47 protein-coding genes (2 of these 47 running past the window's edge) are annotated in these 57,671 nt (G+C 75.2%); 27 read left to right on the forward strand and 20 right to left on the reverse strand.

The window, feature by feature from the left end; genetic code table 11:
* The 4 genes from IE326_RS02770 to IE326_RS02785 form a co-directional block, all read right to left on the reverse strand.
* On the reverse strand, positions 1–655 hold the 5' portion of the coding sequence (locus IE326_RS02770) for a polynucleotide kinase-phosphatase (RefSeq protein WP_150235892.1). 1,958 nt of this gene lie to the left of the window's left edge; the window shows 655 of its 2,613 coding nt (coding positions 1–655); it begins with the start codon at positions 653–655; the stop codon falls past the left edge of the window.
* A complete protein-coding gene (locus IE326_RS02775) occupies positions 652–2,142 on the reverse strand; it encodes a 3' terminal RNA ribose 2'-O-methyltransferase Hen1 (RefSeq protein WP_190040729.1) in 1,491 nt (496 codons plus the stop codon). The genes IE326_RS02770 and IE326_RS02775 overlap by 4 nt, the downstream gene beginning before the upstream one ends.
* A 121-nt stretch (positions 2,143–2,263) precedes the next feature.
* Complete coding sequence (mmuM, locus tag IE326_RS02780; RefSeq protein WP_190040730.1) at positions 2,264–3,289, reverse strand: homocysteine S-methyltransferase; 1,026 nt, start codon at positions 3,287–3,289, stop codon at positions 2,264–2,266.
* Positions 3,286–4,209 carry an LLM class F420-dependent oxidoreductase gene (locus IE326_RS02785; protein ID WP_150235897.1) on the reverse strand — a complete coding sequence of 308 codons (924 nt, stop codon included), beginning with the start codon at positions 4,207–4,209 and terminating at the stop codon, positions 3,286–3,288. Before IE326_RS02785 ends, mmuM begins: the two co-directional genes overlap by 4 nt.
* Before the next feature lie 274 nt (positions 4,210–4,483).
* On the opposite strand from IE326_RS02785, the gene IE326_RS02790 reads away from it, so the two are divergent.
* Positions 4,484–4,762 carry a hypothetical protein gene (locus IE326_RS02790; protein WP_229915179.1) on the forward strand — a complete coding sequence of 93 codons (279 nt, stop codon included), beginning with the start codon at positions 4,484–4,486 and terminating at the stop codon, positions 4,760–4,762.
* 128 nt (positions 4,763–4,890) lie between these two features.
* On the opposite strand, the gene IE326_RS02795 is transcribed toward IE326_RS02790, so the two are convergent.
* The 7 genes from IE326_RS02795 to IE326_RS02825 form a co-directional block, all read right to left on the reverse strand.
* On the reverse strand, positions 4,891–5,472 hold the full coding sequence (locus IE326_RS02795; protein WP_229915180.1) for a DUF6099 family protein: 582 nt from the start codon (positions 5,470–5,472) through the stop codon (positions 4,891–4,893).
* 126 nt (positions 5,473–5,598) lie between these two features.
* A complete protein-coding gene (locus IE326_RS02800; RefSeq protein WP_150235899.1) occupies positions 5,599–5,997 on the reverse strand; it encodes a nucleotide pyrophosphohydrolase in 399 nt (132 codons plus the stop codon).
* Positions 5,994–7,112: an AAA family ATPase gene (locus IE326_RS02805; protein WP_150236291.1), complete on the reverse strand. Its 1,119-nt coding sequence runs from the start codon at positions 7,110–7,112 to the stop codon at positions 5,994–5,996. Before IE326_RS02805 ends, IE326_RS02800 begins: the two co-directional genes overlap by 4 nt.
* A gap of 466 nt (positions 7,113–7,578) precedes the next feature.
* A complete protein-coding gene (locus IE326_RS02810) occupies positions 7,579–8,022 on the reverse strand; it encodes a cell division protein SepF (protein WP_150235901.1) in 444 nt (147 codons plus the stop codon).
* Positions 8,023–8,132: 110 nt separating this feature from the next.
* Complete coding sequence (locus IE326_RS02815; RefSeq protein WP_190040731.1) at positions 8,133–9,389, reverse strand: aminotransferase-like domain-containing protein; 1,257 nt, start codon at positions 9,387–9,389, stop codon at positions 8,133–8,135.
* A gap of 5 nt (positions 9,390–9,394) precedes the next feature.
* Positions 9,395–10,495 carry a GHMP family kinase ATP-binding protein gene (locus IE326_RS02820; RefSeq protein ID WP_229915181.1) on the reverse strand — a complete coding sequence of 367 codons (1,101 nt, stop codon included), beginning with the start codon at positions 10,493–10,495 and terminating at the stop codon, positions 9,395–9,397.
* Between the two features lie 205 nt (positions 10,496–10,700).
* Positions 10,701–11,918: an erythromycin esterase family protein gene (locus tag IE326_RS02825; protein ID WP_229915410.1), complete on the reverse strand. Its 1,218-nt coding sequence runs from the start codon at positions 11,916–11,918 to the stop codon at positions 10,701–10,703.
* Positions 11,919–12,230: 312 nt separating this feature from the next.
* On the opposite strand from IE326_RS02825, the gene IE326_RS02830 reads away from it, so the two are divergent.
* From IE326_RS02830 to IE326_RS02935, 22 genes are all read left to right on the forward strand, one after another.
* Positions 12,231–13,022, forward strand: coding sequence for a MerR family transcriptional regulator (locus IE326_RS02830; protein ID WP_229915182.1), 792 nt, complete (start codon positions 12,231–12,233; stop codon positions 13,020–13,022).
* A 566-nt stretch (positions 13,023–13,588) separates the two neighbouring features.
* A complete protein-coding gene (locus tag IE326_RS02835; protein ID WP_150235906.1) occupies positions 13,589–15,070 on the forward strand; it encodes a sugar transferase in 1,482 nt (493 codons plus the stop codon).
* Between the two features lie 76 nt (positions 15,071–15,146).
* The gene (locus IE326_RS02840) at positions 15,147–16,463 is read left to right on the forward strand and encodes a nucleotide sugar dehydrogenase (RefSeq protein WP_150235908.1); all 1,317 of its coding nucleotides are present in this window, start codon (positions 15,147–15,149) and stop codon (positions 16,461–16,463) included.
* Positions 16,453–17,712, forward strand: coding sequence for a glycosyltransferase family 4 protein (locus IE326_RS02845; RefSeq protein ID WP_190040734.1), 1,260 nt, complete (start codon positions 16,453–16,455; stop codon positions 17,710–17,712). Before IE326_RS02840 ends, IE326_RS02845 begins: the two co-directional genes overlap by 11 nt.
* Complete coding sequence (locus IE326_RS02850; protein ID WP_150235912.1) at positions 17,709–19,088, forward strand: Wzz/FepE/Etk N-terminal domain-containing protein; 1,380 nt, start codon at positions 17,709–17,711, stop codon at positions 19,086–19,088. The genes IE326_RS02845 and IE326_RS02850 overlap by 4 nt, the downstream gene beginning before the upstream one ends.
* Positions 19,085–20,614 (forward strand): Wzz/FepE/Etk N-terminal domain-containing protein, encoded by a 1,530-nt coding sequence (locus tag IE326_RS02855; protein WP_190040735.1) that lies wholly within the window; start codon positions 19,085–19,087, stop codon positions 20,612–20,614. The genes IE326_RS02850 and IE326_RS02855 overlap by 4 nt, the downstream gene beginning before the upstream one ends.
* A gap of 2 nt (positions 20,615–20,616) precedes the next feature.
* Positions 20,617–22,551, forward strand: coding sequence for an asparagine synthase (glutamine-hydrolyzing) (gene asnB / locus IE326_RS02860; protein ID WP_150235916.1), 1,935 nt, complete (start codon positions 20,617–20,619; stop codon positions 22,549–22,551).
* A 67-nt stretch (positions 22,552–22,618) separates the two neighbouring features.
* Entirely contained in the window at positions 22,619–24,805 is a 2,187-nt protein-coding gene (locus tag IE326_RS02865; protein ID WP_190040736.1) for a bi-domain-containing oxidoreductase, read from the forward strand.
* Positions 24,806–24,807: 2 nt separating this feature from the next.
* Entirely contained in the window at positions 24,808–26,760 is a 1,953-nt protein-coding gene (locus tag IE326_RS02870; protein ID WP_190040737.1) for a heparinase II/III family protein, read from the forward strand.
* A gap of 16 nt (positions 26,761–26,776) precedes the next feature.
* Positions 26,777–28,318, forward strand: a complete 1,542-nt coding sequence (locus tag IE326_RS02875) for a right-handed parallel beta-helix repeat-containing protein (protein ID WP_190040738.1) — start codon at positions 26,777–26,779, stop codon at positions 28,316–28,318.
* 1 nt (position 28,319) lies between these two features.
* On the forward strand, positions 28,320–29,576 hold the full coding sequence (locus IE326_RS02880) for an O-antigen ligase domain-containing protein (protein WP_190040739.1): 1,257 nt from the start codon (positions 28,320–28,322) through the stop codon (positions 29,574–29,576).
* Between the two features lies 1 nt (position 29,577).
* Positions 29,578–30,789 (forward strand): glycosyltransferase, encoded by a 1,212-nt coding sequence (locus IE326_RS02885; protein WP_190040740.1) that lies wholly within the window; start codon positions 29,578–29,580, stop codon positions 30,787–30,789.
* Positions 30,786–32,021 carry a class I SAM-dependent methyltransferase gene (locus IE326_RS02890; protein WP_190040741.1) on the forward strand — a complete coding sequence of 412 codons (1,236 nt, stop codon included), beginning with the start codon at positions 30,786–30,788 and terminating at the stop codon, positions 32,019–32,021. The genes IE326_RS02885 and IE326_RS02890 overlap by 4 nt, the downstream gene beginning before the upstream one ends.
* The gene (locus tag IE326_RS02895; RefSeq protein WP_150235930.1) at positions 32,018–32,806 is read left to right on the forward strand and encodes a glycosyltransferase family protein; all 789 of its coding nucleotides are present in this window, start codon (positions 32,018–32,020) and stop codon (positions 32,804–32,806) included. The genes IE326_RS02890 and IE326_RS02895 overlap by 4 nt, the downstream gene beginning before the upstream one ends.
* Positions 32,803–33,450, forward strand: a complete 648-nt coding sequence (locus tag IE326_RS02900) for a PIG-L deacetylase family protein (RefSeq protein WP_150235932.1) — start codon at positions 32,803–32,805, stop codon at positions 33,448–33,450. Before IE326_RS02895 ends, IE326_RS02900 begins: the two co-directional genes overlap by 4 nt.
* 3 nt (positions 33,451–33,453) lie before the next feature.
* Positions 33,454–34,479 (forward strand): NAD-dependent epimerase/dehydratase family protein, encoded by a 1,026-nt coding sequence (locus IE326_RS02905; protein WP_190040742.1) that lies wholly within the window; start codon positions 33,454–33,456, stop codon positions 34,477–34,479.
* Between the two features lie 17 nt (positions 34,480–34,496).
* Positions 34,497–35,750 carry a DUF4910 domain-containing protein gene (locus IE326_RS02910; protein ID WP_150236293.1) on the forward strand — a complete coding sequence of 418 codons (1,254 nt, stop codon included), beginning with the start codon at positions 34,497–34,499 and terminating at the stop codon, positions 35,748–35,750.
* Positions 35,751–35,755: 5 nt separating this feature from the next.
* Positions 35,756–37,045, forward strand: a complete 1,290-nt coding sequence (locus IE326_RS02915; protein ID WP_190040743.1) for an MATE family efflux transporter — start codon at positions 35,756–35,758, stop codon at positions 37,043–37,045.
* Positions 37,042–37,998, forward strand: a complete 957-nt coding sequence (locus tag IE326_RS02920; RefSeq protein ID WP_150235939.1) for a glycosyltransferase family 2 protein — start codon at positions 37,042–37,044, stop codon at positions 37,996–37,998. The genes IE326_RS02915 and IE326_RS02920 overlap by 4 nt, the downstream gene beginning before the upstream one ends.
* On the forward strand, positions 37,995–39,218 hold the full coding sequence (locus IE326_RS02925; protein ID WP_150235941.1) for a polysaccharide pyruvyl transferase family protein: 1,224 nt from the start codon (positions 37,995–37,997) through the stop codon (positions 39,216–39,218). The genes IE326_RS02920 and IE326_RS02925 overlap by 4 nt, the downstream gene beginning before the upstream one ends.
* Positions 39,215–39,772 carry a dTDP-4-dehydrorhamnose 3,5-epimerase family protein gene (locus tag IE326_RS02930; protein ID WP_150235943.1) on the forward strand — a complete coding sequence of 186 codons (558 nt, stop codon included), beginning with the start codon at positions 39,215–39,217 and terminating at the stop codon, positions 39,770–39,772. The genes IE326_RS02925 and IE326_RS02930 overlap by 4 nt, the downstream gene beginning before the upstream one ends.
* A gap of 2 nt (positions 39,773–39,774) precedes the next feature.
* A complete protein-coding gene (locus IE326_RS02935) occupies positions 39,775–41,094 on the forward strand; it encodes a glutamate-1-semialdehyde 2,1-aminomutase (protein ID WP_190042135.1) in 1,320 nt (439 codons plus the stop codon).
* A 2-nt stretch (positions 41,095–41,096) separates the two neighbouring features.
* Here IE326_RS02935 and IE326_RS02940 read toward each other — a convergent pair whose 3' ends face one another.
* Positions 41,097–41,735 (reverse strand): phosphatase PAP2 family protein, encoded by a 639-nt coding sequence (locus tag IE326_RS02940; protein ID WP_229915183.1) that lies wholly within the window; start codon positions 41,733–41,735, stop codon positions 41,097–41,099.
* A 325-nt stretch (positions 41,736–42,060) separates the two neighbouring features.
* On the opposite strand from IE326_RS02940, the gene IE326_RS02945 reads away from it, so the two are divergent.
* Complete coding sequence (locus IE326_RS02945; RefSeq protein ID WP_150235947.1) at positions 42,061–43,176, forward strand: winged helix DNA-binding domain-containing protein; 1,116 nt, start codon at positions 42,061–42,063, stop codon at positions 43,174–43,176.
* 116 nt (positions 43,177–43,292) lie between these two features.
* Here the strand turns inward: IE326_RS02945 and IE326_RS02950 are convergent, their stop codons facing one another.
* The 8 genes from IE326_RS02950 to lysW form a co-directional block, all read right to left on the reverse strand.
* A complete protein-coding gene (locus IE326_RS02950; RefSeq protein ID WP_190040745.1) occupies positions 43,293–46,370 on the reverse strand; it encodes a condensation domain-containing protein in 3,078 nt (1,025 codons plus the stop codon).
* Positions 46,371–46,411: 41 nt separating this feature from the next.
* Complete coding sequence (locus IE326_RS02955; RefSeq protein WP_190040746.1) at positions 46,412–49,822, reverse strand: non-ribosomal peptide synthetase; 3,411 nt, start codon at positions 49,820–49,822, stop codon at positions 46,412–46,414.
* 58 nt (positions 49,823–49,880) lie between these two features.
* On the reverse strand, positions 49,881–50,705 hold the full coding sequence (locus IE326_RS02960) for an SDR family oxidoreductase (protein WP_150235953.1): 825 nt from the start codon (positions 50,703–50,705) through the stop codon (positions 49,881–49,883).
* 60 nt (positions 50,706–50,765) lie between these two features.
* A complete protein-coding gene (locus tag IE326_RS02965) occupies positions 50,766–51,863 on the reverse strand; it encodes a M20/M25/M40 family metallo-hydrolase (RefSeq protein WP_150235955.1) in 1,098 nt (365 codons plus the stop codon).
* Entirely contained in the window at positions 51,860–52,696 is an 837-nt protein-coding gene (locus IE326_RS02970; RefSeq protein WP_150235957.1) for a [LysW]-aminoadipate kinase, read from the reverse strand. The genes IE326_RS02965 and IE326_RS02970 overlap by 4 nt, the downstream gene beginning before the upstream one ends.
* A gap of 77 nt (positions 52,697–52,773) precedes the next feature.
* A complete protein-coding gene (gene argC, locus IE326_RS02975) occupies positions 52,774–53,793 on the reverse strand; it encodes an N-acetyl-gamma-glutamyl-phosphate reductase (RefSeq protein ID WP_150235959.1) in 1,020 nt (339 codons plus the stop codon).
* Positions 53,790–54,830, reverse strand: coding sequence for a RimK family alpha-L-glutamate ligase (locus IE326_RS02980; protein ID WP_190040747.1), 1,041 nt, complete (start codon positions 54,828–54,830; stop codon positions 53,790–53,792). The genes argC and IE326_RS02980 overlap by 4 nt, the downstream gene beginning before the upstream one ends.
* Positions 54,823–55,011: a lysine biosynthesis protein LysW gene (gene lysW / locus IE326_RS02985; protein ID WP_150235963.1), complete on the reverse strand. Its 189-nt coding sequence runs from the start codon at positions 55,009–55,011 to the stop codon at positions 54,823–54,825. Before lysW ends, IE326_RS02980 begins: the two co-directional genes overlap by 8 nt.
* A 144-nt stretch (positions 55,012–55,155) precedes the next feature.
* Between lysW and IE326_RS02990 the strand changes: the two genes are divergently transcribed.
* The 3 genes from IE326_RS02990 to IE326_RS03000 all read left to right on the forward strand — a co-directional run.
* Positions 55,156–55,761, forward strand: a complete 606-nt coding sequence (locus tag IE326_RS02990) for a beta-sandwich domain-containing protein (RefSeq protein WP_211821966.1) — start codon at positions 55,156–55,158, stop codon at positions 55,759–55,761.
* Positions 55,758–56,846: a BtrH N-terminal domain-containing protein gene (locus IE326_RS02995; protein WP_150235965.1), complete on the forward strand. Its 1,089-nt coding sequence runs from the start codon at positions 55,758–55,760 to the stop codon at positions 56,844–56,846. The genes IE326_RS02990 and IE326_RS02995 overlap by 4 nt, the downstream gene beginning before the upstream one ends.
* Before the next feature lie 62 nt (positions 56,847–56,908).
* Positions 56,909–57,671: the 5' portion of a DegT/DnrJ/EryC1/StrS family aminotransferase gene (locus tag IE326_RS03000; RefSeq protein ID WP_190040748.1), read on the forward strand. The gene runs 530 nt beyond the window's last position; the window shows 763 of its 1,293 coding nt (coding positions 1–763); it begins with the start codon at positions 56,909–56,911; its stop codon lies beyond the right edge, outside the window.

A 57,671-nucleotide genomic window follows, 5' to 3' on the forward strand; every position in this document is an offset into this window, starting at 1 on the left:
CGTCACCGATGACGTCGAACGGCCCGGTCAGGTGCCGCAGGTCGTTGAACCGGCGCTCCAGCACCACCTCCGCCGTGTCGGCCTCCTCCGCCGAGCGCAGCACGTGGACCTTGCGGAAGCCCTCCCGCTCCAGGCCCTTCAGGCCCCGGTGCAGCTCGCGCCGGTGCCGGGGGATCACGTGGTCGGGCATGCCCGCCCGGTCGGCCCGCAGCGCGTTGCGCTCCCGGCAGACCGACTCCGGCAGGTCGAGCACGATCGCGATCGGCAGCACGTCGTGCTCCCGCGCCAGCTGCACCAGCTGACGGCGCGCCTCGCGCTGCACGTTGGTGGCGTCGACCACGGTCAGCCGGCCCGCCGCGAGCCGCTTGCCGACGATGTAGTGGAGCACGTCGAAGGCGTCCCGGGACGCCGACTGGTCGTTCTCGTCGTCCGCGACGAGTCCCCGGCAGAAGTCCGAGGAAACCACCTCCGTCGGCTTGAAGTGCCGCCGCGCGAAAGAGGACTTGCCGGAACCGGTCGCGCCGACGAGCACGACGAGGGAGAGGTCGGTGACGGGCAGCCGCCGGTGCTTCCCGGTGGCGCTCTCCGTGATGGTCTCCGCCGCTTCCTCCGCGCCGGTCCCGCCGGTGGTCCCGTCGGTCGATCCGGTGCTCATGCCCGTCCCTCCTTCTTCCTCGTCCCGTCCTCTTCGGCGTCCGCCCCGGTACGGGTGAACACCGCCAGCTGCGTCGGCGGACCCACCTCGGGGTCGTCCGGCCCGACCGGCGCGAACTCCACGCCGTAACCGTGCCGTTCGGCCACGTCCTCCGCCCAGGACCGGAACTCCGCCCGGGTCCACTCGAAGCGGTGGTCGCCGTGGCGGACGTGCCCGGCGGGCAGCGTCTCCCAGCGCACGTTGTACTCGACGTTCGGCGTGGTCACGACCACCGTGCGGGGGCGCGCCGAACCGAACACCGCGTACTCCAGGGCCGGCAGCCTCGGCAGGTCCAGGTGCTCGATCACCTCGCTCAGCACCGCCGCGTCGTACCCGCCGAGCCGCTTGTCCGTGTACGTGAGCGAGCCCTGCACCAGCTTCACGCGAGCGGCCTGCCGCTCGCCCATCCGGTCGAGCCGCATCCGGCGCGCGGCGACCGTCAGCGCCCGCACCGACACGTCCACGCCGACGATCTCGGTGAACCGCGATTCCTTCAGCAGCGCCTGCACCAACTGGCCCTGCCCACAGCCCAGATCGAGTACCCGGGCGGCGCCGGCGGCCCGCAGCGCGGTCAGGATCGCCTCGCGCCGCTGCTCCGCGAGCGGCACCGGCCGCTCCGCCGTGTCGCACGTCTCGTCCACGGCGTTGTCGACGTCCTCGACCTCCAGCCCCTCCGCCTCGGCGAGCCGCACCAGTTCGAGCCGCTCCTCCGCCTGCCGGGCCAGACTCCGCCGGCGCGTCAGGTAACGGTCGGTGATCAGCCCGCGCCGGGGGTGCGCCGCCAGCCAGCCCTCGCCGGCCCGCAGCAGCTTGTCGACCTCGTCGGACGCGACCCAGTAGTGCTTGGCGTCGTCGAGCACGGGCAGCAGCACGTACAGCTGGTTCAGCGCCTCCGCGAGCCGCAGCCCGTCGCTCTCCAGGACCAGCCGCACGTACCGCGAATCGCCCCACTCGGGGAACTCCGCGTCCAGCGCGACCGGTTCGGCCACGACCGTCGTCCAGCCGAGCGGCCCGAACAGCTCCCGGACCAACTCCGCACCGCCCCGCGCGGGCAGCACCGGCACCTCGATCCGCAGCGGCAGCGGCGCGGCCGCCCGCTCGGGCATCGCCCGGCACTCGCCGTGCAGCGCAGACTTGAAGACCTGCGCCATCGCGACCGCGAGCAGCGAGGACGCGGCATAGGGCCGGTCGTTCACGTACTGCGCGAGCGCCGCGTCCGGGGCGCCGCCCCGGCCCTTCCCCTTGCCCCGGCGCACCAGCGCCACGGGGTCCACCTCCAGGAGCAGGGCGGCGGTGCACCGCTCCGCGGTGGCCTCGGGATAGAGCACGTGCGCGACGCCGTGCGAGGTGGAGAACGCCTGCGCCCTCTCGGGATGCTTGTGCAGCAGAAAACCGAGATCGGTCGCGGGGCGCTCCGGGATGCCGGTGGTACTGATCGTCAGGAACACACGTGTGAGTATGAGCGCCGCTCCTCCGCCCCCACCAGGCATTTTCTCGCGCGTCCATGCCCCGGGGGGGAGGGGGGAAAGGGGGAGGGGGAAAGGGGAAGGGGAATCGAGGAGGGCGCGGTCAGTCCGGGGACGGGGCCGGGCTCGGCCCCGGGCTCGACCCCGGGACCGGGTTCGGGATCGGCTCCGGTCCCGGGTCCGACTCCGGCCCCGGTCCCGGGTTCGCCCACTCCGCGAGGGCCGCGATCGTCTCGGGGCCGGTCCGGCAGCAGCCGCCGATCAGGCGGGCGCCGGCCTTCGCCCAGGCGGCGGCGAGCCGCGGGGCGGTGGCCGGGCCGTACGCGGGCGCGCCGCGCCAGTCCCGGGCGGCGGCGTCCCAGCGTTCGCCGCTGTCGGGGTAGACGACGGCGGGCCTGCCGGTGACGGCCACGGCCTCCGCGACGGCGTCGGCGGCCTCGGCGGGGTCGCAGCAGTTCACGCCCACGGCCACGACCTGGTCGTTCCCCGCCGCGACCGCGAACGCCTCCGCGAGAGCCTGACCGGCGCGGGTCCGGCCGCCCGCGACCGTGTACGACAGCCAGACCGGCACCCCGCACCCCTCGGCGGCCCGCAACAGCGCCTCCGCCTCCTCCGCGTCCGGCACCGTCTCCAGCGCCAGCACGTCCGGGCCCGCCGCCGCGAACGCCTCCATCCGGGGCCGGTGGAAGGCCACCAGCTCCCGCACCGAGAGCCCGTACCGGCCCCGGTACTCGCTGCCGTCCGCCAGCATCGCCCCGTACGGTCCCACCGAGGCCGCCACCCAGGTGCCGGGCTCCGCCGCCGCGGCCTCCCGGGCGAGGGTGACGCTGCGGGCGAGGAGCCCCGCCGCGGCCCGGCGGTCCAGGCCGCGCCGGGCGAAGCCCTCGAAGGTGGCCTGGTAGCCGGCGGTGGTCAGGACCCCGGCACCGGCCCGGAGGTAGGCGGCGTGGGCCGCCCCGAGCTGCTCGGGCGCGTCGGCGAGCAGCCGGGCGGACCAGAGCGCCCCCGACAGGTCGCAGCCCTGGGCCTCCAGCTGCCGGGAGAGCCCGCCGTCGAGGACGAGCACCCCCTCGGCGAGCGCCTGCGCGAAGGCCGGGGCGGGCGGCCGGGCCGGTGTCGTCGGACTCACCCCAGCTGCGGGGCGACCTGGGCCGAGATCAGCTCCAGGTGGTCGAGGTCGTCCAGGTCCAGGACCTGGAGGTAGACCCGGGAGGAGCCGACCGCCGCGTAGCGGCCGAGCTTGTCGACGACCTCGGCGGGCGAGCCCGCGAGACCGTTGGCCTTCAGCTCCTCGACCTCCCGGCCGATGGCGGCGGCCCGGCGCGCCACCTCGGCGTCGTCCCTGCCGACGCAGACGACCAGCGCGTTGGAGTACACCAGGTCGTCGGCGCGCCGCCCGGCCTCCTCGGCCGCCGCGCGGACCCGCCCGAACTGCCGCTCGGTGTCCTCCAGGGACGCGAAGGGGATGTTGAACTCGTCCGCGTACCGCGCCGCCAGCCGGGGCGTACGGCTGGCGCCGTGACCGCCGACGAGCACCGGGATCCGCTCCTGCGCCGGCTTGGGCAGGGCGGGCGAGTCTGCGAGGCGGTAGTGCTTCCCCTCGTAGGAGAAGGTCTTGCCCACCGGGGTCTCCCACAGGCCCGTGACGATCGCCAGCTGCTCCTCCAGCCGCCCGAACCTCTCCTTCGGGAACGGGATGCCGTAGGCGGTGTGCTCCTCCTCGAACCACCCCGCCCCGAGACCGAACTCGACCCGTCCCCCGGACATCCGGTCCACCTGCGCGACCTGGATCGCAAGGACACCCGGCAGCCGGAAGGTCCCGGCCGTCATCAGCGTGCCGAGCCGGATCCGCTTGGTCTCCCGGGCCAGCCCCGCGAGGGTGATCCAGGCGTCGGTCGGCCCCGGCAGCCCGTCCCCGCCCCCCATCCGCAGATAGTGATCGGACCGGAAGAAGGCGTCAAAGCCGAGGTCCTCGGTGGCACGGGCCACCGCGAGAAGCGTGTCGTAGTCGGCGCCCTGCTGGGGCTCCGTGAAGATACGAAGGTCCATCCCCCCATCCTGCCCCTTCCCCCGCCCGACGGCCCGCGCCCCGCCCCGCGCGTCAAGCCACACGTCAGCGCGCGGTTCCGTCCGGCACGGTCGGGTGAATATCCGTACCCCTGGCGGGACGCGTCACCGCTGGCCAGTGACCGTGACCGGGCCCCGTCGTTTGCTCGGGCGGAGCCGGACCGCCCGGCCCGCGTGCCGGCGGCCGCAGCCGGTGCGCCGTTCTTCTCTCGTGATCCCGTCCGCACCGGCCGGGGTCCGGGTCGAGGAGGCCGCGATGTCCCAGGAAGCCGCGCCGGAGCAGGCGCTGCCCGAGCCGCAGGTGCCGCAGTCCGTGCCCCAGCAGGCCCCCGGAGCCCCGAAGGGGCTGCTCCAGCAGATGGAGGAGCTGATGGCGGCGCTCTCCGCCGACCTCTCCCAGCTGGACGCCGACCTCCAGTCCTCCGTGGACCGCCACGAGCCGGAGGGGTACGGAAGCGGCAGGGGCGGTGCGGGTGGGGGCGGCAGGGACGGTGCGGGTGACGGCGGTGGGGGCGGCGGCGCCGGGCTGCGCTGACCGGTCCTTCCCTTCCTCCCTCCCCTCCCTTCCCCCTCCCCCTCTCTTCCCCTCCTCTGTGCCCCGTCTCGCCCCGCCCCTGTCTTCCCCTCCCTTTCGTTCCGTCCCGTTCTCCGGGCCCGGGGCCGTCATCGGTCCCGGGCCCGGTCCCGTTCCCGGTCGTGTTCCGGTGCCTGGTTCCGTTGCCGTGACTGGTCCTGCGCTTGTGCCTGGTCCTGCGCGGGGTTCCGTTCCTGTCGGGGGATGGTGGTGCGGGGGCGGGGCGGGTCGGGAGGACGGGGCCGGACCTGTTCGCGGACGTCCAGGCGGCGGAGCATGCCGCGGACGCGGTCGCCCGCCTCGTCGGCGGCGTCGATGGCTTCCATGCACTGCCAGTAGAGGCCCTCGTCGTCGGTGACCGAGGCCACTCCGACCAGGGCGACGCCGACCTCGGTGAGGAGTTCGCCGAGGGCGGTGAGCGCCGAGCGCGGGTCGCCGACCCCGGTGAGGCGGGCGGCGCGCGGGCCCGCCGCTCCCCACGCCGGGTACTCCCCGGCCTCGCTGAGTCCCCGTGCCTCGCCGCGCAGTTCCAGCGGCCCGCAGAGCGCGAGGTGACTTCCTATCGCCTGGGCGAGGGCTCTGGCCTGCCAGGCCTCCGCCACGATGTCGTGTGCCGTCCCGCTCTCCGCCAGTCCCCTCAGGCCGGCTTGGACGAGCCGCTCCGCTTCCATCAACTCCGCCCCCGTTCGCGCGATGTGCCGCTCCCTCAATCCACTACCCAGAGTGAGGCCGCCTGAGCCCCGCCACCAGAGGAATTCGGAAATCTGTGGACAGCCGGCTCGATGGGGGTAAAGCGATCACTCCGAAGAGTGACGATCGTTGTTTCCGGTGGCCGACTCGTCCGTTGTGTCCCTCCTGCGGGCCGGGAAGCGGAGTTCGTTGCGGTCGATCTTGGCCGCGAGCGCGGCCAAGGGGTCGACCCCCAACACCTGGCAGAACTGGAGGAGATAGGCCAGGACGTCGGCGACCTCGTCGGTGACGCGGTGCGCCGACTCCGGGTCCTCCATCACCCGCTCCGCCTCTTCCGGGGTCGACCACTGGAAGATCTCCAGGAGTTCGGCCGCCTCGACGCTGAGCGCCGCCGCCAGGTTCTTGGGCGTGTGGTACGGCTGCCAGTCGCGCGCCGCCGCGAAGTCGGCGAGGCGGCGCTGGAGTCCGGCCACGTCGTGCGCGCCGGCCTTCGCATCATGGTTCATGGGGTCAGGTCTACCACCGTCACCCCCTCCGTCCGCCGGGCCTGTGCCGCTGCCTCCGCGCCGGCCGAGCCGACGAGGCGGATGTGGCCGTCGGCGGCGATGGCGGTGGTGAGGGCGAGGAGCGCGGCGGTCTGGCGGGCGTCGAGGCCGCGGTCGAGGTCGTCGGTGAGCAGGGTGAGGCACTGCATGGCGTCCGGCACCTCGGCGATGCGGTCCATGGCGAGGACGCCGGGGCCGGTGAGGAGGGTCAGCGCGAGGGCCAGGTAGCGCAGTTCGCCGTCGCCGAGGCGGCCGAGCGGGGTGGCCGGGCGGGTGCCCCGGGCGAGGAGGGCGCGGACGGTGCCGTCGGGGAGCCGCTGCACGCCGACGCCGGTGACCGGGCCCGCGCAGCCCGCCCCGGCGACGGCGGCGAACCGCTGGTGGCGGCGCGGGCAGGCGTTGTGGGTGCGGTGCAGGACCTCGGCGAGGTTGCCGCAGTCGCGCAGCAGCCGGCCCTCGCCGGGGAGGACGGGGGCGCGCATCCGGTCGGGGACGGGCCCGCAGGGGAAGAGGGAGCGGAGGCCGACCACGGTCTGTTCGGCGGCGGCGAGGACTTCGCGCTGGCCCTCGGTGGCGCCCGCGACGCGCAGCGGGAGGAGGGCGGTGCCGAGGAGGTCGTCGGGGAGCGGGGCGCGGGTGACGGGGGTGGTGCCCGCGGTGAGCCACGCGGCCTGGACGGTGCTGCGGCCGGGGTCCCTGAGGGCGGTGGTGAGGAGGGTGCGGCCGTGGCGAGTGAGGCGTTCGCCGACGATGCGGAGCTCCGGCTCGGCCTGGACGGCGAGGTCGAGCCGGACCGGTCCCGCGGGGCCGTCGACGGTGCAGCCGATGCGGAAGCCCCGGCGCCCCTGGGAGTCGGGCCGGGCGCTCTCGGGGACGTGGGCGGCCGGGTCGGGGAAGACCTCGGCGAGCGGGTCCCCCGCGCCGAGCCTGGCCAGCGCCTCGTACGCGCCGAGGACCGTGGACTTGCCGCTGCCGCTCGGGCCGGTGAAGAGGGTGACGGGCCCGAGGGGGTACGTGGCGCCCCGGCGTCCCCCGTACGCGGAGAGCCTCAGCTCGGTCACGACGGGCCGCGGCACGGCCGGCGGTTCGGCCTCCGCCCCGCTCCCGGCCCCGGGCCGCGCCCCCGCCTCGCCTCCGGTCCGCGTCCTGGGGCGGGCCCGGACACCGGCACCGGGACTGGCACCGGTGCCGATCGGGTCGACGCCGGCCTTGACGCCGCCGTCGGTGCTGCCGGGCTCGGTCTCGGCGCGGACGGCCGTCCGGACGGTGGTGTCAGGATCGGTCTCGGACTCGGTCTCGGACTCGGTACGAGGGGTGGCGTCGGGTTCGGTACGAGTGCCCGGGGCCGGTCCCGGCCCCTGCCCCGGCCTCGTGCCCCTGCGCGTGTCCGGGGCCGGGGCCTGGGACGGCGGTGGGGTCGGGCGGGGGTGGGGGACGGTGTCGGGGCGGGGGGTGCGGGCGAGGGCGGGGCCGCCGGTGAGGTCCATGATCGGACCGTACGCAGGGGTGGTGCAGGCGAACCGTTACGGCTAGATGACCTTCCTACGATCGGGGGACGCCCGCGCGAGGGGCGCCGACCGGCTCGTCGTCCTCGTCGGCGGACGGGGCCTCGCCGGTGCTCTCGACCTCGGTCCCGGGCGGGGCGAGCAGGAAGACGTTGCGGTCGACGCGGTGCATGCCGCTGCCGAGGCCGAAGACGACGCCGCTGCTGAAGTCGAGTACGCGCTTGGCGACTTCGGGGTCGGCGCTGGTGAGGTCGAGCAGGACCGGGATCTGGGCGATGAGGTACTCGGCGACCTCGCGGGCGTCGGCGAAGACCTGGACCCGCAGCACGACCATGCGGCGCTGCTCGGCGGATTCGTACTGCTCGGGGATCGTGCGGTGATCGACCCTGGACGGCCATTCGTCACGGCCGCGCAGCGGGAGGACCTGGGCCAGTCCCTCCCACTGCTCGTCGGTGACGTCGTACCTCTCGTACCTACTCATGGGTCCATCCTCCCGCTCCTCACCCGTTCGGCCCAACAACGACACGGGCGAACGGGTGACGGCCGGGCCACGGACAGGTCACGGACGGCACGAGGCCGCGTGTCGGGGCGTCACGCGAAGGTCTTGGCCAGGCGGCGCAGGCCCTCGGCGATCTCGTCGGGGGCGTGGGTGGTGAAGGAGAGGCGGAGGGCGGCCGGGTCGGGGGTGCCGGAGAAGAAGGGGGCGCCGGGGACGTAGGCGACGTCGTGCCCGACCGCGGTGGCGAGGAGCGCGCCGGCGTCGAAGCCCGCGGGGAGGGTGGCCCAGACGAACATGCCGCCCTCGGGGCGGTTCCAGCGGCTGCCCTCGGGGAGGGCGGCGGGCAGGCCGTCGAGCATGGCGTCGCGGCGGGCCCGGTAGGCGGCGCGGACGCCGGCGACGTGGGCGTCGAGGTCGCTGTCGCGGAGGTAGCGGGCGGCGGCGGCCTGGTCGACGGTCGAGGTGTGGAGGTCGGCGGCCTGCTTGGCGACGACGCAGGCGCGGCGCAGGGCGGCGGGGGCGCGCAGGTGGCCGAGGCGCAGGCCGGGGGCCATCACCTTGGAGAAGGAGCCGAGGAGGGCGGTGCGGTCGGCGGCGGCCGGCAGGGCGGCGATCGGGAGGACGTCCTCGCCCTCGAAGCGGAGTTCGCCGTACGGGTCGTCCTCGGCGATCCAGAAGCCGTGGCGGGCGGCGGCCTCGGCGACGGCGGCGCGGCGCGCGGCGGGGAGGGTGCGGCCGGTGGGGTTCTGGAAGGTGGGGACGACGTAGAGGAGGGTGGGCCGCTCGCGGGCGGCGATCTCGTCGAGGGCTTCCGGGAGGATGCCGTCGTCGTCGGTGGGGACCGGGACGACGCGGGCGCCCGCGAAGCCGAAGGTCTGGAGGGCGGCGAGGTAACAGGGGTCCTCGACGAGGACGACGTCGCCGGGTTCGAGGAGCGCGGTGGCGAGCAGGGTGAGGGCCTGCTGGGAGCCGGTGGTGACGAGCAGGTCGTCGGCGCCGGTGGCCGTCCCCCGGGCGGTGAGGCGGGCGGCGACGGCCTCCCGGAGGGCCGGGTCGCCCTCGGTGGTGGAGTACTGGAGCGCCGACTCCGGGACGTCCCTGAGGACGGCGCGGTAGGCGGCCGCGATGCCCTCGACGTCGAAGAGTTCGGGGGCGGGCAGGCCGCCGGCGAACGAGATGACCTCGGGGCGCGCCGTGAGCGCCAGGATCTCCCGCACCGGCGACGAGGCCACGTTCCCCAGCCGGGAGGCGACGGGCGGGGTGGGAGCGGAGGGCCGGGGGGCGGGCCGGTCGGGGGACCGACGGGAGGAACGGTGGGCGGGCTCGGGCAGCGCGGCGGCGGAAGGCATGCGGTTCAGTGTAGGGAGCAATCGGTTGCCGTCCAGGCATGTCTCATCGTTCGAAAGTCGCGTGCGGGGCGGGAGTTGGTGCCCCCGGTGGTGAACGTGCGCGTGTGCGGGATGCCTTGGGCGGCGAGCGCACGGCGGGTGGCCTCGGCGCGGGCCGCCGCGCCGGGAACCGCCGGGTCGTGGAGGACGCCGGCGACGGCCCCGCTGTGCGAGACCTGCACCCCGACCGCCCCGGTGCGCCGTGCGAGGGCGTCGAGCGCGGCGAACTCCGGTTGCCGGAGCACCCGTTGGGCGCGGCGTGCGCTGGCGGTGGCGACCCGGCCGAGGAGCGCGGCGTCCTGGCCGGCGACGGCGCGGCGGAGCCGGTCGCGGAGCCCGGCGTAGAAGCGGAGGTCGGCCCCGGTCGCCTCGGGCAGGGGCAGGGCGAGGGTGTCCACGGGGGCCCCGCCGCCGAGGAGGCAGCCGACGACGAGCAGCCGCGGCAGGGCGGTCCCCAGGACTTCGAGGACGCGGCCCTCCCGCTGCGCGAAGAGCACGGGACGCGCGTCGAGCATGAGGGGGTCGCTGGCCCGCTCGGCCCGCACGGCGAGACGCGCCGCGGTCCCCGCGTCGAGGCGGAGCCCGTACGCGTCGGCCACGGCCCGCACCGCCGCCAGGACGTCACTGGTGGAGCTGCCCATGCCCAGCCCGAGCGGCACCCCGCCGGACAGCCGCAGCACGCCGCCGTACGCCGGCCGTCCGGTGCGCGCCGCGCAGACGGCGACGGCGAGCCGCGCCGCACGGGCCGCCTTCACCCGGTCCGCCGGGACGACCTCCACGGTCTCGGGCGGGACCCCCGCACGGGGCGTGAAGCCGGCCCGCGTACCGGGCTCCGCCACGGGGAGCGTGACCAGTCCCGCGCAGGGCCGCCCGGCGGCGTCGAGGAAGACCCCCTGGAGGAGCTCGCCGTGGTGGGAGGGGGCGTGACCGGTACCGGGGGCGGGGGCGGGGACCGTGCCGGGGGGCGGGGCGGGGACGGCGTCGGGGACGGTGCCGAAGGGTGCGTCGGGGGCCGTGCCGGGAACTGCATCGGGGGCCGTGTCGGGGGCGGGAATGCTCGTGGTCACGAGGGAGAGTCTGGCCTCCGCCCCGGGGACGCCTCGGCGGCGGGGTCCCCGGGGCTGCACGCGAGCCGGGCGGCCGGGGGGCGGGCGGAAGGCCCTGGTCAGGGGGTGGACGGAAGGGGTGGTCGGGGGGAGGGCGGAGGGCCGCGGCCGGGGAGCGGGCGGAAGACCGTGGCCAGGTGGCGGACAGGCGGTGATCAGGGGGCGGTCAGGCGGTGGGCCACCATTTCGGGCCTTCGGGGATGTGCTTGATGTAGAGGAGGGCGTCCATGCGGGGGAGGTGGGCGGGGTCCAGGGGGGCGTAGCCGTGCCAGGGGGACGGGCGGGGGGTGGGCGGGACGGAGGCCGGGGCGGTGGAGAGGTGGCGGGGGTCGAGGAGGAAGCGGTCGGCGGGGAGGGCGTGGAGGAGCCCTTCCACGGTGTCCGGGGGCGGCTCGTGCACGCCGTGGTGACGGAGGGTGCCCAGGGCGGTGGCCACGAAGCCGTACTCCTCGCCCAGGCGGGAGTGCGCGAGGGCGCCGGCGCTCCACCACTCCAGGTGCCGTCCCGCCATGGTCATGCTGCTCCGGTCGCGCTGGAGGTGGCTGTTGTGGGCGTGGACCAGGGTGGGGGCGCGTTCGGCGAGGGCCAGCAGGTTGGCGGCCATCATGGAGGCGCGCAGGGTCAGCAGCCGGGCGAGGCGGGCGGGGGTGGGGTCCACCATGGCGGCGTGGTAGCGGAGGAGACCCGTGGCGGTCCTGGCGTGGAGGCGGGCCCGGTGGCGCTCCTCCTGCTCCTGTTCGTCCTCCGGGGGCGGGGCGTGCGCGTCGAGGAGGGCGGTCAGGTCGTCGGTGAGGATCCGCAGCCGTTCGGCGGTGGGGGTCCGGCCCGCGGAACGGGAGGGGTCCCCCATGACCGCGGGGTCGGTCCAGCGGTCGTCTTCGCCCAGCAGGTCCTCCAGCTCCCGGACGGCACAAGGGAGGAGAGAGGAGTCGACGCGGAGGGCCAGGTGGGCGTGGAGGGCGGTGAGGGCGCGGCGGGGACTCTGGGCCGCACTCATCTCCAGCGGGCCGTCGAAGCCGGCGAACCGGACCCGGTCGGCCGGGGCGCGGCCCTCGTTGTGGGCGCGCATCCAGCGGACGAGCTCGCGGTTGGCCGGTGAGGCGCCGAAGCCGTGGCTGAATCCGTGCGCCATGACGTCGTCCAGGTCGGCGGGGTCACCGGGGCCGCCGGGGGTGGAGTCGGCGCCGGCGGCGCCCGCGCCCGAAGTGACGTAGGCGTCCACGGTCAGGGCCGCGAGGCAGTCGCTCTCCAGTGCGATGGTCCGGTAGCCCTCCTCCTCCACCAGCTGCCGGAAGAGGTCGTTGCGCACGTCGAGGAGGACGTCCTCCCCGTGGGTGGGCTCGCCGAGGGCGAGCAGTCGCGGGCGGGCGGGGAGCGCCGCCATGACGGCGGCCGCGCCGACGGGCCGGGGCCCCGCCGCGGCGAGGGGGCCCGTGGGGGCGGCGGGGCGGGGGGACGGGGTCCGGCCCTCGTTCGGGTCCGGGGCGGTGGGGGCAGGGGCTGGGGGCATGTCCGGGGTTTCCTTCCAGGGCGGTCCGATGGGAGTCCGTGGGGCGCCTCGGTCTTGGAAGCTATACCTGAGAGGTTCGTTGAAGTTCCGGACGGAAGGCGGGCTGTTTTGGGGTCCGAAGTCTCAGATACGGCATATCTCCGGCCGGCCGATCTGGCCCGGGAGCACGGGATCTCCCCGCAGGCGGTGCGGACGTACGAGCGCGACGGGCTGCTGCCGGCCGCCGCGCGGACGGAGGGCGGGCACCGGCGCTACACCGAGCGGCACGCGGCGGCCCTGCGGGCCTACCGGGCGCTGGTCGCGGCGTACGGACACACCGGGGGCGCGGAGGTCATGCGGGCGGTCGTCGCGGGACGGGTGGACGAGGCCCTGGCGGCCGTCGATCGCGGGCACGCCGAGCTGCTGCGGGACCGGGGGGCGCTGGACGCGGTGGGGGAGGTGCTGGAGCGGGTGCGGAAGAAGGGGCCTTGGAGCGGAAGGGGCGGAGGGGATGCGAGGGAGGGAAGAGGTGGAAGGGGCGAGTGGACCGGAGGGGGCGGAAGGGACGGGTGGAGCGGTCGCGGCTCCGGAGGGGACGCGCGGGTCTTCAGCGTGGGTGAGGTGGCGCGCCGGATCGGGGTGAGCGCGGCGACCCTGCGGGCGTGGGAGGAGGCGGGCGTCCTCGTGCCGGGGCGGCGGGGCGGGACGGGGCATCGCGCGTACGGCTCCGATGACGTCCGGGACGCGGAACTGGCCCACTTCCTGCGGCGCGGGCGGTACTCCCTGGAGCTCGTCGCGACCGTCCTGCGCCAGCTCCGGGAGGCCGGGGGCGCCCCGGCGCTGGCGGCCGCCCACGCCGACTGGCGGCGGCGCGTCACCGCCCGGGGGCTGGCCATGCTGACGGCGTCCGCCCGGCTGTCGGAGTACCTGGCGGAGGTCCCGCCGGCGGACCCGCCGGAGAGACCACCCGCCGGAGGTCACGCCACGGAACCCGCCTGAGGACCTGTCGACGGGCCGTCGGCGGGGCCCTCGCAGACCCCCTTCCGGGACCCTGTCCAGCCTCCGTCCGAGCCTCTGCCGACCCCAGTTCCCTTACCCCGGGCAAAGATTGATGGATCATCAGATGCGGAGGCCGACGCCCTCGACCCCCAACGTCCCCTGGACCACGCGGGATTCATCCGTCACAGGTCCGCCGCCGCGACATCCGGAACGGCGCGAGGGGTGCTCCACCAGCGAGCGGTGAGACAACTTCAAAGGTCTGGTGAGCCAACATCAAAGGGCAGGCACAAATTTCACACATTCCCTCTTCAACCAGCTTCCCAATGCTCTAGATTGACCGTGCTTCAGGCGTTCGGACGCTTTGACCATGCTTCACCTGTTCGGATACGGGGCGACCGGAAATGATCTTGGGGCCGAAGAGGGGGCCGGGGGCGGGGAGCACCCGGAAGACCGACGGACTGTTCAAGCAGCTCTGAAAACAGCGGGACGTCACGCGCCGGGGAGGCGCGGACCTCCGGCGGAGTGTCGGACGAACACGTCGAACCACTGGGAACCTGGGGGGTTCTGTGCGGCAAGGGGGACTAGTCAGCCCTTTTCCGGCGGCGCGCGAGCGCCTCTCGGAGGAGGGGATCGGCCGGACCGCGATCGACTGGGAGCAGCGCTACCGCCGTACCGTCGTCATCAGCGACACCGTCGCCACCGCCCTCGTGGTGACGGTGATAGGGGACTTCTTCGGAGTCCGTGACGCGGCCGACTGGCACGAGAAGTGGGGGATCCTCGCCTTCGGCACCGAACTGCTGGTGCTGGCGGCGCTCGCCGTGGGCCGGGCGTGGGCCCCGGCCGTGCTCGGCCAGGGCGCCGAGGAGTTCCGCAGGCTCGGCCGGGCGCTCTTCGCGGCGACCGTCGTCCTCGCGCTCGGCGGGATCGCCCTGACCTCGCGCAACATCAAGCTCTGGATCTTCGTCGCGATCCCCGCGATCGCGCTCGTCACCATGACCGCGCGCTACCTGCTGCGGCTCTGGCTGCACAAGCAGCGCAAGGAGGGCAGGTGTCTGCGGCCGGTGCTCGCCGCCGGGAGCCCGTCCACGCTGCGCGACCTGATCGACCGGACCCGGAAGTTCCCGCACATCGGCTGGCGGATCGAAGCCGTGTGCACGACGGACGGGCACGGGCCCGACGGCGACCAGCTGGACGGGGTGCCGGTCGTCGGCCGGCTCACCGACGTCGCGGGGCACGTCAGCCGCGACGGCTACCGCGTCGTCGCCGTCACCTCCGACCCGCACTGGTCGCCGGAACGGCTGCGGCGGCTCGCCTGGAACCTGGAGGGCAGCGACGCCGAGATGGTCGTCGCCCCCGTCCTGATGGAGGTCGCCGGGCCCCGGCTGCACGTCGACGCCGTGCTCGGCATCCCGCTGCTGCGCGTCAGCATGCCCGCCTTCACCGGCGGCCGGCGGGCCGTCAAGGGCATCGTCGACCGGCTCGGCGCGGCGCTCCTGCTGCTGCTCCTCGCCCCGCTGATGGCGGCCGTCGCCCTGCTCGTCCTGCTGGACAGCCGGGGCGGGGCCTTCTACCGGCAGCGCCGGGTCGGCAAGGACGGGCAGGAGTTCACCATCCTCAAGTTCCGCACCATGGTCGTCGGTGCCGACGGCGCGGCGCGCGCCGCGCTCGCCGAGCAGAACGAGGGCGCGGGCCCGCTCTTCAAGCTCCGCAGGGACCCCCGGGTGACCCGGGTCGGAGCGGTGCTGCGCCGGTACTCGCTCGACGAGCTCCCGCAGCTGTTCAACGTGCTCACCGGGTCGATGTCGCTCGTCGGCCCCCGGCCGCCGTTACCGGAGGAGTCCGCCGCCTACGGCCCGGACATCCGGCGGCGGCTGCTGGTCAAGCCCGGCCTGACCGGCCTGTGGCAGATCAGCGGGCGCAGCGACCTGCCGTGGGAGGAGGCCGTCCGGCTCGACCTGCGGTACGTGGAGGACTGGTCGCTCGCCCTGGACACGGTGATCCTCTGGAAGACGCTGCGGGCGGTGCTCCACGGACAGGGGGCCTACTGATGCACGGGGGGCGGCGGCGCACGGCCGTCGCGCGGACCGCAGGCCGCAGGGGCCTGCCTGGGGGGAGGGACCGTTCATGAGGGTCAGCGTTTTCGGGCTCGGCTACGTCGGCTGCGTGTCGGCCGCGTGCCTGGCCGGCACCGGGCACGAGGTCATCGGCGTCGACGTCAACCAGATCAAGGTCGACCTGGTCAACGACGGCAGGGCGCCGGTGGTGGAGGAGGGCATCGGCGAACTCGTCGCCGAGGTCGTGAGGAGCGGGGCGCTGCGCGCCACCGGCGACGTCCGCGAGGCCGTCATGAACAGCGAGGTGTCGCTGATCTGCGTGGGCACCCCCTCGGAGCCCAACGGCAGCCTGTGCACCACCTACCTGGAGCGGGTCACCGAGGAGATCGGGGCCGCCCTCGCCGAGCGGGGCGGCCGGCACACCGTCGTCTTCCGCAGCACCATGCTCCCCGGCACCTGCCTCGACCTGCTGCTGCCGATCCTGGACAAGTACGTCGGCGGCGTCGAGGGCCTCGACGTCGGGGTCGCGGTCAACCCGGAGTTCCTGCGCGAGGGCACCAGCGTGAAGGACTTCTTCGACCCGCCCAAGACCGTCATCGGCGAACTCGACCCGGGCAGCGGCGACGTCGTCGCGGCGCTCTACGAGGGCCTGCCCGGCGAGGTGTTCCGGGTGCCCATACCCGTCGCCGAGGCCATCAAGTACGCCGACAACGCCTTCCACGGCCTCAAGATCGGCTTCGCGAACGAGCTGGGCGCCGTGTGCCGGGCCCTCGGCGTCGACTCGCACCAGGTCATCGACGTCTTCCTGGCCGACCGCAAGCTGAACATCAGCCCCGCCTACCTGCGGCCCGGCTTCGCCTTCGGCGGGTCCTGCCTGCCCAAGGACCTGCGCAGCCTCGTCCACGCCGCCCAGCGGGCCGACGTCTCGGTCCCCATCCTCTCCCACGTCCTGCCCTCCAACGCCGACCACCTCCAGCGGGCGGTGGAGATGGTCGAGCGCACCGGGAAGCGCCGCATCGGCCTCTTCGGACTGTCCTTCAAGCCCGGCACCGACGACCTCCGCGAGAGCCCGCTCGTCGAACTCGCCGAACGGCTCTTCGGCAAGGGCTACGAGCTGCGGATCTACGACGCCAACGTGCACCTGTCGCGGCTGCTCGGCGCCAACCGCGCCTACATCGAGTCGCGGCTGCCGCACCTCGCGCAGCTGCTCACCGACTCCGTCGACGACGTCCTCGCACACGCCGAGGTGTGCCTCGTCGGCACCCGGGACCCGGCCGTCCTCGCCGCGCTCCCCCACGGCGACGGTCCCGTGATCGTCGACCTCGTCCACCTCCCCGACGCCGACGCGCGCCGGGCCGAACCGGGATACATGGGCCTTGCTTGGTGACACGACCAGCGGCGGACGGCACGGCCGGCGCGCGCTGATCCTGGTGGAGAACCTGTCGGTGCCGTTCGACCGGCGGGTGTGGCAGGAGTGCACGACCCTGCGCGACGCGGGCTGGGAGGTGCACGTCATCTGCCCGCAGGGCGGCAAGCGGGACACCGAGCGGGAGGCGGTCGTCGACGGGGTGCGGATCCACCGCTACCCGCTGCGCGCCGCCACCGGCGGACCCGCCGGCTACCTGCGCGAGTACGGGACGGCGCTGTGGCACACCTTCCGGCTGGCCCGGAAGGTCGGCCCGGTGCACGTCGTCCACGCCTGCAATCCGCCGGACCTGCTCTTCCTGCCCGCGCTGTGGCTGAAGCGGCGCGGCACCCGCTTCGTCTTCGACCAGCACGACCTGGTGCCCGAGCTGTACCTGTCCCGCTTCGACCGGGGCGAGGACCTGCTCTACCGGGGCGTGCGCGCGCTGGAGCGGATGACGTACCGGGCGGCGGACGTGGTGCTCGCCACCAACGAGAGCTACCGGGACGTCGCGGTGCGCCGGGGCGGGAAGCGGCCCGAGGACGTGTTCGTGGTGCGCAGCGCTCCCGACACCGACCGCTTCCACCCGGTGCCGGCCGAGCCCGAGTTGAAGAAGGGCAAGCCCCATCTCCTGTGCTACCTGGGCGTGATGGGGCCGCAGGACGGCGTCGACTACGCCCTGCGGGCGCTGGCGAAGCTGCGCGACGAGGCCGGACGGACCGACTGGCACGCGGTGTTCGTCGGCGCGGGCGACACCTTCGACGAGATGGTGGAGCTGGCCGGACGGCTCGGGCTCGCGGACCAGGTGGAGTTCACCGGCCGCATACCCGACGCCGACCTGGCCCGCTACCTGTCCACCGCCGACGTGTGCCTCTCCCCCGACCCGTGCAACCCGCTCAACGACGTGTCGACCATGAACAAGGTCCTGGAGTACATGGTGATGGGGCGGCCGATCGTCTCCTTCGACCTGAAGGAGGCCCGGGTCTCCGCCGGGGACGCCGCCGTCTACGCGCCCGGCGACGACGAGTCCGAGTTCGCCCGGCTGATCGCGCTGCTGCTCGACGACCCGGAGGAGCGGGCCCGGATGGGCAAGACCGGGCAGGAACGGATCGGCGGCCCGCTGGCCTGGCGCAACTCCCAGCGCGCGCTGCTCGACGCGTACGCCGCCGCCTGCCGCGTCCCGCTGTCGAAGGCCGGCCGCGGCCGGACGGGGACGAGGCCGCGCCGTTGAGCGACGACACCATACGCCTGGTCACGATCGGGCGGATCGTCCGCCGGCGACGGCGGTTCCTCACCCTCCTCGTCCTGCTGGGCGCGCTCACCGGCTACGGCGCGTCCCTGCTGTTCCCGCCGCGGTACACCACCACGGCGTCGGTCCTGCTGCCCGGGGCGTGGGAGGAGCGCGAACTGCTGACGCAGGCGCAGGTCGCGACGAGTTCGGTGGTGGTCGACGAGGTGGCCGCCGCGCTCGACTGGCCCGGCGTCGACGGCGTGGAGCTGCGCGAGCACGTCACCGCCAAGGCCGCCGACGGCAACGTCATCGCCCTCTCGGGGACCGCCGACACCCCCGAGCGGGCCCAGCGGCTCGCCGACCTGATGGCCGGACGGTTCGTCGCCTTCGCCACCCGGGTCATCGGCGACGGCACCGACCCCGAGGCGGCGGCCCGCCTGGAGGCGCTGCGGAAGACGGTGGCGCAGACCGGCCGGCGCATCACCGAACTGGCCGAGGCCACCGGCCCCGGCCGCAGCGTGGAGAGCGTGCAGACCCGCACCGAGCTGGAGGGGCTGCGGACCGCGCTCCAGGAGTCCGTCGACAAGCTGGAACAGGCCGGTCCGACCTCCGACAAGGCCAAGATGGTCGTCATGGGCCCGGCGGTCCGGCCGGCCGGCGAGGCGCCGCCGACCCGGATCCAGCTCGTCGCCGCCGGGGCGCTGCTGTTCTTCCTGGTCGCGGTCCTCGGCCACCTCACCGCCGCGCGGATGAGCCGCCGGCTGCGCACCGGGCCGGAGATCGCGACGGCCCTGGACTCGGTGCTGCTGGGCGGCGTCGACGTGCCCGAGAAGGGCGCCGCGCACCGCCCCGGCGGCCGCGGACCGCGGGCGCTGCTGCGCCGGCTCGTCGGCCTCGACGTCCGGTGGGACGTGCCGCCGCCCCGGACCTCCGGCGGCGAGGCCGACCGGCTGGTCCGGCACCGGCGGGTGCACGCCCGGCTCCGGGACCTGCGGCCGGCGCCCCGCCGGCTCCTCGTCCTCGTCCCCGGCGGCGACGACGTGGCCGGCCGGGCCGCCGCGGAGCTCGTCTCCGGCGCGGACGGCGACCCCCTGCTGCGGGCGGTGGAGGTGTCGGTGGACGAGCCGATGGTGCCGGACCGGGCCGGCGAGTCCGGTGCGCTGGTCGTGGTCAGCGCGGGCCGGCTGACGGCGGCGGAGCTCGCCGGGCTCTCCGGGGCCTGTGCGGACGCCGGGCACGAGCTCGTCGGCGTGGTCCTCGCCGGCACCGTCCGGATCCGGCCGGGCCGGCCCCCGGGCCGGGCCGCCGCGGGGCCCGGGGAGATCGCCGCGCAGCCGGTCGCGGTGGGCGGCGACGCGACGGGAGGCGCGCGGTGACGACGTGGACGACGGGCGCGGCGCCGGAGGCACCGGCCGCCGCCCCCCTGCTCGACCTCCAGACGCTGGTGGCCGCGGTCCGCAGGCGGCGGCGCCTGTGGGGCGCCCTGGCGCTCCTCGGCCTGCTCCTCGGCGCGGCGGTGGGGGTGCTGCTGCCGCAGCCGCCGACCGCGACGGTCAAGGTGCTGGTCGCGCACCAGGAGGACCAGCCGAACGACCCCGGGACGCTGATCCGCACCGACGTGGCGCTGCTGCGGACCACGCGGATCGCCGACGAGGCCCTGCGGGCCCTGGGGTCCTCCGAGGAGACGGAGGACTTCCTGCGGGAGTACGAGGGCACGGGGCTGACCAACAACCTGCTCCAGATCGACGCCGAGGGCGAGGACGACGTGGAGGCGGTGGCCCGGGCCGGGGCGCTGGCCGACGCGTTCATCGCGGACCACGTGCGGCGCATCAAGGAGGCGGCGGACGCGGACGCCAAGGCGCTGTTCGACCAGCGCGACCGGCTGCGGGGCGAACTGGCCCGGGTCAACAAGGAGATCGGGGGCCGTACGCCGCGGAGCGAGTCGGAGGCGTCGGCGGACATGGAGTCGCTCTTCTCCCGCCGGGCCGAACTGACCTCGCGGATCTCCGACCTCGGCCAGCGCGCCGAGGAGGCCCGCATCGGTGCGCCCCGGCTGATCGCCGGCACGCAGGTCGTGGACGCGCCGCGCGCGGTGCGGCGCTCCCTGCCGAAGACGGTCGCCGCCGACGCGGCGATCGGGCTCGCCCTCGGGCTCGCCCTGGGGCTCGCGGTGGCGGCGGTGGGCTCGGTGGTGGCGGACCGGCCGGTGCTGCGGCGGGAGATCGCGGCGCACCTCGGGGCCTCGGTGATCGCGGAGCTGCCGGCCGGGCCCGGTCCGCCGTGGCGGCGCCGGGGGACCTCGGCGGCCCGGACCCGGCTGACCACGGCCCTGGCCCGGACCGTGCGGAACTCGGCGGAGCCGGTGTCCCTGCTGGAGCTGGGCTGTCCGCGCGCCGCCGGGACGATCGCGCTGGACCTGGCGCGGGCGCTGGCCGCCGAGGGGCCGGTGACCGTCATCGACGGGCTGCCGGGTTCCCGGCTGGCCGACCGGCGCCGCAGGCCGGGCGATCCGGCCGTGGTGGGCGTCGAGCACGCCTCCGCCGTGCCGTACCGGGAGCGCCGGGTGGGGGTCGGTTCGGTGGCGCCGGGCGCGGCGTGGGCCGACCTGCCGTACCTGGGCGCCCGGGCGGTGCTGGTGGTGCGGGCCGGGCACGGCGGCTCCGCGTGGCTGCACACGGTGGCGCGGCAGCTGGCGGACCAGCGCGTGCCGGTGGTGGGCGTGGTGCTGATCGCCCCCGATCCGGGCGACCGGACCGACGGCACGCTGTGGGACGGCCCGCCGGACGTGCCGCACGGCCGGAGCGAACCGCCTGCCCGGCAGAACGGGACGGGCAGGCGGCGGAGGGAGCGGCTGCCCATGTGGGCGTCGACGGTCCCGGACAGCGACCAGGAGGGGCGGTAGACATGTGTGGCATCGCAGGCACGTACCGGTGGCCGGACGGCAAGGCCGTGGCCGACCGGCTCACGGACGTCCTCGCCCACCGCGGTCCGGACGGGGCGGGCCGCTACGGCCATGCCGCGGGGGACGGCGAGGTGCACCTCGGGCACCGCAGGCTGGCCATCGTGGACCTGTCGGAGACCGGCGCCCAGCCGATGGTGTCGGACGGCCTGGTCCTGACGTACAACGGCGAGCTGTACAACGCTCCGGAGCTGCGGGCCGAACTGGCCGCCGCCGGGGCGCGGTTCCGCGGCACCTCGGACACGGAGGTGGTCCTGGAGGCGTGGCGGCGGTGGGGCACGGACTGCCTGCCGCGGCTGCGCGGCATGTTCGCGTTCGGCGTCTTCGACGAGCGCACGGGTGAACTGGTGCTGGCCCGGGACCAGTTGGGGATCAAGCCGCTGTTCTTGCTGCGGCGCGGCGGGGGCCTCGTCTTCGCCTCGGAGCTGAAGGCGCTCGCCGCCGTGTCCGGCGGTCCGCTGGAGGTGGACCACGCGGCGCTGGTGGCCTCGCTGTTGTACTACTGGGTGCCGGACTCGCGGTGCGCGTACCGCGAGGCGGAGAAGCTGCCGCCGGGGACCTGGCTGCGGTGCCGGCCCGACGGGCGGGTGGAGCGCGGCCGGTTCTGGGACCTGCGGGAGGTGGCCGCCGAGGGGCAGGAGCGAGCGCGGGCCGGGGAGCTGCCGGACCTGGCGGCCGTGGTCGAGGAGTCGACCCGGCGCCATCTGCTCGCCGACGTGCCGGTGGCGACCTTCCTGTCCGGGGGGCTCGACTCCAGTTACCTGACGGCGCTGGCGGCCCGGGAGCGGCCGGGGATCTCGGCGTACACGATCGGCTTCCGCGCCGAGGACGCCCGGTTCGAGGCGATGCCGGACGACCTGCGGCACGCCCGGCGGGTGGCGGAGCGGTTCGGCGTCGACCTGCACGAGATCGAGATCGCGCCGGACGTGCAGGACCTGTTGCCGAGGATGACGTACCACCTGGACGAGCCGATCGGCGACCCGGCGGCGATCAACACCTTCCTGATCTGTTCGGCGGCCCGGGAGGCCGGGGTGAAGGTGATGCTGTCGGGGATGGGCGCCGACGAGCTGTTCGCCGGCTACCGCAAGCACCTGGCGAACGTGATCGCGCTGCGCTACCAGCGGGTGCCGGGGCCGCTGCGGCGGGGCCTGTCGGCGGCGGTGGACCGGCTGCCGGTCGCCTCGGCCCGCCGGGGCTACCGCTCGGTGCGCTTCGCGAAGCGGTTCCTGTCCTTCGCGGACCTGCCGGAGGAGACGGCGTTCCGGCGCAGCTACACCCTGTACGACCGGGGGGAGCTGCTCGGGCTGATCGATCCGGACCTGGCGGGGACGGTGGACGACGTGCTGACCGAGCACGCGGACGTCTACCGGGACAACGAGCTGGACGACTTCGTGAACCGGATGTGCCTGGGCGACTCCCGGATGTTCCTGCCGGGCCTGAACCTCGCCTACACGGACCGCTCCAGCATGGCCGCGTCGACCGAGGTGCGGGTGCCGTACGTGGACGTCGAGGTGGTCAGGGCGGCGTTCGCGGTGCCCGGGAACCGGAAGATCGCCGGGCGGCAGGGCAAGGCGGTGCTGAAGGAGGCGGCCGTCTCGGTGCTGCCCCGGGAGATCGTGTACCGGCCCAAGGGCCTGTTCAGCGCCCCGCTGCGGGCCTGGATGAGCCGGGACCTGGCACCGCTGGTGCGCGAGGTGGTCGAGGACGGCGAGCTGGTGCGCGCCGGGTTCCTGCGCCGGGAGGCGCTGCGGCGGATGGTCGCCGAGGACGCCGCCGGACACGAGGACTACTCCAAGCACCTGTGGCACGTACTGACCCTGGAGCACTGGTACCGGAACGCGACCGGCGCGGCCGGACGGCTCCCTTCCCCGGCCGCGTAGCGGCCCGGAGCGCGCGGGGAACCGGCGCGCGGTGACATCCAACGCGCAGAGAAACAAGAGGACTTCGGTGAAACAGGTCGTGCAGAACTACAAGAGCGGCGAGCTGGCGGTGCTCGACGTGCCGGTGCCGGGCTGCAAGCCGGGCGGGGTGCTGGTGCGGACCTCCTACTCGCTGATCTCCACGGGCACCGAGCTCATGAAGGTGTCCGAGGCGGGCATGTCGATGGTGGGCAAGGCCCGTTCGCGGCCGGACCAGGTCGCGAAGGTCATGCAGAGCGTGGCCACGAACGGACTGCCCGCCACCTACCGCAAGGTGATGGGCAAGCTGGACTCCTACACGCCGCTGGGCTATTCGCTGTGCGGGGTGGTCGAGCAGGTGGGGGCCGGGGTCGACGACGTGAAGGTCGGCGACCTGGTGGCCTGCGCGGGCAACGAGCACGCGCTGCACGCCGAGGTGAACTGGGTGCCCAGGAACCTGTACGCCCGGGTGCCGGAGGGCCTCGCGCCGCGCCACGCGGCCTTCGGGACGGTCGGGGCGATCGCGCTCCAGGGCGTCCGGCAGGGCGGGCCGCAGCTCGGCGAGGTGGCGCTGGTGATCGGTCTCGGGCTGATCGGCCAGCTGGTGGTGCAGCTGCTGGCCGCCGCCGGGGTGCGGGTCGTCGGCGCCGACCCGGACCCGGCGCGCTGCGCGCTCGCGGAGGGGCTCGGCGCGGTGGCCTGCGGGGATCCCGGTTCGGCGGTGGTGGAGAACGCCGTGGCCGAGCTGACCGACGGGCACGGCGTGGACCAGGTGTACCTGGCGGCCGGCGGGGACAGCAACCAGCCCGTCGAGCTGGCCGCCCGGCTGTGCCGGGACCGGGGCCGGGTCGTGGACATCGGCAAGTGCCGCCTGGACCTGCCGTGGAACGCGTACTACGAGAAGGAGCTGGACGTCCGCTTCTCCCGCAGCTACGGCCCCGGGCGCTACGACCCGGAGTACGAGCTGGAGGGGCGGGACTACCCGATCGGCTACGTGCGCTGGACCGAGCGCCGCAACCTGGCGTGCTTCCTGGACCTGGCCGCCCGGGGCCGGGTGGACGTGGAGCCGCTGGTCTCGCACGTCGCGGACTTCGCCGACGCCGTGGAGACGTACCGGTCCCTGGAGGAGGGCGGGCTGAAGGCGGTGGCGGTGCTCTTCCGCTACCCGGAGGCGGCGGCCGAGACGGAGAAGCCGGTGGTGGCCGTGCCCGAGGTGCCCCGGGTGTCGCGGGGGTCCACGGCGAAGCCGGCCGTGCGGGCCGGGTCGCCGGTGCGGCTCGCGTTCGTCGGCGCGGGGAACTACGCGACGTCGATGCTGCTGCCGCACCTGGCGGACCGCGAGGGCGTCGAGCTGTCCGCGGTGGTGACGACGACGGCGCTGTCCGCCGCCAACGCCCGCCACAAGTTCGGCTTCGCGCGGGCCACCACCGACCTCGACGCCGTGCTCGGCGACGACGCGGTCGACGCGGTGTTCGTGGTCACCCGGCACAGCTCGCACGCCGAGCTGACCCGGAAGGCGCTGCTGGCCGGCAAGGCGGTCTTCGTGGAGAAGCCGCTGGCGCTCTCCGGGGACGAGCTGGCCGGGGTCCTCGCGGCGGTGGAGGAGTCCGGCAACGACCGGCTCCAGGTGGGCTTCAACCGCCGCTTCTCCCCGCTGCTGCGGGAGGCGAAGGAGCGGTTCGGCGCCCGGACCGGACCGGCGAGCCTGCGTTACCTGGTCAACGCGGGCCGCCTCGAACACGGCAGCTGGTACCTCCGGCAGAACAGCGAGGGCTCCCGCTTCGCCGGCGAGGGCGGCCACTTCGTCGACACGGCGAGCTGGCTGCTCGACGCCGACCCGGTCTCCGTGTACGCGGTCGCCACCCCCAGCAACGAGGACCTCCAGGTCGTCCTGGGCTACCCGGACGGCTCCACCGCCACCATCGGCTACGTCACCACCGGCGCGCCCGGCTTCCCCAAGGAGACCCTGGACCTGGTCGGCGACGGGAAGGTGCTGCGCCTCGACGACTTCGTGCGCGCCTCGGTCCACGGGAAGAAGCGGTGGGTGAGCTCGCGGCTGCCGAAGGCCCGGGACAAGGGGCAGAACGCCGAACTCGCCGCGTTCGTACGGGCGGTGCGGACCGGCGGGCCGATGCCGGTGCCGCTGGAGTCGCTCGTCGCCACCACGGCGGCCACCCTCGCCGTGCGGACCGCGCTGGCGGGCGGCGTCCCGGTGACCCTGGCGGGCACGCCGTGACCATGAGCCCGGGGTGGTACCTGCGGCGGCTGTCCGCGATGGGGCCGCGGGAGGTCGGCGGCCGGACCGTCGACGCGGTGCGCCGGCGGCGCTGGCGGTCGGCGCGGCCGGTGTGCCCGGCCGTGACCGGCGCCCGCTTCACCGCCGTGCTGCCCCCGGGGGCGCTCGCCGCGGTGCCGCCGGACGCCGCGAAGCGCCTCGTCGCCGAGGCGGACCGGCTGATGGAGGGCCGCGCCGCGTTCTTCGGCGTGGAGCGCGACGACCTGGCCGACCCGGACTGGTGGTACGACCCGAAGACCGGGCGCCGGGCGCCCTGGGGCCACGCCTTCGACGTGCCGTACCGGAACGAGGAGGCGGTCGGGGACATCAAGCAGATCTGGGAGCCGTCCCGGCACCAGTACCTCACCGTCCTCGCCGCCGCCTACGCGCTCACCGGCGAGGAGCGGTACGCCGAGCGGGTCGCCGCGCACCTGCGGTCGTGGTGGGCGGCGAACGCGCCGCTGCGCGGGGTGCACTGGGTCAGCGGCATCGAGCTGGGGATCCGGCTGCTGTCCTGGGTGTGGGTCCGGCGGCTGCTCGACGGCTGGCCGGGCGCGGCCGGGCTGTTCGAGGAGAACCCGGTGGCGGTCCGGCAGATCTGGCACCACCAGCGCTGGCTGGCCGCCTTCCCCAGCCGGGGCTCCTCGGCCAACAACCACGTGATCGCCGAGGCGGCCGGGCAGTTCGCCGCGGCCTGCGCCTTCGGCTGGTTCCCCTCGTCGGTACGCTGGCGGGCCGACGCGCTGCGGTCGCTGGAGCGGCACCTGCGGGGCAACACCTTCCCGTCCGGGCTCAACCGCGAGCTGGCGTCCGAGTACCACGGCCTGGTCCTGGAGCTGGGGCTCGCCGCGGTGGCCGAGGCGGACGCCGCCGGCGTGCCGGTGCCCCGGACGGTCCGGCTGGTGCTGCTGCGGATGACGGACGCGCTCGCGGCCGTCGTGGACGACCGGCTGCGGCCGCCCCGGCAGGGGGACTCCGACGACGGGCACGGCCTGGTCGTCGACGGGACGGGCACCGACCGCTGGGGCTCGCTGCTCGCCACCGGGGACGCCGTCTTCGGCCGGCTCGGCTGGTGGCCCGAGGTCACCGGCACCGACGTGCGGACCCCGCTGCTCGCCGCGCTGCTGCGGCCGTACGGGAGGCCGGGCACCGCTCCGGCCGTGACCCGTCCGGCGCGCCGCCCGGGCCACTTCGCCGACGCGGGGCTGACCGTGCTGCGCGGCCCCGGCGGGATCTGGTGCCGCTGCGACGGCGGCCCGCACGGCTTCCTGTCGATCGCCGCGCACGCCCACGCGGACGCGCTGTCGGTGGAGGTCCGGCACGACGGGGTCGACGTGCTCGCCGACCCGGGGACGTTCTGCTACCACGGGCAGCCCGAGTGGCGGCGGTACTTCCGGTCGACGCTCGGCCACAACACGCTGGAGCTGGACGGCACCGACCAGTCCGTCTCCGGCGGCCCGTTCCTGTGGACCCGGCACGCCCGCACCCGGGTGCTGGTCGCGGACCCGTCGGCCGGGGACACCGCACGCTGGTGCGCCGAACACGACGGCTATCCGGGGGCGGTGCACCGCCGCCGGGTGGAACTGACCCATGCGCGGCGGGAGTTGCGGGTGGTCGACGAGGTGCGCGGCGACCGGCGGCCGGTGCGCCTGGCCTTCCACCTGGGTCCGGCGGTCACGGCGGAGCTGGCGGGGAGCCGGGCGGTGCTGCGCTGGACCCGGGACGGCGAGGACCGCTCGGCGGTGCTCGACCTGCCCGGGCGGCTGGAGTGGCGGGCGCACCGCGGCGAGAGCGATCCGCCGCTGGGCTGGTACTCCGCCGGCTTCGGGCGCAAGGAGCCGGCCACCGTCCTGGTCGGTTCCGGTGTCGCCGACGGCACGGAGGAGTTCGTGACCGTGCTCGGGTTCCAGGGCTAGAGGGGGCAGGGGGAACGTGGGGTTCACGGGGCGGCGCCGGGGGGTGCCGGTGGCGGCGCTGGTCCTGGCGCTGTTCGCGGCGGGCTGCGAGGGCGCGCCGCGGGAGCGGCCGGGGGCGGGGCCCGAGACGCGGCCCGAGCCGGCCGCCGGGCCCGCGCTGCCGGTGGCCCGGGTGTGCGGGGCGCCCGCGGCCGGGCCGGCGCGGGCTCCGGCGGGGGCGGTGCCGGTCGATCCGGCGGTCGTCGGCGACCTGGTCGCGAAGACCGAGGCGCACGGCCCCGGCACCACGTTCTGGCTGCGCCCCGGCCGGCACCGGCTCGCGCCGGGCCCGTACGACCAGGTCGTGCCCAAGGAGGGGAACCGGTACGTGGGCGCGCCGGGCGCGGTGCTCGACGGGCGGCGGGTCAACCAGTACGCGTTCGGCGGCCCCGCACGGGATGTGACGATCCGTCACCTCACGGTGGAGAACTTCGCCGCGCCGCAAGACGAGGGCGTGGTCAACCACGACTCGGCGGACGGCTGGACGATCGAGCGGGCGACGATCCAGCACAACTCCGGGGCCGGGCTGATGGCCGGGGCCCGCCAGCGGCTCCTCGCGAGCTGTCTGCGCGGCAACGGCCAGTACGGGATGAACGCCTACAAGGCGGGCGACTCGATCAAGGGGCTCGTCGTGGAGGGCAACGAGATCACGGGCAACAACGCGGACGACTGGGAGCGGCGGCAGCCGGGCTGCGGCTGCTCCGGGGGCGTCAAGTTCTGGGCCGTCGACGGCGCGGACGTCGGGGGCAACTGGGTGCACGACAACCGCGGAGCCGGACTGTGGGCGGACAACAACAACAACGACTTCCTCGTCGAGCGCAACGTGCTGGAGGGCAACGACGGTTCGGCGCTGATCTACGAGACCAGCTACAACGCGGTGGTGCGGGGCAACGAGATCCGGCGGAACGGCCTCGTGGAGGGCCGGGCCGCCGCCGCGGACGGCGACGACTTCCCGTACGCGGCGGTGTACGTCTCCGAGGCGGGCGGCGAGCCGCGGCTGCCGGCCCGTACGGACCGGATCGAGATCTCCGGGAACGTGCTGGAGGACAACTGGTCGGGGATCACCCTGTGGGAGGCCGCGGACCGGTTCTGCAACAGCCCGGCCAACACCTCGACGGGCTACTGCACCCCGCTGGTGGGGGACGTCCGGCGCTGCGTCCGGCCGGCGATCGCCACCGCGCCGCTCCACGCCGACTGCCGGTGGCGGACCCGGCGGGTGGAGATCAGCGGCAACCGCTTCCGGCTGGACCCGGCCGCCGTGGGCTGCACGACGGGCTGCGGCCGGATGGCGGTGCTGGCCGATCGGGGCACCTCCCCGGCCTGGTCGCCGTACCTGGGCGGGCGGGTGGCCGAGGCGATCACCTTCGCGCAGGACAACCGCTGGCACGACAACGCCTACACGGGGCCGTGGACGTTCGTCGCCCGCGACCCGGGGCGGACGCTCGACTTCGCGCGGTGGCGGGCCGCGCCGTACCGGCAGGACGCGGGCAGCACCCTGAGCGCGCGGGACGGGGGCTGACATGACCGCGGACCACGCCGGCCCCGACGGGCGGACGGCTCCCCCGGCGAAGGCCGTGGCGACGGTGTGGGGGCTGCTCGTCCTCAACACGCTCGGCTCCGCCGGGGCGAAGACCGTCGTCGCGATCCCCCGCTCCCTCATCCAGATGGTCACCATGGGCGCGCTGGTCGCCGCCTTCGCGCTGGCGCTCGCGGTCAATCCGCGGGTGCGGATCCGGCCCGGGGCCTTCCTCTTCCTGCTGACCCTGCTGCTGGTGCCGAGCGTGATCTCCAGCGTGTACGTGGCGGCCGGGTTCGGGGCGCTGTTCCGCTGCGTCCGGCTGACGCTCTTCGTCGGCACGCTGTGGCTGCTCAGCCGCTGGTGGGACGGCGGGCTCGCCTTCGTCCGCCACCACGTCCGGCTGTACTTCGCGGTGCTCGTGCTGGTGGCCGCCGGGCTGGCCGTCGCGCCGGGCACGGCGCTGCCCGAGTACTACGGCGGGCGGCTCGTCGGCGCCCTGTGGCCGCTGACCCCGCCGCAGATCGGGCAGTACGCGGCGGTGGTCACCGGGCTGACGGTGCTGCTCCTGCTGGGCCGCCGGACCACCGGCGCGGGCGCGGCGGTGGTCGTCGTGCCCGCGCTGGTGCTGCTGGCGATGACCCACACCCGGACGGCCACCCTCGGCCTGGTCATCGCGCTGGTGGTGGCGATCGGCTCGCTCGTGCTGACCAGCGGCGCGGCCCGGCGGTTCTTCGCCTGGGCGGTGCTGTGCGCGGCGGTGGCGGCGGTGGTCTTCGGCTCGGCGCTGCGGGCGTGGTTCCTGCGCGGGCAGAGCCAGGAGAACTTCGCCAACCTCACCGGCCGGGCCAAGGTCTGGGACGCTCTCCTGGACGCGCCCCGCACGACCGGGGAGACGGTCCTCGGCACGGGCCTGGGCGACAAGTCGTTCGGCGGGCTGCCGATCGACAACAGCTGGCTGGCCGTCTACGACGAGCAGGGCCTGATCGGCGTCGTCGTCGTGGCGGCGCTGCTCGTCGCCCTCGGCGGGGTGGCGCTGCTGCGGCCGCCGTCGCTCTCCCGGGCCTGCGCGCTCTTCCTGATCTGCTACTGCGCGATCTCCTCGTACACCGAGGTCGGGCTCGGCGACGCCTCGGCGTACCTGCTGCACCTGGCACTGGCGGCCGGGCTGCTCGTGGCGCCCCCCGCCGCGCCGCCCGCGCCCCCCGAACTCCCCCACCGGCCCGCCCCGCGCTGGGCCCGCACGTCGGAGGTGACGTGAGATGCACGTCCTGGTGGTGCACAACCGCTACTCGTCGGCGCAGCCGAGCGGGGAGAACCGGGTGGTCGACGAGGAGCTGGCGCTGCTGCGCGCGGCCGGCCACCGGGCCGAGCTGTTCGAGCGGCGCAGCGACGACATCGCCGCCCGCTCGCTGCCGGGGAAGGTCGCGGTGCCGTTCCTCGTGCCGTGGAACCCTGCGGTCCGCACGGAGCTGGCCGCGCGTCTGCGGGCCGACCGGCCGGACGTGGTGCACGTCCACAACGTCTTCCCGCTGCTGTCGCCCGCGGTCCTCGCGGCCTGCGCCGACGCGGGCGTGCCGGTCGTCGCCACGCTGCACAACTACACGCAGGTGTGCCCGCCCGGCACCCTGCACCGGGCCGGCGGGCCGTGCTCCGCGTGCGTCGGGAAGGCGGTGCCGCTGCCCGCCGTCCGGCACGGCTGCTACCGGGACTCCCGGCTGGCGACCGTGCCGCTGGCGGTGAACCTGGCGGTGAACCGGCGGCGGTGGTGGACCGGCGTGGAGCGGTTCCTGTGCATCTCCGCGGCGCAGCGCGAGGTCCTGGTGCGGTCCGGGATGCCGGCCGGACGGCTGGTGGTGAAGCACAACTTCGTGCCGGACCCGGGGGTGCGCAGGACCGGCCCCGGCGAGCACCTGCTCTTCCTGGGGCGGCTGGCCGAGTCCAAGGGCGTGCGGCTGCTCATGGAGGCGTGGGACGCGCTGGCGGCGGACGGCGGGGTCGGCGTGCCGCTGGTGCTCGCCGGCGCGGGGCCGCTGGAGCGGGAGGTGGCCGCCTGGGCCGCGGGCCGGGACGACGTGCGCCACGCCGGCCTGTACGACCCGGAGCAGTGCCGCGCGGCCGTCGCGCGGTCGGTCGCCGTGGTGGCGCCCTCGCTGGCCAGGGAGACCTTCGGGCTCGTGGTCGCGGAGGCGATGGCGGCGGGGGTGCCGGCCGTCGCCGCCGGGCACGGCGGCTTCACGGAGCTCGTCGAGGACGGCGTGACCGGGCTGCTGCACCGGCCGGGCGACGCCGGTTCGCTGGCGGACGCCCTGCGCCGGATCACGGCGCGGCCGGACCCGGGCGCGGCGATGGGCCCGGCGGCCCGGAGCCGTTACGAGCGGTTCTTCAGCCCGGCCGTCGGGCTGGAGCGCCTGGTGGAGGAGTACCGCTCCGCGATCGCGGGGCGGACGGAATCGATGGGGGACAGTAGATGACACGATGCCGACTCTGCGGTGCGGCGGCGCTGGCCAGCGTCGTCGACCTCGGGGCGACGCCGCCGTGCGAGAGCTTCCTCGCGGCGGACCAGCTGGACCTGCCGGAGCCCGCCTACCCGCTGCACCTGCGGGTCTGCACGGAGTGCTGGCTGGCGCAGATCCCGCCGCTGATCACGCCGGAGGAGACGTTCACCCAGTACGCGTACTTCTCCTCGTACTCGACGTCCTGGGTGGAGCACGCGCGGACGTACGTGGCGGACGCCGCGGAGCGGGTGGGGCTCGGGCCCGGCTCCTTCGTGGTGGAGGTCGCGAGCAACGACGGCTATCTGCTGCGGCACGTGGTGGACCGGGGGATCCGCTGCCTGGGCGTCGAGCCGTCGGTGAACGTCGGCGCGGCGGCGCGGGAGGCGGGCGTGCCCACGCTCACCGCGTTCCTGTCGCCGGAGACGGGGGCGGCCGTCCGCGCCGAGCACGGCCCGGCGGACCTGGTCGTGGCCAACAACGTGTACGCGCACATCCCCGACGTGGTCGGCTTCACCGAGGGGCTGCGGGCCCTGGTCGCCGACGACGGCTGGGTCTCGATCGAGGTGCAGCACCTGCTGACGCTGATCGAGGAGAACCAGTACGACACGATCTACCACGAGCACTTCCAGTACTACACGGTGGCGTCGGCGGCCCGGGCGCTCGCGAGCGGCGGGCTGGCCCTGGTGGACGTGGAGCTGCTGCCCACGCACGGCGGGTCGGTCCGGCTGTGGGCGCGGCCCGCGGAGGTGGCGGGCGAGCCGAGCCGGAACGTGGTCGAGGTGCTGGACCGGGAGAAGGCGGCCGGACTCCAGGAGCTGTCCGGGTACACCGAGTTCTCCGAACGGGTGGCCAAGGTGCGCCGGGACCTGCTGCGGTTCCTGATCGAGGCGGCCGAGCGCGGCGAGACGGTCGTCGGCTACGGCGCCCCCGGCAAGGGAAACACCCTGCTCAACCACTGCGGGATCCGGCCCGACCTGCTGCCGTACACGGTCGACCGCAACCCCTACAAGCACGGCAGGTTCACCCCCGGCACCCGGATCCCGGTGCTGGCGCCGGAGCGGATCGCCGCCGACCGGCCGGACTACGTGCTGGTCCTGCCGTGGAACCTGCGGGCCGAGCTGACCGAGCAGCTGTCCTTCGTCGGCGAGTGGGGCGGCCGGCTCGTCTTTCCCGTACCGGAACTGAGCATCGTCGAGGTGAAGGCATGAAGGTCGTCCTCTTCTGCGGCGGTTACGGCATGCGGATGCGCAACGGCGCCTCCGACGACGTCCCCAAGCCGATGGCGATGGTCGGGCCGCGCCCGCTGATCTGGCACGTGATGCGCTACTACGCGCACTTCGGGCACACCGAGTTCATCCTGTGCCTGGGCTACGGGGCCCACCACATCAAGGACTTCTTCCTCCACTACGAGGAGACGACGTCCAACGACTTCGTGCTGCGCGGCGGGCGGACCGAGCTGCTGTCCACCGACATCTCGGACTGGACGATCACCTTCGCGCAGACCGGCATCGAGTCGCCGATCGGCGAGCGGCTGCGCCGGGTGCGGCACCACCTGGACGGCGACGAGATGTTCCTCGCCAACTACGCGGACGTGCTGACCGACGCGCCGCTGGACGAGATGGTGGAGACCTTCTCCCGGCGCGACGCCGGGGCGTCGATGATGGTGGTGCCGCCGCAGTCGTCCTTCCACTGCGTGGAGCTGGGCGAGGACGGCCTGGTGGGCGGGATCACCGCCGTGAGCGACCTGCCGCTGTGGGAGAACGGCGGCTACTTCGTGCTCCGCCAGGAGGTCTTCGACCACATACCGGAGAACGGCGACCTGGTCGCCGACGGCTGCGGCGGGCTGGCCAAGGAGGGGCGGCTGCTCGCGCAGCGGCACCGCGGCTTCTGGAAGCCGACCGACACGGTGAAGGAGCGGGCCGCGCTCGACGAGGCGTACGCGCGGGGCGACCGCCCGTGGGCCGTGTGGGAGCGGGACGGGGTGGGCGTGTGATCGGGCTCGGGGCCCGCCGTCTGGAGCGGGTCGTCGCGGTGGGCGCGCACTGCGACGACATCGCCATCGGCGCCGGCGGCACTCTGCTGACGCTGTGTCACAAGCGTCCGGGGATACGGGTGGACGCGCTGGTCCTGTCCGGCGGCGGGAGCGAGCGGGAGGACGAGGAGCGGGCCGCGCTCGCCGCCTTCTGCCCGGGCGCCGACCTGCGGCTGACCGTGCTGAAGCTGCCGGACGGCCGGCTGCCCGCGCACTGGGAGGAGGCCAAGGCCGCCGTCGAGGAGCTGCGGGCGGGGACGGAGCCGGACCTGGTGCTCGCGCCGCGCACCGACGACGCGCACCAGGACCACCGGGGCCTGGCGCGGCTGGTCCCGACCGCCTTCCGCGACCACCTCGTGCTCGGCTACGAGATCGTCAAGTGGGACGGCGACCTCGGCCGGCCGTCCGCGTACCAGCCGCTGGCGCCGGAGACCGCCGAGGAGAAGGTGCGGCTGCTCCAGGAGCACTACCCCTCGCAGCGGCACCGCCCCTGGTACGACCGGGAGGTCTTCCTGGGGCTCGCCCGGATCCGCGGCATCGAATGCCAGGCGCGCTACGCCGAGGCGTTCGCCGTCACCAAACTCACTCTCGACCTGGGGGAATGACCCATGCGCGTACTGCTGACCGGACACCAGGGCTATCTGGGCACCGTGATGGCCCCCGTCCTCGCGGCCGCCGGGCACGAGGTCGTCGGCCTGGACTCCGGGCTCTTCGCCGACTGCGTGCTGGGCCCGGTGCCCGCGGATCCGGCCGGGCACCGGGTGGACCTGCGGGACGTCACGGCCGGGCACGTGGCCGGGGTGGACGCCGTGATCCACCTGGCCGCGCTCTCCAACGACCCGCTGGGGTCGCTGGCGCCCGAGCTCACCTACGACATCAACCACCACGCCTCCGTGCGGCTCGCCCGGCTGGCCAAGGACGCCGGGGTGCGGCGCTTCCTCTACGCGTCGACCTGTTCCGTCTACGGCGCCGCGGGCGGCGACGAGCTGGTGTCCGAGGACGCCCCGCTGCGCCCGGTGACGCCGTACGCGGAGTCGAAGGTGCGGGTGGAGGACGACCTGCACGCGCTCGCCGGCGACGGCTTCACCCCGGTGTACATGCGCAACGCCACCGCCTTCGGCTTCTCGCCCCGGCTGCGCGCCGACATCGTCCTGAACAACCTGGTGGGGCACGCCCTGCTGTCCGGCGAGGTGCTCGTGCTCTCCGACGGCACGCCGTGGCGGCCGCTGGTGCACGCCGCCGACATCGCCCGCGCCTTCACCGCCGCTCTGACTGCGCCTCAGGAGGCGGTGCACGACCGGGCGTTCAACATCGGCAGCGAGGCCAACAACGTCACGGTCGCCGAGATCGCCGGGCAGGTCGCGGAGGCGGTGGACGGCGCGAAGGTGCGGATCACCGGGGAGACGGGCGCCGACCCGCGCTCGTACCGGGTGGACTTCTCCCGCTTCCGCGAGGCGGTCCCCGGCTTCGACTGCGAGTGGACCGTGAAGCGCGGCGCGCTCGAACTCGCCGACGCCTACCGGGAGCACGGGCTGACCCGGGAGGGCTTCGAGCAGCGCTTCACCCGGCTCGCCGTGCTGCGCGCCGCGTCCGGCGCGGGCACCGTCGACGACACCCTGCGGCGGCGCCCGTGACGGGGGCCGGCGAGGAGATGCACGCGCTGGTGGAGCGGCTGTACCCGCTCCGCCGGAGCATCACCGGCGACGGGGTGCGCGCCACCCTGGACATCGTCGGCGAGCACCTGCCGCTGGAGGTGCACGAGGTGCCGACCGGGACGCCGGTGCTCGACTGGACGGTGCCTCAGGAGTGGAACGTCCGGGACGCGTACGTCGCGGACGCCTCCGGCCGGCGGGTCGTCGACCTCGCCGCGTCGGCCCTGCACGTGCTCGGCTACAGCGTGCCGGTGGCGGCGCGGATGCCGCTGTCGGAGCTGCGCGGGCACCTGCACACCCTGCCGGACCAGCCGTCCCTGGTGCCGTACCGCACCAGCTACTACAAGCCGGAGTGGGGGTTCTGCCTGGCGCAGGACGTCCTGGACGCGCTGCCGGACGGCGAGTACGAGGTGCGGATCGACTCCACGCTCGCCGACGGGCACCTCACCTACGCCGAGCACGTGGTGCCCGGCGAGGTCGAGGAGGAGGTGCTCGTCTCCTGTCACGTCTGCCACCCGGCGCTGGCCAACGACAACATGGCGGGCGTGGCGGTGGCGGTGTTCCTGGCCCGGGAGCTGGCGGAGCGGAAGCCGCACCACACCTACCGCTTCCTCTTCGCGCCCGGCACCATCGGGGCGATCACCTGGCTGGCCCGGAACCGGGAGCGGGTCGGCCGGGTGGCGCACGGGCTCGTGCTGGCCTGCGCGGGCGACCCGGGCTCCGTGACGTACAAGCGGAGCCGGCGGGGCGACGCCGGGATCGACCGGGTGCTGCGGCACGTCCTGGCCGCGTCCGGACGGCCGCACGAGATCCGGGAGTTCACGCCGTACGGCTACGACGAGCGGCAGTTCTGCTCGCCGGGGTTCGACCTCCCCGTGGGCTCGCTGACCCGGACGCCGTACGCCGAGTACCCCGAGTACCACACCTCGGCGGACGACCCGGACTTCGTCTCCCCGGCGGCGCTGGCGGACACCCTCGCCGTCTGCCGGGAGGCGTTCGCCGTGCTCGACCGCAACCGCCGGTACGTCAGCCTCAGCCCGTACGGCGAACCGCAGTTGGGGCGGCGGGGGCTGTACGACGCGCTCGGCGGGCGCAGCGACGCCAAGCAGGCCCAGATGGCCATGCTGTGGGTGCTGAACCTCGCCGACGGCGGACACGACCTGCTGGACGTCGCCGAGCGGTCCGGGCTGCCGTTCGACGCGATCGCCGACGCGGCCGACGCGCTGGCCGGCGCCGGGCTGCTCAAGGCGTGACGCGGATGACCACCGAGGAGGAGAGGACGACGCGTCCGGCCGGATCGGCCCGGCGGGCCCTCGCGGGCCGGCTGTCCTGGGGGCTCGCCGACCAGGCGGCCTCCAGCATCTCCAACTTCGCGGTGGGGATCTACGTCGCCCGGTCGCTGGGGCTGACCGCCTTCGGCCTGTTCAGCCTGGCCTGGGTGACCTACGGCGTGGTCCTCAACGTCTCCCGGGGGCTGGCCACCGATCCGCTGGTGGTGCGCTTCAGCGGCGTGCCGGACGCGGACTGGCGGCCGGCCGCGGCCCGCGCGTCGGGCACGGCGCTCGGCGTCGGCGCCGCGCTCGGCGCGGCGTCGCTGGCGGCGGGGCTCGCGCTCGGCGGCGCCCTGGGGACGGCGTTCGCCTGCCTCGGCGTCGTCCTGCCGGGGCTGCTGCTCCAGGACGCGTGGCGGTTCGCCTTCTTCGCCGCCGGCGACGGTCGGAAGGCGTTCGTCAACGACGTGGTGTGGGCCGTCGCGCTCGTCCCCGCCCTGGTGGCGGCGGCCCGGGTGGGCGGGGTGCCCGCCTTCCTGCTCGCCTGGGGCGGGTCCGCCGCGGTGGCCGCCGCGTACGGCTGCGTCCAGTCCGGCGTCCGGCCCCGGCCGGGCGGGGCGCGGGCGTGGCTGCGCGACCACCGCGACCTGGGCTCGCGCTACCTCGTCGAGAACGTCACCAACAGCGGCGCGAGCCAGCTGCGGGCGTACGGGCTCGGCGCGATCGTCGGCGTCGGCGCGGTGGGGGTGGTCCGGGGCGCCGAGCTGCTCCTCGGGCCGTTCCTCGCCGTGCTGATGGGCCTGTCCCTGGTCACCGTCGCCGAGGCGGCCCGGGTGCTGCGGCGGGCCCCGCACCGGCTCGGCACCTTCTGCCTGCTGCTCGGCGGCGGGCAGGCCGTCGCCGCGCTGCTCTGGGGCGGGGCGCTGCTGCTCGTCCCGGACGCGGCCGGCGCGTTCGTCCTCGGCGACGTCTGGAGCGGCGCCTCCGGGCTCGTCGTGCCGGTCACCGTCGGCGTCGCGGCGGCCGGGCTCGGCACCGGCGCGGCGGCCGGGCTGCGCGCGCTCGGCGCGGCCCGCCGCAGTCTGCGCAGCCAGCTGGTCGCCTCCGCCTGCTACGTCGCCGGCGGGCTCGGCGGGGCGGCCCTGGCCGGGACGTCCGGTTCGGCCTGGGGCGTCGCCGCGGCGACCTCGGCCGGTTCGGCCGTGTGGTGGCTGCACCTGCGGTCCGCCCTGCGCGAGAACCACGAGAACTCCCTTACCGAAGCGAGGACTTCATGACCGCCCGTCCCAGGCTGAGCATCGGCCTGCCCGTCTACAACGGCGAGGAGTACCTCGCCGAGTCCTTCGACGCCCTGCTGGGCCAGACCTACGGGGACTTCGAACTGGTCGTCTCCGACAACGCCTCGACCGACGGGACCCAGGACATCTGCCGGGAGTACGCCGGGAAGGACTCCCGGATCCGCTACCTCCGGCTGCCCCGGAACATCGGCGCCGCCCCCAACCACAACCGCGTCTTCGCCGAGTGCCGGGGCGAGCTGTTCAAGTGGGCCTCGCACGACGACCTGTACGCGCGGGACCTGCTGCGGCGCTGCGTGGAGGCGCTGGACGAGCGGCCGGAGGTGATCCTCGCCCACGCCGACCAGGCCGTCATCGACGAGGAGGGCCGGGTGAAGGTGCCGTACGCGTACGGCCTCGCGACCGCCTCGCCGTCCGCGCCGGTCCGCTTCCGCAGCATGCTCTTCGAGCCGGGCGGCGACGACTTCTACGGGGTGATGCGGGCCGACGTGCTGCGCCGGGTGAAGCCGCACGACAGCTACCACCACGCGGACCGCACCTTCGTCGCCGAGATCGGCCTGAACGGCCCCTTCCACCAGGTGCCGGAGCTGCTGTACTTCCGCCGCGACCACCCCACCCGGGCCGAGCGGGCGAACCCCTCCAAGCGGTCCCGGTGCGTCAACCTGGACCCGCGCCGGGCGGGGCCGCTGCACCCGACGCCCCGGCTGCTCGCCGAGTACGTGTGGGGGTTCGTCGCGGCGATCCGGCGGGCGCCGCTCTCCGCCGCCGACCGGCGCGCCTGCTACCGGCACCTGGCCGAGTGGGCGGCCAGCCGGGCCCGGCCGGGCGCCGGCGAGCGGGTCGAGGACCGCGCCCCGGTGGACCCGGACGAGCCGACCGTCTCCGTCGACGAGCTCGTCGCCGGGCGGGAGGGCCGCACGGGGAGGACGGCGTGACGCCGCCGCGCGTCGGGGTCTTCGGGCTGCTCGGCTCCGGGAACCTCGGCAACGACGGCTCGCTGGAGGCCCTCCTCGGGCACCTGCGCGCCGCCCGTCCGGACGCGGTGGTGGACGCGCTGTGCGGCGGCCCGGAGGCCGTGACCGAGCGGTACGGGATCCCCGCGACCCGGCTGCACTGGTACCGGGGCGAGTACCGGACCGCGTCCCGGGCGGGCGCGGTCGCCGGCAAGGGGCTGGGCAAGCTCGTCGACGCGGTCCGCACGGCCGCCTGGGTGCGCCGGCACGACGTGGTGGTGGTGCCGGGCATGGGCGTCCTGGAGGCCACGCTGCCGCTGCGGCCGTGGGGCTTCCCGTACGCGCTGTTCCTGCTCTGCGCGGCCGGCCGGCTGACCGGCACCCCGGTCGCGCTGGTCGGCGTCGGCGCCGCCCCGATCGCCGACCGGGCGACCCGGGCCCTGGTCCGCCGGGCGGCGCGGCTCGCCGCGTACCGCTCCTACCGCGACGAGCCGTCCCGCGACGCGATGCGGGCGATGGGCGTGGACACCGCGCGCGACGCGGTCCACCCGGACCTCGCCTTCGCCCTGCCCGCCCCGGCGGCTTCCCCTCCGGCTCCCCCGTCGGCTTCCCCGTCGGGGACGGTCTGCGTCGGCGTGATGGACTTCCACGGCGGGAACGACGACCGGGCGCGGGCCGGGGAGATCCACCGGCGCTACGTCGACGGGACGACCCGCCTCGTCCGGGCGCTGGTGGCGGAGGGTCGGCCGGTCCGGCTGCTCACCGGCGACGCCTGCGACGCAGCGGTCGTCACCGCGATCCTCGACGCGGTGGACTCGCCGCTGGTCACCGCCTCCGGCGCGGCCTCGCTGGCCGAGCTGACGGCGGAGGCGGCGGCGGCCGACGCCGTGGTGGCGACCCGCTACCACAACCTGGTGTGCGCGCTGAAGGCCGGGACGCCGACGCTTTCCCTCAGCTACGCCGCGAAGAGCGACGCGCTCATGGAGCGGATGGGCCTCGGCGCGTACCGCCATCCGGCGCGCGAGGCGGACGCCGGCCGGCTCCTGGAGCAGTTCCGGGAGCTGGAGAGGAACGCGCCGGAGCTGCGCCGCGTCCTGGCCGAGCGGAACGCGACTGTCTCCCGCCAACTGCACGACTTTCTGAACGCGTTGACCGATGCCCTGTTCCCGGCGAAGAGCCGCACCGTGAAGGAAACCGCATGAAGGCGACCGAAGTCCCGGAGATCACCGGGGCGTTCCTCTTCGAGCCGACCCCGCACACCGACGAACGCGGCTCGTTCTGCCGCACCTTCGACGCCGACGTGGTCCGCTCGGCGGGCCTCGACCCGGACGCCTTCGTCCAGGACAGCCTGTCCCGCTCGGTCCGGGGCGTGCTGCGCGGGCTGCACCTGCGCTCCGGCGCGGGCGAGGCGAAGCTGGTGCGGTGCTCGTACGGCAGGATCTTCGACGTCGTCGTCGACCTGCGGGCGGACTCGCCGACGTACCTGAACCGGGCCTTCTTCGAGCTGTCCGACGCGACGCAGACGACCCTGTACGTCCCGGCGGGCTGCGCGCACGGCTTCCAGGCGCTGACCGACCCCGCCGACGTGTCGTACCGGATCGACCGGCGCCACGACCCGGCCGAGGACGTGACGATCGCCTTCGACGACCCGGACCTCGCCGTGCCCTGGCCGCTGCCGGTCAGCGGGACGTCCGCGCGGGACCGGGGGGCGCCGGGCCTCGCCGCGTTCCTGAAGACCCGGGAGGAGGGCAGGTGACCGTGGACCACGAGGAGTTCGACCTCCCCCTGTCGCGGGAGGCCAACGAGCGGCTGCACGCCCTGGTGCCGGGCGGCGCGCACACCTACGCCAAGGGCGACGACCAGTACCCCGAGGGCCTGGCGCCGGTCATCAGCCACGGCGAGGGCGCCCACGTGTGGGACGTCGACGGCAACCGCTACGTCGAGTACGGCTCCGGCCTGCGGTCGGTCAGCCTCGGCCACGCCCACCCCCGCGTGGTCGAGGCGGTGCGGCGGGAGGTCGGCCGCGGCACCAACTTCGTCCGCCCGTCCCTCCTGGAGGCCGAGGCGGCGGAACGCTTCCTGGCGACGGTGCCGACCGCCGAGATGGTGAAGTTCGCGAAGAACGGCTCCGACGCCACCACCGCCGCGGTGCGCCTGGCCCGCGCGGTCACGGGGCGCTCCCTGGTGGCGCTCTGCGCCGACCACCCGTTCTTCTCCACCGACGACTGGTTCATCGGCACCACGCCGATGTCGGCGGGCATCCCGGACACCGGTCTCACCGTGACGTTCCCCTACGGGGACCTGGCCGCCACCGAGGAGCTCCTCGTCCGGCACGCGGGCGAGGTCGCCTGTCTGATCCTGGAGCCCGCCACCCAGACCGAGCCGCCGCCCGGCTACCTCGCCGGGCTGCGCGCGCTGGCCGACCGGCACGGCTGCGTGCTGGTCTTCGACGAGATGATCACCGGTTTCCGCTGGTCGGAGGCGGGCGCGCAGGGGCTGTACGGGGTCGTCCCCGACCTCTCGACCTTCGGCAAGGCGCTGGGCAACGGCTTCGCGGTGTCCGCGCTGGCCGGGCGCCGCGAGGTGATGGAGCGCGGCGGGCTGCGGCACGGCGAGGACCGGGTGTTCCTGCTCTCCACCACCCACGGCGCGGAGACCCACGCGCTGGCCGCCGCGATGGCCGTGCAGGCCACGTACACGGAGGAGGGCGTCACGGCCCGGCTGCACGCCCTGGGCGAGCGGCTGGCCGCGGGCGTCCGGGAGGCCGCGGCCGCCATGGGCGTCGGGGAGCACCTGGTGGTGCGCGGCCGGGCCAGCAACCTGGTCTTCGCCACGCTCGACGAGCGGGGCCGGCCCTCGCAGGAGTACCGCACCCTCTTCCTGCGGCGGCTCCTCGCGGGCGGGGTGCTGGCCCCGTCGTTCGTGGTGAGCGCCGCCCTCACCGACGCCGACGTCGACCGCACCGTCGACGTGGTGGGCCAGGCCTGCGCGCTCTACCGCAAGGCCCTGGACGCCGGCGACCCCGCCCCCTGGCTGGGCGGCCGGCCGGTGAAGCCGGTCTTCCGCCGCCGGGCGTGACCTCAGGCGGGGTTCGCTCCCCCGGCGGGCCCCGCCGCCCGGTCGACCGCCCACGCGGTGGCCGGGACCACCGCGAGCGCGGTGCACCAGCCGCCGAGGGCGTCGGTGGGGTAGTGGGCGCCCAGCTTGATCTGCGCCCACCCCATGACCGCGCCGCCGAGCAGCGCCGCGCCGAGCACGAGGGCCGCGCCCGCGGCCGGGCCGAGGCCGAGCCGGCCGGCGAGCAGCAGCGCCACCACGAGGGCGAGGGCGGTGAGGAAGGCGGTGTGGCCGCTCGGATAGGCCAGGTACCCGCCGTGGATGGTCCGGCCCACCAGGGGCTTGAGCAGCGTCGTCGCCGCCACGGCGGCCCCGGGGCCCGCGACGGCGAGGACCGCCGCCCGGGGCCGCCGCAGGGCCAGGCACCCGGCCGCCACGGCGGCCACCAGCACCGCCGCCCCGGCCGGCTCGCCCAGGAGGTCCACCGCGTGGGCGACGTCCCACCAGGGCGTCCCCGGCCCGCCGGCGGCGGCCCACACCCGCAGGTCCACCGCCCGGGGCCCGCTGTCCCCCGCGTACAGCGCCCCGCTCGCCGCGACCACCGCCGCGGCGAGCACCGCGACCGTTCCGAGCCACCTCCGCACCGCCACCGGCAGCACCACGGCTCCGCCTCCCCCGGTCGTCCCGTTCCGTCGTCGTGATCCGTCGTCGTGATCCGTCGTCGCGATCCGTGTCGTGATCCGTCGTCGCGATCCGTGTCGTGATCCGTGTCGTGATCCGTCGTCCTGATCATCGTGCGCCCCTGGCGGCCCGCCGTCCCGCTTTCGCGGATTTCCCCGCTCTTCCCGATCGGCTCTCCCGGGGGTTCCCCCCTCGAATTCCCCTTCCCCGCCGGGCTCCAGCGGTTCTCCAGCGGACGGGAAGCGATCCGGTGGGCGTTCGGGCAGGATGGCAGGTGATCTGCGACCTACACCGAGGAGCGCTCCCATGCAGGTGACTCAGGACCAGGTGCTCGCCTGGCGGCTGCGGCAGCAGAGCCTTGCCCCGCGGCAAAAGTCCTCCGTGGCGCGGCTGGTGCGGGAGCTCGCCGGGGTGCAGGCCCAGGTGGCCTCGTCCGCGGAGCTCGCCCTCGCCACCCGGCAGACGGCGCCGGAGGACGGCGCCGTGGAGAAGGCCCTGGAGGCGCGCGAGGTCGTCAAGACCTGGGTCATGCGGGGCACCCTGCACCTCGTCGCGGCCGAGCACATGGCGGCCTACCTGTCCCTGATGGCGGCGGCCAAGACCTGGGAGAAGCCGTCCTGGCAGCGGACCTTCGGGGTCACGCCGCCGCAGATGCGGGAGCTCGGCGAGGCCATCGACGAGATCCTCGCCGGCCGGACCCTCACCCGCCAGGAGCTCACCGAGGCCCTGGTCGCACAGGACCGGTTCGCCTCCCTGGAGGCGCAGCTGACGTCCGGCTGGGGGACCGTGCTCAAGCCGCTGGCCTGGACGGGGAAGCTGTGCCACGGCCCGAACCAGGGCAACCGCATCACCTTCGCCTCGCCCCGCGACCGGGTGCCCGGCTGGTCCGGGCCGATGGACCCGGAGGAGGCGGCCCGGGTCGTGATCCCCGCGTACCTCGGGGCGCACGGGCCGGCGACGCCGGAGACCTTCGACGCCTGGCTGACGCGCAACGCGCACCGCAAGACCGCGGTGCGCGGCTGGTTCGCCTCGCTCGGCGACCAGCTGGCGAAGGTGGAGGTCGACGGGACGCCGTGCTACGCGCGCGCCGAGGACGTGGACGCGCTGGCGGCGGCCGAGCCCTCCGAGGAGGTGCGGCTGCTGGCCGGCTTCGACCAGTACGTGCTGGGTCCCGGCACGTCCGACACGCGCGTCCTGCGGGCGGAGCGGCGCAAGGCCGTGAGCCGCACCTCCGGCTGGATCACGCCCGTGGTGGTGCACCGGGGGCGGGTCGCCGGGGTGTGGGAGGCCGACGGCGGGACGGTGGACGTACAGGTGTTCTCCGAGAGCGGTCCGGTGCCGAAGGACGCCCTCAAGGCCGAGGTCGCGCACCTGGAGGCGTGCCACGGCCGGTCGTACGCGCTGTCGGTGCGGACCGTCTGAGGTCCGGCCGGCGGGACCGGGGCGGGGAGGGAGCGGGATCGCCGCTCCCTCCCCGCCCCGGTCTACGGGCGGCCTCCGCGCGGTGACGCGGGGCCGTCCGTGGAGTGGGGCCGGGGTCAGCGGGCCAGGGGTCGGCCCGGCATGAAGGACGACAGCGGGGTGTCGCCGCCGTCCCCGGCGGTCGCCTGCCGCAGCACGGCGAGGACGTCCTCGATGCGCGCGAGTCCCGTCTCCCGGTGCCACAGGCCGGTGTTGAGTTCGAGGGCCATGCTCAGCCGATCGGGCCGGGCCTGGCCGTGGAAGGACATCTCGTAGCGGGCGGTGCCGTGCGAGACGAGCTCGTACTCCGCCGTGACGCCCGGCAGGTCCAGCGGCATCCACATGGCCAGCTGGAGTTCGCAGGTGACCTGGAAGAGGGGCTGCCGGCTGCCGGAGCGCTTCGGCCGCAGGGCGTCGACCATGTCGGCGACGGGGAGCCGCTGGTGGTCGTACGCGTCGAGGAGCCGGTCGCTGACGCGGCGCTGGAACTCGGCGAACGTCGGATCGCCCGAGCAGTCGACGCGCAGCGGCAGCACGTTGAGGAAACAGCCCATGAGCTGGTCGGCACCGGGCTGGGTGCGGTTCTCGCAGGGGACGCCGATCACGATGTCGTCCTCGCCGGTCAGCCGGTGCAGCGCGGTGAGGACGGCGGCGAGGAAGACCGTGAAGACCGTGGTCTTCCGGGTCCTGGCCGCCTCCGACATGGCGGAGAACAGCTCCCCGGGCGCCCAGCCCTGGAGGAACTCGCCCTCCTGGCCGACGTCCGCCGTGCGGGGCAGGTCGGTGTCCAGGCGCAGTTCGGGGGCCCCGGTCAGCCGCCGCACCCAGTGGCGGCGCAGCCGCTCGCCCTCCGGTCCGGCGAGCATCGCGCGCTCGTCCGCGACGAGTTCGGCGATGCCGGTGGCGAGCGGCGGCAGCCGGTGGTCGCGGCCCTCGACGCGGGCCCGGTAGAACTCGGACAGCTCCCGCATGAACAGCGTCATCGACACCTCGTCGGTGACGAGGTGGTGGAACAGCAGGTGCAGGACGTGCTCCTCCTCGCCCAGCCGCACCAGGCGGACCTTCAGGAGCGGGCCGCGCTCCAGGTCGAGGGGGGTGTGGGCGGTCTCCTCGCGGAGCCGGGCGGCCTCCAGGGCGCGCTCCTCGGGCCCGGTGCCGGTCAGGTCGACCAGCGGGACGGGCACGTCGAGGTGCGGCACGATGCGCTGGCGGGGCTCGGCGTCGACCTCGACGAAGGTGCTGCGCAGGGCCTCCTGCCGGGCCACGACGTCGCCGACCGCCCCCTGGAGCGCGGCCGTGTCGAGCGGGCCGCGCAGGGTGAGGAGCATCGGGACGGTGTGGGTGAGCGTGCCGGGGTTCTTCTGCTCGGACAGCCAGATCTGGAGCTGGGAGGAGGCGAGCGGGACGAGCCGCACGGTGTCGGCGGCCGGGGCCTTCGGGGCGGCCTCCGGGGCCTGGCCGGGTGCGGGCTCCAGGTCGGTCAGACTGTCCGTCAGCTGGGCGACGCTGCGGACCAGTTCGTCGATCTCCGGGTGCGTGCGCTGGATCTCGGCGGTCAGCAGCGCGGGCGTGGGGTTCTCGAAGAGGGTGCGCAGCGGCAGGCGGATCGCGAAGGTCTCGCCGATCCGGCCGACGAGCTTCGCGGACAGCATGGAGTGGCCGCCCATGACGAAGAAGTCGTCGTCGGGGCCGACCTCCGGCACCTCCAGCTCCTGCGCCCAGACCTCGCGGATCAGGGAGAGCAGCATCGAGTCGGCGTCCGGCGCCGGGCCGGTGTCCGCGCCGGCGCCGTCCGCGTCCTCGTCGGGGAGGTCGACGGCGGTGACGGGGAGGGCCGAGAGAGGGAGCGCCGGGTCCCCGGTCCAGGCCCGCAGCACGGCCGCGTACTCGGCGAGGAGGAGGCCGATCTCGTCGGCGGTGAACAGCTCGGTGTCGTACTCGACCCAGGCGCGCAGCCGGCCGGGGGCCAGGTCGATCTCGGTGATGGTGTCGAGGCGGCCGCGGGTGCGGTCGACCTCGAAGGGCTCGGCGGTCGCGGCGCCGAAGGCCGGTGCGGACACCGGGGAGATCCGGGGCAGGAAGAGGTGCTGGAGGAGGGCGTTGCGGCTGTCGGAGCGGCCGCCGCCGGGGAGCACGGTCTCGACGATCCGGCCGAGGCTGATCCGGCCGTGGCCGGCGGCGGCGGAGACGGCGCGGCCCGCGCGGCCGATGAGCTCCTCGAAGGAGGGGTCGGCGGAGGCGTCCAGGCGGACCGGCACGGTGTTGGCGAACTGGCCGACGACCTGCTCCAGTTCGGGCATGTCGCGGCCGGGGACCATGGTGCCGAGGACGAAGTCCTCGCGGCCGGTGCGGCGGGCGACGAGTCCGGCGAAGGCGGCGAGCGCGGTGACGTAGCCGGAGGTGCGGTGCCGGCGGGCGAGGGCGAGCAGCGGGTCGGCGAGGTCGTCGCCGAGGGGGAACTCGGCGCGGGCGCCCGCGGTGCCCTTCCGGGCGGGGCGCGGGCGGCCGGCGCGCAGGTCGAGGACGCCCGGCACGCCGCGCAGGGCCTCCTGCCAGTGGGCCAGTTCGGCGCCCTCCACCGCGTCGCGGGTGTCGCGCTCCCAGACGGCGAAGTCGCCGAACTGGAGCTCGGGTTCGGGGACGCCGGAGATCCGGCCCTCGGTGAACGCCTCGTAGTCGCGGACGATCTCGCCGAGGACGAGGGAGGCGGAGGTCGCGTCGCACACCACGTGGTGGCAGGCGAGGACGAAGACGGAGGTGCCGGCGTCGGCGTCGATGAGGAGGGCGCGCAGCAGCGGTCCCTCGGCGAGGTCGACGGGCCGTTCCACGAAGTCGGTGGCGGCGGCCCGGGTGGCCTCCTCGCGGTGCTCGGGCGGGATGCCGAGGACGCTGGCGAAGCCGAGGGGCGCCTTGTCGGGAGGGGGCAGCACCCGCATCACCGGGACGCCGTCCACCGTGGGGACCACCGTGCGCAGCGCCTCGTGGCGGGCGATGACGGCGAGCAGGGCCCGGCCCAGGGCCTCGCGGTCGACGGGCCCGGTCAGCCGCAGTCCGCCGCACTCGGTGTAGAGGGTCCGGCCGGGCTCCATGGTCTCGGCGAACCACAGCTGGGCCTGGACGGGGGTGAGCGGCAGCCGCTCCTGGTCGGGGTGCATCTCGGGGGTTCTCCTTGGTCCGTGGTCGTGGGGTCCGGGGCTCACTCGTCGCCGAGCGCGGCGAGCATGGCGTCGATCTCGGCCTCGCTCATCCCCGCGAGGGCGGTCTCGCTGTCCGCTGCCATGCCGGCGCCCGCCTCGCGGGAGTCCGTGCCCGTGTCGATCTCGGTGGCCATCTCGCGCAGGCCGGGGTGCTGGAAGAGGCCGGCGATGGGCACCTCGCGGCCGAGGCGCTCGCGGATGCGGGAGACGAGCTGGACGACCATCAGGGAGTGGCCGCCGATGTGGAAGAAGTCGTCGTCGAGGCCGACCTGGGGGAGGCGGAGGAGTTCCTGCCAGATCTCGGCGAGCGCCTTCTCGGTGTCGGTCTCCGGCGGCACGTGGACCCGGGCCCGGGCGTCGGGGCCCGCGCCGGGGTCGGGCAGGGCCCGCCGGTCGAGCTTGCCGTTGCGGGTGAGGGGGATGGCGTCGAGGGTCTCGTAGACGGTGGGGACCATCCACTCGGGCAGGCCGCGGCCGAGGGCCCGGCGCAGTTCGCGGCCGGTGGTTTCGGCCCCCTCGGCGGGGACGACGTAGGCGACGAGGCGGCGGCTGCCGGTGGCGTCGGCCTGGGTGACGACGACGGCGTCGACGACGCCGGGGAGGGCCAGGAGGGCGGAGCGGATCTCGCCGAGCTCGATGCGGTGGCCGCGGATCTTGACCTGGCCGTCGGCGCGGCCGAGGTAGCAGAGTTCGCCGCCGGGGAGCCTGCGGGCGAGGTCACCGCTGCGGTACATGCGGGCGCCGGGTTCTGCGGTGAAGGGGTCGGGGAGCATCCGGTCGGCGGTGAGGTCGGGCCGGCCGAGGTAGCCGAGGGCGACGCCGGCGCCGCCGACGAAGAGCTCGCCGGGGACGCCCGGCGGGACGGGGTGCAGGTCCTCGTCGAGGACGTACAGGGCGAGGTCGCGCAGGGGGTCGCCGATGACCGAGTCGGTCGCGGCGGCGTCGGCGGCGGTGATCCGGCGGTGGGTGACGTGGACGGTGGTCTCGGTGATGCCGTACATGTTGACGAGCCGGGGCGCGTCGTCGCCGTAGGCGGCGAACCAGTCGGCGAGGGAGGTCGGTTCGAGGGCCTCGCCGCCGAAGACCACGTATCGCAGGGCGAGTTCCGGCTTGCGCTCCAGGACGATCCGGCTGACCTGGGCGAAGGAGGACGGGGTCTGGTTGAGGACGGTGACGCCCTCGTCGGCGAGGAGGGCGGCGAACTCGTCGGCGGCGCGGGTCACCCAGTGCGGGACGACGACGAGCCGGCCGCCGTGCAGGAGGGCGCCCCACAGCTCCCAGACGGAGAAGTCGAAGGCGTGGGAGTGGAACATCGTCCACACGTCGTCGGGGCCGAAGTCGAAGTGCTCCTCGGCGGAGGTGAAGAGGCGCAGCGCGTTGGCGTGGCTGACGACGACGCCCTTGGGCACGCCGGTGGAGCCGGAGGTGTAGATGATGTACGCGGGGGCGCCGGAGTCCACCCCGGAGGGGGGCACGGGGGTGTCGGGGAAGGCCGCGAGGGGGTCCTCGCCGCCGTCGCCGTCGAGGAGCAGGGCGGGCGGGGCGGGGTCGGGGTGGCGGGCGGCCAGGTCGGCGGTGGTGACGACGGCGGCGCAGTTCGCGTCGGCGAACTGCACGGCGGTGCGCTCGGGCGGGTTGTCGGCGTCGACGGGGACGTACGCGGCGCCGGTCTTGAGCACGCCGAGGAGGACGGCGGGCAGGTCGGCGCAGCGGTCGAGGTGGACGCCGACGTTGCGGCCGGGGCCGGCGCCGAGCGCGCGCAGGGCGTGGGCGTAGCGGTTGGAGCGGCGTTCCAGGGTCGCGTAGTCCTGCCGCTCGTCCTCGAAGGTGACGGCGATGCGGTCGGCGTGGCGGGCGGCGGTGGCGGTGAAGCGTTCGTGGAGGGTGGTGCCGGTGCCGGCCGGCGGGGCGGCGGGCGTGCCGAGGAGCCGGGCGCGCTCGCCGGCGCCGAGGAGGTCGAGGTCGGCGACGGGGGTGTCGGGGCGCCGGACGGCGTCTTCGAGGAGGCGGTGCATCCGGTCGAAGAAGGAGCCGAGGGTGCTGTCGTCGAACAGCTCGTCGTTGTAGGGGAGGTAGCCGGTGACGGTGCCGTCCTCGACCCACAGCTCGGCCATCATGTCGTAGTGGGTGGCGCCGCCGCCGAGGTCGGCGTACTCCACCTCGGTGCCGGGGATGGCCGGCGGCACGGGCGGCGCGTCGCGCAGGCTGAAGGAGGTCTGGAAGACGGGCGTGGAGCCGGGGCTGCGGCGGGTGTTGAGGGCCTGGACCAGCATCTCGAAGGGCAGGTCCTGGTGGGCGAACGCCTCGTTGGAGGCGTGGGTGACCCGGCGCAGCAGCTCGCGGAAGGAGGGCCGGTCGCCGAACTGCACGCGGATGGGCAGCCAGTTGAGGAAGTACCCGATCATCGACTGGAGTTCGGGGCGGCTGCGGCCCGCGACGGGCACGCCGACGACGATGTCGTCCTGGCGCACGTGCCGGGACAGCGCGGCGAAGTAGGCGGCGAGGAACGCCTGGTGGAGGGTGGCGCCCTCGGCTCCGGCGAGGTCGCGCACCGAGCGGGTCAGGGCGGGGGCGAAGCGGACCGGGTGGAAGCGTCCCCGGGTGCGGCGCTCGGCGGTGCGGGGCCGGTCCAGGGGCAGTTCGAGGACCTCGGGGGCGTCGGCGAGGGCGTCCTTCCAGAAGTCGAGCTCGCGCCGGAGGTTCTCGCCGGTGAGGGTCTCGCGCTGCCAGTGCGCGAAGTCGGGGTAGTGGAGGTCCGGGGCGGCGGGGGCGGGGGCGCCGCCCAGTTCCGCCGCGTACAGGGCGCCGATCTCGCCCAGCAGGATGCCGAGGGACCAGTAGTCGGAGACGATGTGGTGCTGCACGATCAGCAGCAGCCACTCCTCCTCGGCGGTGCGGTGGAGGCGGACCCGCAGGAGCGGGCCGTGCTCCAGGTCGAAGGGTTCGAGGACGGCGTCACAGGCCCGCCGCTCCGCCTCCCGGCGGGCGTCGGGCAGGCCGCGCAGGTCGTCGACGACGAGCGGGACCTCGACCCGGTCGAGCACGGTCTGCACGGGCCCCCGCGGGGTCTCGGTGAAGACGGTCCGCAGCGACTGGTGCCGCCGCACGGTGTGCTGGAGGGCGCGCCGCAGGGCCTCGGGGTCGAGCGGGCCGCGCAGCCGGAGCGCCGTCGGCACGTGGAAGACCTCGCGGAACGGCACCAGCCGGTCCATGAACCAGAGGCGCTCCTGCTCGTACGAGAGCGCCAGTCCGCCGTCCCCGGTGGGCCGCGGGCCGATCCCCCGCTCCTGCGGGGGCTCCTCGGCGCCCTCCCCGGCGAGCATCCGGAGGGCGAGGTCGCGTCGTCGCGGGTCGAGGGCGGCGAGCCGTCGCGCGACGTCGTCGTCCAGGTGCAGGGCCAGGTCTGTCATGGCGGGCTCCATCGGGTGGTCCGGGTCTCTTCGAGGCGGGTGCGGGGGCGGCGGGCGGTCAGCGGGCGGTGAAGCCGCCGTCCACGACGAGGCAGGTGCCGGTGACGCCGCCGGCGGTGTCGGCGGCGAGCCAGAGGACGGCTTCGGACACCTCCCGGGCGGTGACCAGGCGGCGCAGCGCGTGGTAGGAGGCGGAGCTGCGCTCGTAGTCCTCCAGGGAGCTGCCGATGGACGCGGCGACGGCCGCGGTGCTCTCGGTGCGCAGGGCCGGGTCGGCCTCGACGGTGGTGGGGCAGACGGCGTTGACGCGGATGCCGAGCCGGCCGTACTCCAGCGCGAGGGCCTTGGTGAGGCCGACGACGGCGTGCTTGGAGGCGACGTAGCTGGAGAACATCTCGAAGGCGACGAGTCCTCCGGTGGAGGCGGTGTTGACGATGGCGCCGCTGCGCCGCTCCGCCATGTGCGGGAGGACGGCGCGGGCGCAGCGCCAGGTGCCGTTGAGGTTGACGTCGACGACGAGCTGCCAGTCCTCCTCGGAGAGTTCGTGGGACATGACGCCGCCGGGGGCGAGCAGTCCGGCGTTGTTGACGAGGACGTCGATGGCTCCGAACTCGTCGAGGCCGGCGGCCACGGCGGCGTCGACCTGGCTCTGGTCGCGGACGTCGGCGACGGCGGTGACCACCCGGCTGCCGAGGCGCCGGCAGTCGCGGGCGGTCTCCTCCAGGAGCTTGCGGCCGGGCATCGCGTACGGGCCGCCGCTCTCGCGGCCGAGGTCGACGAGGACCAGGTCCGCGCCCTCCTCGGCGAACAGCAGGGCGTGCGAGCGGCCCAGGGCACGGGCCGCGCCGGTGATCATGACGGTCTTGTTGTCGGCTCGCCCCATGGCGACGCGCTCCTTCGCTGTGGTCCGGTCGGCGTGGTGGTCCGCTGGGCGCGGACGTCCCTAGGCGTGGATGAGGGTGGTGGCGGGGGCGGGGGCGCGGCGCAGGACGCCGGCCAGGTCGGTGAGGGCCCGGGTCAGGACGTCGACGGACCGGTGGAGGTCGCCGAGGTCGATGTGTTCGTCGTCGGTGTGGTCGAGGTGGGCGTCGCCGGGTCCGTAGGCGACCATCGGGACGGGCCACTGGTGCTCGATGACGTTCATGTCGGAGGTGCCGGCCTTCAGGCGCAGCACCGGGCGTCCGCCGTGCACCCGGATGGCGTTGCGCAGGGCGCGGGCCACCGGGTCGGAGACGCCCCGGCGGACGGCCGGGACGCGTTCGTCCAGGCGGGCCGTGGCGTGCAGGGCGGTGTCGTCGACGTACCGCTGGAACTCGTCGAAGTCGAATCCGGCGGGCACCCGGCAGGTGATGAAGGCGGCGGCGTCCCGGATGTCGCCGTCGAGCCGGACGAGCGTGGCGGCGGCGGCGTCGAAGGCCACGCCCTCGTGCGGTCCGGAGACCCGGCGCATGTAGGCGTCGATGCCCCGCCAGAAGGCGGTGGCCGCCTCGACGGCGGTCTCCTCGGGGCTGGAGGTGTGCATGGGCGGGCGGCTGACCTCGTACTCGACGCCGACCCGGCCCTTGTAGCCGAGGCAGACGCCGTCCCAGCCGCTGGGTTCGCCGATGACGACGGCGTCGGGCGCGGGCAGGGTGCGCAGCAGGTGCCGGGCGCCCCGCGAGCCGGGGACCTCCTCGCCGACGGCGCCGGCCACGATGATCCGCAGCCGGGGTTCGGCGGCGGCGGCGCGGACGGCGGCGCAGGTCATGGCGGCGAGGGGGCCCTTGGCGTCGACGGTGCCGCGGCCGTAGAGCAGGTCGCCGACCTGGCAGACCGCGATGTCGCCGGGGACGGTGTCGATGTGGCCGAGGAGCAGCACGGTCGGCGCGTCGGCGGGGCCGATCTCCCCGACCGCGTTGCCGACGGCGTCGACCCTGGCCCGCATGCCGAGCCGTTCCATCTGTCCGGCGAGGTAGGCGGAGGCGCGGTGTTCCCGTCCGGAGACGGACGGGATGCCCACGAGTCCGCGCAGCAGCCGCGCCGGGTAGTCGTCTCCGCTCACGCGGGGCTCCGGTGGGTGAGGGCGGGGAGGCGCAGCCGGGTGCCGGTGCGGGAGTCCAGGGCGGCGCGGACGGGGGCCGGGCCGTGGCCGGGGGCGACGGCGACCAGGCCGACGCCGCCGGCGAGGGCGTCGGCGGCGGCGCGCAGTTTGTGGCGCATCCGGCCGCGGACGGTCGGCGGGAGGTCCGCGGACGGGCCGGTCTCCAGGTCGGCGAGGAGGCTGTCGGGGCGGTCGGGGTCGCCGAGGACGCCGGGGGCGCGGGTGAGCAGGACGAGGGCGGTGGCGTCCAGGGCGGTGGCGACGGCGGCCGCGGCGCGGTCGGCGTCGACGTTGAGGAGCGTGCCGTCCTCGGCGGCGGCGGGCGGTGACAGCACCGGGAGCACGCCGGCGGCGAGCAGGGTGCGCAGCAGACGGGGGTCGACGCGGTCGACGCGTCCGCTGAGGTCGTCGCGGACGATCCGCGCCCGGCCGTCGGCGTCGTGCACGCGCAGCGCGGTCTTGCGGACGGCGGTGAGCGTGCCGCCGTCGGCGCCGGACAGTCCGGCGGCGGTGACGCCGCGGCGGCGCAGGCCGCTCAGCAGGGCGGGCTTGACCCGCCCGAGCAGGGCCATGGTCAGTGCGTCGAGCGCGGCCGCGTCGGTGCGCCGGGCGCTGGTGCCGTCGGCGGACCGCAGGTGTTCCACGGTGCGGCCGAGCTGGCCGCTGAGCCGGTCGGCCTCCGCTCCGCCGCCGTGGACGAGCACGACGCGCGTGCCCTCCCGGGCGAGTGCGGCGATGTCGTCGAGGACGGCGTCGCCGTCGAGGCCGCTGCCCAGTTTCACCACGATGGTCATCCTGTCCCTCCCTTCACATGGGTCGTTCTCGTCGGGTCGTCCGGGGCCGGTCGCCCGGGCGGGGCGTCGGGGCCCGGTCACATGGGGTGCAGGCCGGGGAAGGTCAGGCCGGAGCGTTCCGGCAGGCCCGCGGCGAGGTTGGCGCTCTGCACGGCGCCGCCGGCCGCGCCCTTGACGAGGTTGTCGAGGGCGGAGACCGCGACGATCCGGTCCTCGTCGAGGTCGAAGCCGATGTCGCAGTGGTTGGAGCCGAGGAGCATCCGGGGTTCCGGCAGCCGGTGCAGGCCCTGGCGCTGGGCGACGAGCCGCACGAACGGCTCGCCCGCGTACGCCTTGCGGTACGCGTCCCAGACCTCGGCGCGGCCGGCGGCGCGGCCCGGGCGGACCTGGGCGACGACCTGCACGCCGCGCACGGCGGGCACGGCGGTGACGGTCATCCGGGCGCGGACGCCGGCGTGCTGGGCGATCTCCGGTTCGTGGCGGTGGCCGACGGGGCCGTAGACGCGCAGGGTGGAGGCCCGCTCGGGGTGGTGTCCGGCGGGTCCGGGGGTGTTGCCGGAGCCGCTGGAGCCGGTGCGGGCGTCGACCAGGACGTCGCCGTCCACGAGCCCCGCGTCCGCGAGGGGGCGCAGGGCGAGGATGGCGGCGGTCGCCATGCAGCCGGGCACCGCGATCCGGTCGGCGGTCCGCAGCCGGTCGCGGTAGAGCTCGGGCAGGCCGGGGACGAAGGCGGGGGCGCCCGCGGCCCGGTCGACGGCGCCGGGGCCGTAGTGCCGCCGGGCGGCGGCGGGGTCGTGCAGCCGGAAGTCGGGGCTGAGGTCGACCAGGAGCGCGGCCCGCTCGCTCAGTTCGCCGAGGCGGGCGGCGAACTCGCCGTGCGGGAGCGCGCTGAACAGGACGTCGACGCGCTCCAGGCGGGCGGGGTCGGTGAAGGCGAGGTCGCCGGTGCCCCGCAGGTTGGGGTGGGCGGTGTGCAGGGGCTTGCCGGTGTGGCGCCGGGACGTCGCCTGGACCAGGTCGAGGACGGGGTGGCCGAGCAGCAGCCGGGCCAGTTCGCCTCCGACGTAGCCGGCGCCCCCGAGGATGCTGGCTCTCATGGGTTGTCGCTCTCCTGACTCGGTACGGTTCCGGCGGCGGCGGTCGCGAGCGGCGGGGGCGCGGCCGGCGGGGTGCGGGGCGAGGGGACCCCGGTCCGCAGGAGCTCGCCCCCGTGGATGACGCCCGGCGGCGTCCCGTCCGGCAGCGCCCGGCTCAGCACGTGGCCGGCGAAGGCGTCGGCGATGGCGAGGGCGGTGGCCTCGTCGCCGACGGCCGCGCCCCGGAACTCGACGCCGCTGTTGACCTCGTTGACGAGCAGCCGCCCGTCCTCGCTCTCCAGCAGGTCGACTCCGAGCAGTCCGCCGCCCACGGCCCTGGCGGCCCGCAGGGCGAGGTCCTCCAGCTCCGGGGTGAGCGGGCAGCGGCTGGTGCGGGCGCCCCGGGCGACGTTGCCGATCCAGTGCTCCCCCGTGCGGTGGACGGCGGTGACGGCGCGGTCGCCCGCGACCACGACCCGGATGTCGCGCTGCGGGGTGCGGACGAACTCCTGGGCGTATACGAGCTGTTGCCGCGGGGAGGGCAGGGACTCCTTGAGGGCGAGCACGCCCTCGACGGCGTCCGCGTCGTTGACCTTGCACAGGCCGCGGCCCCAGGAGCCGTTGACGGGCTTGACCACGGCGGGCAGTCCGACCCGGCGCACCGCCTCCTCGCCGGCGGCCGGGGTGAGGGCCACGGCCGTGGCGGGGACGGGGAGGCCGGCGGCGTGCAGGACCAGGGTGCTGTGGATCTTGTCGTCGCAGACGGCCACGGTCGCCGCCGAGTTGACCACGGGCAGGCCGAAGGACTCGTACATGCGGCTCACTTCGAGCCGGCGGGTGCCGGCCAGGGAGCGGTTGCACACCACCCGCCAGGCCGGCGCCGGGTCGCCGACCCGGTAGCTGAGCGTCCGGTCGTCGATCACCTCGACCGCCGCGCCGCGCCTCCGGAAGGCTTCGAGGAGCAGTTTCTCCTCGAAGCGCATCCGGGAGGCGATCAGCGCGACGGGCCGGCCGTCACCGGTACCGGCCCCCGTCGCGGTCCCGCTCAGGTCACTCACCCCAGTCCTCTTCGATCTCGGGGGCCAGCGCGAGGGTGAGGGGTCCCACCGCGACGACCTCCAGCTCCGCCGTGCAGCCGGGGCACACGACGATCTCGGTGACCCCGGTGTCCGCGGCCAGGTCGACGCCCGCACCGCAGTCGGGGCAGGCCGCTCGTTCGGTCAGGGTGTCCAGAGACATCACACACTCCATATCGAGTCTTGAAGTATCTTGCCCGCTCCGGGCGACTGACTCAATCTAAAAGCCGCAGACTCTTCAAAGTCAAGCGAGACTCTATGTAGACTTCAGGGGTCAGCATCACTCTGTGCGTGGAGGGGGACCGTAGTGACTCTTCAAGTCATCGAACCGGCCGGCGCGAGAAGCAGGGAGGCGAGGGAGCACATACAACTGCCGCTTCGGCTCACCGAGTTCTTCAACAACGTCGCCTTCACCGGCCCGGAGACCCTGGGCAACGGCCGGCTCAACGTCTGGGGCAACAGCCTGCCCATCGGCACCCTGCCCACCGGCCGGATCCGGGTCTCGGGCGTCGAGTTCGACGTCCCGGCACCCGACGGCGTCGCACCCGACAACGTGCGCTGCACCGGCCAGCTCGTCCACCTGCCGGACGGCACCGCCGCCGACTGGCTGCACCTGCTCATCACCTCCGAGCGGCGCTGCGAGGAGACCGTGCACCTGCACTACGCCTCCGGGGCCGTGGATCCCGAGTGGATCCGCGTCTCCGACTTCTGGCCCGCCACCGGGCACTTCGGCGAGGTCCTCGCGGCCCGCTCGGCCGGCATGCACTACCCGCACCACATCCAGCGGGACCTCGGCGGCCAGGTCTGGTCGGTGCGCGTCCCGGCCGTGCGCAGGGAACCCCTGCGCAGCGTGCGGCTGCCCGACAACGCCGCCCTGCACCTCTTCGCCATCACCGTGGAGGGAGTCCGATGACCGTCCTGGGCAGTCCCGCCCCCGTCCCCGTCGCCGAGGTCTTCGACGGCCCCGTCAGCATCACCCCCACCGGCCCGTACGCGGGCGCGGTCCCCGTGACCTCCTCCCCCGCCTGGTACGACGACCTGTGCAGCTGCCTCCAGGTCGACCTGGTGCACGTGCTGCGGCTCGGCGGCTGGGACCCGCTCCAGGCCCTCGGCAGCGGCTGGCGCCTGCGGGCCGTGCCCGAGGACTGCGAGCCCGTCGAGTTCTTCCACCCCGCCGGGGACGACCTCGCCTCGTCCTTCGGGGTCTACCACCCGCTGACCCTGCGGTGGCACCGGCCCGCCGACGACGAGGAGGCCCACGACCAGGTGGCCGCCGCGCTCGCCGACGGGATCGTCCCCATCGTGTCGGTGGACAACTACCACCTGCCGTTCCGCCCGGCGTACCACGACGTGCACGCCGGACACCTCCTGATGGTGACCGGCTACGACCCGGCGACCCGCTCCTACCAGGTCCTCGACCCGATGCCGCCCGCCTACCGGGGACCGCTGCCCCGCGACGTCCTCGCCCGCAGCCGCGCCTCCGCCAACCCCGACGACGGCAGCGACCCCTTCTTCGCCGGCTCGGGCCCCGCCCGGCGCTGGCTGGAGGTCCGCCTGGAGGGCCCGCAGCCCGAGCCGACCTGGGACTGGCTGCGGACCGCGCTGCGGACCAACGTCGAGTCGCTGCGCGGCGCGGAGGGCGACGGCCTGCCGGCCCTCGCCGCCTACTTCGACGCCCTGCCCCGCGCGGTCGCCGCCGAGGGCGCGGCCCCGCTGCTGCGGACCTACCGCATCGGCTGGCCCGCGCAGGCCGAGGCCGGGCTGCACGCCCGCTTCCTCGCCGAGGCCGCCCGGCGCCTGGGCCGCCACCGGCTCGCCGAGGCGGGCCGCGCGGTGGAGCTGGTCTCCCATTCCTGGACCGGCGTCCGCATCAGCGCGGCGCACGGCGAGGAGAACCCCGAGGAGGCCGCCCGCCAGGTCGTCGAGCACGGCCGCACCCTGCTGCGCGGCTACGAGGCGGCCCTGTACGCGGTCGAGACCGCGCTGGACCGGCCGTGACCGCCACCCGCTCCACCAGCACGCCCACGACCGAGGGAACCGAGAGAGACGGAACGACAGCCATGACGGAGCGACCGCACCAGCTCGCGATGCTCGGCGGACCCCGCGCGGTCCCGCCGGAGACCGCCGTGCCCCGGTGGCCGGTGATCACCCCGGAGGACGAGGAGGCCGTGGCCCGGGTCCTGGCCGGCGGACGGCTGACCGCCACCGCCGAGGGCGAGGAGGAGGTGCCCGGCCTGGAGCGGGAGTGGGCCGCCTACACCGGCACCGCGCACTGCGCGGCCGTGGGCTCCGGCACCGCCGCCCTCCAGCTGGCCCTCGCCGCGATCGGCGTGGGCCCCGGCGACGAGGTCGTCGTGCCCTCCGTCTCGATGAACGCCACCGCCCTCGCCGTGCTCCAGCAGGGCGCGCGGCCGGTCTTCGCGGACATCGACCCGGAGACGTACACCCTGGACCCGGAGGCCGTCCGGGCCGTCGCGGGGCCGCGCACCAAAGCGCTGCTCCCGGTCCACCTGCACGGGCTGCCCGCCGACATGGACGCGCTGCGGGCGGTCGCCGACGGGCTCGGCGCCGTGGTCGTGGAGGACGCCGCCCAGTCGCACGGCGCCTCCTACCGCGGCCGGCGCACCGGCGCGCTGGGGACGGTGGGCTGCTTCAGCATGCACCCCAGCAAGAACCTGCCCACCTGCGGCGAGGGCGGCCTGCTCACCACCGACGACCCGGAGATCCACGAACGCGTGCTGCGGCTGCGGCAGTTCGGCGAGGACCCGCGGCCCCGCGCCACCCGCAGCTACGTGTCCCACACCCCCGGCTGGAACCACCGCA

Origin of the sequence: Streptomyces filamentosus (assembly GCF_014654895.1) — a bacterium.
Classification (GTDB): Bacteria; Actinomycetota; Actinomycetes; order Streptomycetales; family Streptomycetaceae; genus Streptomyces; species Streptomyces filamentosus.

Excerpts from the sequence above, each read along its gene's own strand:
- IE326_RS02890 (WP_190040741.1), top strand. The coding sequence starts at position 30,786 with ATGACACGATGCCGACTCTGCGGTGCGGCGGCGCTGGCCAGCGTCGTC.
- IE326_RS02895 (WP_150235930.1), top strand. The coding sequence starts at position 32,018 with ATGAAGGTCGTCCTCTTCTGCGGCGGTTACGGCATGCGGATGCGCAAC.
- IE326_RS02870 (WP_190040737.1), top strand. The coding sequence starts at position 24,808 with ATGAGCCCGGGGTGGTACCTGCGGCGGCTGTCCGCGATGGGGCCGCGG.
- IE326_RS02930 (WP_150235943.1), top strand. The coding sequence starts at position 39,215 with ATGAAGGCGACCGAAGTCCCGGAGATCACCGGGGCGTTCCTCTTCGAG.
- IE326_RS02960 (WP_150235953.1), bottom strand. The coding sequence starts at position 50,705 with ATGGGGCGAGCCGACAACAAGACCGTCATGATCACCGGCGCGGCCCGT.
- lysW (WP_150235963.1), bottom strand. The coding sequence starts at position 55,011 with ATGTCTCTGGACACCCTGACCGAACGAGCGGCCTGCCCCGACTGCGGT.
- IE326_RS02950 (WP_190040745.1), bottom strand. The coding sequence starts at position 46,370 with ATGCACCCCGACCAGGAGCGGCTGCCGCTCACCCCCGTCCAGGCCCAG.
- IE326_RS02785 (WP_150235897.1), bottom strand. The coding sequence starts at position 4,209 with ATGGACCTTCGTATCTTCACGGAGCCCCAGCAGGGCGCCGACTACGAC.
- IE326_RS02790 (WP_229915179.1), top strand. The coding sequence starts at position 4,484 with ATGTCCCAGGAAGCCGCGCCGGAGCAGGCGCTGCCCGAGCCGCAGGTG.
- IE326_RS02910 (WP_150236293.1), top strand. The coding sequence starts at position 34,497 with ATGCACGCGCTGGTGGAGCGGCTGTACCCGCTCCGCCGGAGCATCACC.
- IE326_RS02995 (WP_150235965.1), top strand. The coding sequence starts at position 55,758 with ATGACCGTCCTGGGCAGTCCCGCCCCCGTCCCCGTCGCCGAGGTCTTC.
- IE326_RS02945 (WP_150235947.1), top strand. The coding sequence starts at position 42,061 with ATGCAGGTGACTCAGGACCAGGTGCTCGCCTGGCGGCTGCGGCAGCAG.
- IE326_RS02840 (WP_150235908.1), top strand. The coding sequence starts at position 15,147 with ATGAGGGTCAGCGTTTTCGGGCTCGGCTACGTCGGCTGCGTGTCGGCC.
- IE326_RS02810 (WP_150235901.1), bottom strand. The coding sequence starts at position 8,022 with ATGAGTAGGTACGAGAGGTACGACGTCACCGACGAGCAGTGGGAGGGA.
- IE326_RS02955 (WP_190040746.1), bottom strand. The coding sequence starts at position 49,822 with ATGACAGACCTGGCCCTGCACCTGGACGACGACGTCGCGCGACGGCTC.
- IE326_RS02795 (WP_229915180.1), bottom strand. The coding sequence starts at position 5,472 with ATGGAAGCGGAGCGGCTCGTCCAAGCCGGCCTGAGGGGACTGGCGGAG.
- IE326_RS02800 (WP_150235899.1), bottom strand. The coding sequence starts at position 5,997 with ATGAACCATGATGCGAAGGCCGGCGCGCACGACGTGGCCGGACTCCAG.
- IE326_RS02880 (WP_190040739.1), top strand. The coding sequence starts at position 28,320 with ATGACCGCGGACCACGCCGGCCCCGACGGGCGGACGGCTCCCCCGGCG.
- asnB (WP_150235916.1), top strand. The coding sequence starts at position 20,617 with ATGTGTGGCATCGCAGGCACGTACCGGTGGCCGGACGGCAAGGCCGTG.
- argC (WP_150235959.1), bottom strand. The coding sequence starts at position 53,793 with ATGAGAGCCAGCATCCTCGGGGGCGCCGGCTACGTCGGAGGCGAACTG.
- IE326_RS02885 (WP_190040740.1), top strand. The coding sequence starts at position 29,578 with ATGCACGTCCTGGTGGTGCACAACCGCTACTCGTCGGCGCAGCCGAGC.
- IE326_RS02920 (WP_150235939.1), top strand. The coding sequence starts at position 37,042 with ATGACCGCCCGTCCCAGGCTGAGCATCGGCCTGCCCGTCTACAACGGC.
- IE326_RS02905 (WP_190040742.1), top strand. The coding sequence starts at position 33,454 with ATGCGCGTACTGCTGACCGGACACCAGGGCTATCTGGGCACCGTGATG.
- IE326_RS02815 (WP_190040731.1), bottom strand. The coding sequence starts at position 9,389 with ATGCCTTCCGCCGCCGCGCTGCCCGAGCCCGCCCACCGTTCCTCCCGT.
- IE326_RS02915 (WP_190040743.1), top strand. The coding sequence starts at position 35,756 with ATGACCACCGAGGAGGAGAGGACGACGCGTCCGGCCGGATCGGCCCGG.
- IE326_RS02970 (WP_150235957.1), bottom strand. The coding sequence starts at position 52,696 with ATGACCATCGTGGTGAAACTGGGCAGCGGCCTCGACGGCGACGCCGTC.
- IE326_RS02825 (WP_229915410.1), bottom strand. The coding sequence starts at position 11,918 with ATGGCGGCGCTCCCCGCCCGCCCGCGACTGCTCGCCCTCGGCGAGCCC.